This is a genomic window from Halohasta litchfieldiae, assembly GCF_002788215.1.
GTDB classification, from domain to species: domain Archaea; phylum Halobacteriota; class Halobacteria; order Halobacteriales; family Haloferacaceae; genus Halohasta; species Halohasta litchfieldiae.
In genome coordinates this window covers 1,177,706-1,235,053 of record NZ_CP024845.1, presented here as the reverse complement: position 1 = coordinate 1,235,053, position 57,348 = coordinate 1,177,706, and the positions used below count along the sequence as shown (strand labels likewise).

The following is a 57,348-nucleotide window of genomic DNA, read 5'->3' as shown; positions in this document are numbered from 1 at the left end:
GGATCACCTTGAGTTGTTTCAATGGACTCCCTCCGAGAATATGGACACGTCGACCACGCCAATCAGTCGGCTCCGAAAACTCGTGAGCTAGCTTGTCAGCGTATCCCCGTGAGTATCCCACGATGAGGTCCTCTGGTACTGCATGAATGGCTGCACGGCACTTCGGGACGATCACCAACTCTGATTCTGGATAGCTTGCTTGGATATCGCGAGCAGCAGCTACGTATTCCTCGACCTCGTCGACGCTGTAGGCATCACCGATCACGCCGACCTGTGGTTCGTACCGAAAAAACCGCTCCACGTATCGAGTGAGATCGGGATTCCGGAAGTCGTTGTCAAGCATTCCAACTGGCAACTCCAAATCCGTGTATTGGTTTTGCTGGTAAGTACAGTCTTCTCGAAAGCCGGTGAGAAAACCGAGGTTGAAGGCATCTAACGCGAAGGGAACGCGGTGGAGAAATGCGACGTAGTCGGTCTCTCGAGCTGCTACAATCTCGCTGGCTTTGCTACTGGTCGAACGTGCTGATAATGCCATTTTGAATCATTGCGAGAACTCGCTCCCCGCACACCTCTCGGGGAGAAAAAAATCGTTATCAGTAGCAGTCTTAACCAACAAAATTCGTCGTTACGGCTGAGTGTTGGTTAACATCGCGTGGGCCCAGAATGAGTCAGTGAGTGCTCTTCTATTCGACTTCGGCCCGGATCTCGTCAGCTCGTCGCTTGAGACGATGGAGAATCAGAACCCGGCGTTGGTTCGCATTTTCATAGGCGACACACGCCCGCAGCGTCTCCATATCCTTGATCGTCGCAATGCCTGCGTCGACGAGCCGAGTGTTCGACGATTCGAGACGCTGTTGTGGGGTGAGGCCACTCGATTCTGTGGACTGATCTGCTGAATTACTCAATTAAATCGCCTCTACCCTTGGTGAGGCGATGAAAAAATCAGGTCGACTCGCTACTTGGGTACCTCTGCTGGTTGGATCTGGCGTGTCGACTCAGCAAGGTCGTCAATATATGCTCGAAGAGTCTCCATGTCGGTTCGAGCCTCCTCCAAGGTTTTCGCTTTCACCTTCGCTGTTATTTTGTCTTGATCCCGTGTCCCCGTCCCACGAGTGAGTTGCACAGTGAGTGAGACACCGACGTCGCTCCGCTCGACGTGCTCTATTTGGTCTGGCTGGGATTGGGTCGTCGACGATTTTGTGGAATCAGTTTCCGAGTGTTGCGAGTTGGACATACAATTTATACAAGGCTCTCTGATCGGCCTCGCACCCCTCAGAGGGTAATAAAACTCGCAGGCGGCTCGGTAAGTCTCTCAGTGGTTGTTCTACTATCTTAACCAACAACGTTGAGAAGAGACGGCTATTGTAGGTTAAGATTGGGCCAGTCGAGTGTTCTATTCTGGCTGTGGTCCGTAGCGAGGTTTACCACATACTCGACACTCCCAGATCGGTTGGCCACTCCAGTCCTCAGAGGGTAGGGACTCGATCTCGTTGAAGAGGTGTTCAGTCACTCGATCACACTCCCAGCACTCCATACGGTGTTTCGTTGGGACACTCGGTTGGTGGCTCTCTGCGTGAGTGTCGTCGACAGAGTCCTGAAGGGCAATTGCGGGGACTAACCAAAGATCGTCTGGATCCTCTAGCTTACTCGTGAGCTGGCTTGTCTCGGTGATCGCATATCCAGCCTCATCGTACAGAAACGTCCCATGTCGGTCCTCACGAGGCGACTGTGGTTCATTTGTCCACATGGTCCGATCACGAGCAGCAGCGAGCAACTGTTGGCCCTGTTTAGACGTGATTCATACTGCCTCGGGAAGTGAGGGCCAGCGGTCAGCTATCTGTACCGCAGGTGCTTCATCGAGATCGTAGATCATTTCGCAATCGTCGACTGCGGGGTCTTTGTCAGGCTTGGAAAGCAGCGTTGCTGCTGCAGATCCCTTTGCCACCGCAGCATAGAACGTTGAGGCCTCGACGAGCAGATGGACCACGTGGAGGAGTGTCGACTCTTCTGTTGAGCGGTTCTGCTCGTCATCAGATCCATCGAGGTGATAGGTGAGACAGAATTCGCACTTCGTTTGCGTAGCGGGGGTCGAGGTTCCACAAGAAGCACATTCACACTCGGTTGGAGCGATCTCGTCTGGGTATCCTGGAGGGTATTCGGTAGTAGAATCGTCGACCTCATTGTCGACACGCTCTGCCAGTTCAGCATCAGGAGTCGACGTCGATTCGCCAAGCGGTCGGAGCTCCTCAAAATCAGATTGATGATCCTTCATACGTAGTCTGACAGTGGTTGGTCCGTCTTCGCGTATATACTTGAGACTCAAACCTCATTCATTGTCGCCGAATACATCGCATAGAAGTGAATCATTTACGCATTCTCAGAAACTTGTTCAGAGAGGCAGTCCTTCAATCGTATCTCGATGTGCTCGGACAGTTGTTGGCGTCACATTTGCAGCATCGGCGGCTGACCGTTGTGTGAGCGGATGTCCGTATTCCTGACTAGCACAGTAGAGACACGCTGCTGCGAACCCAGAAGGACGGACACCCACAGTCTTGTCGACTGTCTCCGAGTGTTCTGCCAACCGCTGGGCTCGATGTCGAACCTGATCCGAAACGCCGAGTTCGGATGCAAGCCGTGGGACGAACCCACTTGGCCGAATGGGTTGGGTGGGCAGTCCGAGTTCCTGGTTCAGTACTTTGTACGCGTTCATCACTCGCTGCTGATTCACTCGGGCCAACGCCGCGATCTCGTCGATTGTTCGTCCGAGCCCGTTGCACCGGCAAGCACTATACACACTTCCTGCGGCTATCGCCTCGATTGAACGGCCACGGAGGAGATCCTCGTTTTGAGCACTTCGGAAGAGCTGACAGGCTTGGTTACGGATCGACTCAGCGAGATCAAGGACACTCGTGATTCGACGGACCTCACCGAGCCCGTGTGCAAGGTTCCGTTCTGATTTCGACCCGAATCGGCCACGGCTGTGCTCCCGGCGCATCCTGGACAGTCGACTGCGCTTCGATCCAGCGAGTTGGTTGCCGTTTCCATCTCGCCATCGGCCAATCTCAGTCGACAAGCCGTTATCGTGACGCGCCACCGTACGTGGTGGCCCCACTCGACTTTGTGAGTCTGTCTTCTCTTTGTAGCTCCGCCAGTCTGGGCCTTGGTCGATCCGCTGGTCATCGATAATGAGACCACAGTCCTCGCAGGCCGTTTCAATGCTGTTTGTGCGTATCTGACCACCGCATTCAACACAGGTAGCAGATTGATCACTCGATACATCCTCATCGAACGTTTGTCCGTAGATTTCTCTGGTAGCCATCCTAAACACGCGAAGTGCTTTCTGCACACCCCGCACACCTCAGGGGGTGAAAAAATACGCGGGGCGGTCTACTCAGGAAGTTCGCGTCGACCGGTTTTCACACACTCCCAGCACGGAAAATCGTCGTTTAGATACTGGCAGTCGCACTCCTGGAGTTCAGTGTCGTCTTCTGGGTCTATTGGTGCCTTCTCGGTGGTCACCCCACCGTCTGCGACCATCTGCATCTGGGTAGCCACATCCAGGATAGTTGGTCGGATCGCGATTGCTGTTCGGTGCTTGCACGGGCCTTCAAACCGCTTGTCTGCAGGACACTCACAGCTCTCTGGTATCCCGTCGACGATGGTGACACGGTATTCGTGATCGCCAGGTTGGAGATGGCTCTCATTTCGAACGAGGACATCACCGTCGTACAGCGAGAACGCGAAGGCTTCGTACTGGGCTCGTTTCAGAACACGATTCGTCGGACTGAGTCTCTCAAGTAGTGATTGAGTCATTGTGGGATGGGACACTCATGATGAGTGCCACACCCCTTGGGGCACGAAAAAATTTCTCTGGCGATTGTTTTCTGACGTGTTCAGTAATTGACGTTTACACACCCCACATCGCAAGTGAAACTCCTGGGAATTGATAGAATTATCACCGGACGATTAATTGTCACCGGACGATTGTTACAGGTGCAGGCGACCGTCTCCCAACGGTTTCTGCAACACTGCCGAGGAGAAGCCTCGATGCGCCGGAGCGACCGTGGCTTCCCATGATCACATGGTCGACGTTGTTGTCGTCGATGTAGTTGAGAATCGCATCCGCTGGCAGATTCGGTCTCCATTCGACAGCTGTCGTCGTCGTGACGTTGGCATCGTACTCTTGAGCTAGGTCTTCTGCGTCTGCCAGCAATTCCTCTGCTTCCTCCTGTATTTGTTCGTACTCCACTTCGGAGTGAACCAATTGCCCCTCGCCGTAGTGTGTTTCCATCGGATCGATAGCATGGAGGACGGTTGTTTCGATGTCTGGGAAGACCGAAAAGGCGTATTCGAGTGCTTTTGTCGACTGTTCCGAGCCGTCGATCGGGACGAGATGATGCTTTGTGCCCATCCGTTGGTGGGAGCGGACAACCGTGACAGGGACGGGGGCTCGTCGCAGGACGCGCTCAGCGATGCTCCCAAACAGGATTCGTGATGCCCGCTCCCGGCCATGGCTTCCCATCATGATTTCGTCGACGTCTGTTTCCTCGCTGAAGGTCACAATCTCACGGGCGGGGTGGCCAACGCGAATCTCGGTGTCGACTTCGATATTGTGGGCCTCGGCGAGATCAAGCAGATCGGTAAATATCCGTTCAGGCCTCAACTCATCGTCATCCGGCGTGGTGTATCGAGGATCGATGACGTGCAGAAGTGTGAGGTTCCCGTCAGGGAAAGTGTCGAGAGCATGTTCGAGTGCGTCTATCGAGAGTGGAGAGCCGTCTGTGGGTACCAATACGTTCCGTGGCATAGCGGTTGATTCGATATCGACTGTGTTAGAGATTACCACAGTGTTCGTGAGATTCTACTGCGATAGAGCGTAGTGCTGTGATAGCGGGAGAGGACGTGTTTTTGTCAATAAAGCCACAGGTGAGAGTGCCGACGTCGACTCACTGTCCCAGCGATCTGTTCATAATCACCTGTCTGATCTGCGGATGCTCGGAATTCTCTCAGCGAACGAAAACCGAAGCGGATCGCCGGGCAACTACTACAGTTACGAACTGGACGTCCCGTTTTCGAGTGCCGTCGATGCTATGGCAGACGTGTCGACACTGAATAGCGAGGTCAAGATTATTCGAAAAATAGCTTCGATAAACAATGTAGCTTAGCTGGCTGTTTGGGCAGTCTCGCGTATATATTCACTTGAAACGGTGGTGTGTCTCTCATTTATTTGATTCACTTGTAACAGTGGTGTGTTGAACCCATAATTCACTTGCAACGGTTGAGGGTGGCCATCGTGTATTCACTTGCAAAAGTGGTGTGTAGTCTCCAATTAGATTGTTCGTCGACGTACCTCATCTGAACAGACGAAATGTACTCTCTTTCTCAAGAAGTCCTGAAGCATAGCAACTGTGTGATCTGCTCTTCGTTGGCTGATATGTTGTATATCACAAGGCCCTCGTCGACCAGTCCATGCTGAAACGCCGTTGTTTATATATACCTTGTTGCACAAGATAAGACAGTGTCCGACATGACGAAACAAGAGATGCGGATCTGTATTGATCCAGATCCAAATACCGATGCGGGGGTGTTTCGCATTGAGGCAGCAGATGATATCCTCCGCCTTCTAGCCGATGCTCACGAGACAGAGTTCACCATTCCTGAACTCGTCGACGCCACGGACGTCGCTCGCTCAACGGTATGGAGGGCTGTCGACTTACTCGATAGTATTGATGCGGTCCACATTCGAGAGACGCCACAACGAAACTACGTGTCGATCAACACAAATAATCTCGAAAAAGACGACCCTATACTGGCCATCGAACAATCGGAGTTCCACAAGCCGATCCGAGCGTTCGTCGACCAGATCCAGGAAGCAATCATTGACACAGATGATGTCGACTCACTTCTTGGAATTGTCGTCTTCGGAAGCGTCGCTCGCGCTGAAGCTGATCGACAAAGCGATATTGACCTCTTCGTTGTAGTCGACGGAGATCGAACACCTGCTCGGAGGGTCGTAACCGATGTCACCGCCGACCTCCAAGACCAGCGATTCGATGGGGATCGATTTGAGTTTGAGCCATACGTCGAATCCGCAGACAGTGCCCAAAGAGCGGGATCAAAGCTTCGTGAGATCTTCTTGGAGGGAAGTACAGTATATGAAGACGGGAAACTGCAATCAGTCCGCAAAGAGGTAATGGCCGATGAGTAGTACCCGAATCGACCAATTAGTCAACGAGGTCCAAGCAGCATTCGACCGACGACCGACACAAATCGAACCAGGCCTTGATGTCGAGGATGCTGCACTCCTCCAGTTGCGAAAGGGATGTCGACTGCTCGCCGGTGCCGACACACTTCGGGATGCAGAATACTACACACTCGTGATTGAGGCCTCGTTTGTCGCAATCGAACGGACAGTCGAGTTTCGCTTGCTCGAACGAGGAACAATGGATCCAAACGACCTTCCTGGCACACATGCAAGAGTGTATCGAGAAGCGGCCGCTATCGGGCTTTTCGCTGAATCGGTCGCCGAGGATTTAGCTGACCTGTGGCGAGAACACCGGGCGAAGACGTACTATCAAGATGGTCTTGCAGCAGCTGACCGTGCAGAGGCAATGTATGAGCTTGCCAGCGAGATTCACGAGTTTATCGTAGGCCGATCTCGACAAGGTCATGAATGTATCTGCGAATCTGGCGACTGACAGCCAGCCCAGAATACGTTAGTGTCGACGTCGAATTAACGCTACCCAACCTTTGAGAGTCGTCTACCACCTGATGATCTGAAGCAGACGAAATGTACTCTCTCCCACCTAACGTTGCTGTCAAGGTCGTGGCTGCGCGCACAGCGGCGTTCTCGTGAGCCTGCGAATGAGAACCGGTGAGACGAACGGGTTAGTCTCACCGAGCGAGCACGGAGCGGTGGGTGGGGAGGTGGGGTTTGGGTCGGCTCCGGCATAGAGCAAAAAAAGAAGACCGCCTCGACCGGCTACTCCCACCACCGACCGCGCTCAGGAGTGTGAATGGTCGACCACCCCGTCACAGCCACCGACACGCGCCCTTGGTACCAGCTCTTAGCCGCTCCGTGTATGCACACCTGCTCGCCTTCCTGGACCCACTTCGCATCCGACTTCACCCAGCTCGTGAATTTTGTTCGCCCGCTCTCATCCTCTATGAGTCCCACCTGGGCAATCGCTGGACTCGATGAATCCCACAATTGGACTACTCGACCCGCAATGCTCACCTCTTCTCGATTGATCGCCTCCAACTTCCCGATTGGAACCACCGCTCCGGGGGCCGTCTGTAATTTCTCGAACGTTCCAACCACCGCACTCGTCAGATCCAAGCCGCCGACTACGGCTTCACCCAACTGTCGACCAATCGCCGCCGTCGACCAGCCATTCAATTTCTCGGCCAACCGCATCGCCTCTCTGTTCACCGCCCCCAACTGCTCAGGAGGAAGCATCTCACGAGGATCTGCCCGATCTGGATGAACCATCGGATTCACACAGCCCGCCCGCTTCAGGAACTCCACACGCCGCGCCGTCGTCTCTTTGACCACGATCTCTCGGGTCCGCTCTTCTCGTCCCTCCTGACTTCCGAATACCGCCTTCGCACTAATCGATGCTAACTCCGCTTCCCGCCCCTGGATACGCTCTTCCTGAACGAGGGTCTTTCCGTATATGTGATCCGGGCCTGCTTCGAGACGCGCATCTGGGTGGTTTGAATCGACTTTCGCCTGGATTTCCATCTGCACCGACGGCCGGAACTCAGGAGTCTCATCGACGACCTCGAAGCCATCCTCGTCGACCGTCACTTCATCTGCATTTTCGAACGCCTGTTCATCGACCGAAACTTCATTACTGATTAGATTCCTATTTCTCATTGGAGTATATGCTCCGAAGGCGCTCACTCGGCGTCTTTTTCCGACACCACGACTCTCCAGCCGTGGCTCTCTCGATTAACCAACTCAACCATCACACGCTCTCGCTCGCGCCTTCACGAGCGCCGCTGGGCGCGAGTGAGAGCGTGTCCGAAGCAGGAAACTAATCCAGGACCGCGCGCAGTCTCAGCGAGCGCAGCGAGGTGAGGCTCGGGGCACGAACGCAGTGAGTGACCCGGTGTCTGCCTGAAGCAAGCGTCCAGCGGAGTATGTCTCGCGGGGTGAGCACGGCACAGCGCAACCCCCGAGAGATACCCGCTGGCGTCGAAGCCACATTCACTTTAGCCCGGAACGGCGAGCTTGCTCGCCGCAGCCCGGAATGGTCTGTCGCGAGCGTCGCTGAAGGCGGTAGACAGCGAGCGGGACGGGCCGTCAACAAATACAGACCAGACCACGATCACCAGAAGGCCAGCCATACAACTCGTCTCAACAGTCGACAGTTAGATCATCAATACAACAGATATGCAAGACTGCGAGCGCTTGTACAGCAGAGAGCAGAGTTAGAAAGTCATATTCCTCGGTCTGAATGAGAACCCAGCGGCGAAGTCGGGCTGTCCTGTTTCCCGCCGATTAACATGAACAGAACCGCGATAGAGATGACAGTTCTGTGGAACGAGGATTGGTTGCTGAACTCATAGTCAAAGAGTAGCACACATTGTTGAGACTGAACTGGGTGAGTACCGCAAGAATGTCGACAAGCCATACCTGTCACAGTTGGAATAATCGTAGTTCAGAGGATCAGGTTGCGCTCAGATCGCGCAGTCAACACATATGAAAATTAATTGTACCGTATGCGCATCTGTGCGGATATCGCTAATCCTGAAAGTGGAACACGAAAAGATACCTTAGGAAGGTGTAAACCGATAACCATACACGATGAGTGGTGATCCGATAACACCGACGAGTAAGAGCCCAAACAAGGCAAATCCAGCTGATAAGATGCCAGAATTGACACCCGATGTCAGAAATGTCGGAATCGTCCAGAGTGTAAGGAAAATAGGGATTGCGACGAGTATAACTCCGATTCTGAGGTACCGTTCACGCGCCAGAAGAACACCAATCAGTGGCAGTACTCCTGTCGCGATGGCAAGTACGATGCTATTGGGGGTTATCAGAACGCTCGTTCCGGATCGGAACAGTGTTATTGCACCTAGCGTGACCCCACCTGATGCAAGCGCCACACCAGCCGCACTCTTTTCGCTGAGTGGGCGGGTCTCTCCACGAATAAACGACTGAAGCAACCAGAGACCAGCAGCGGTAAACGCACCCCCGACGGAGATCAACAGTGCTCCCACTGGTCTAACAATGAACTGGCTGACAATCACTCCTGATTCAACAAACTCGGCACTGTAGTAGGTGCCGTCATCGATAACAATCCAGCCTGATTCTATCTTACCAGTCACGGGTTCGCCGGTGTCGATCGCCTCCCGTGTCGTTGTGGAGGCGTCTTCGTACGGTGTTGCAACTTCGTGTGCGACAGTTTCAGCATCGATAGGGTTCATCGTGATCGTCACTTCATCGCCGGTGGATTCGGAGTGATACTCATAGACCGCCTGGTCGACGATGAGGTACGAGAATCCTTCTCCATCAATGTGGCTGAGATCGCCGTCAAGTTGGCCTGTGAACCCACCAGTCTCGATTGCAGTATTGACTGCATCAGCATGTGCTGTTGGCTGCGTATCGGCGTTGAACTGCCGAACTTCAGGAGTGTACCGAAGTGGCTCTACGTTATTGTTTGGATCGAACGGCTCCATCGAGTACGTTGGGTCCGAAACCGTCGCCCCGAGGGCGACAAACGAGAGGATAAGTACGACTCCAAAGACGAGAAGGACGAGCGTGGCGGCATACGGATGTGACCGTAGTAGGGACATATGTGTTTGTAAGACAATAAGAAGGAAAATGATTCGATGTAGTTATCTATCCATCATATCACGTTGTTTCATTTGGTGTCTGTTTTAATCTGGGTTAATTTTTTGGTAGAATGCAACTGAGTATACACCGTAGAATGCACCAAAAATTGCAGTCAAAATCAGAGAGATTGCTAATATAAGAATAACCAGTGGCAACGAAATATCCGGTAGAGCAGTGCCTAACGCGGGTTGTGGTGAAAATAGGATTGACGACACCCCACCTAGGAGGCCAATAAGAGCACCTCCAAAGAACATAATAACAGAATACCCAGCAACACTGAAGAGATTCTGACGGACAAGCTTGACACTATACTTGAATCCCTCAATAATCTTGGTATCACTGAGAACAATGGCATGGGCGTAGAACTGGATACTAATGACGATTAGAAGATAGGCGACAACAATGAGAAGCCCAAGAATACCGATAATCGCTATTACTGCAGTACTCGGCTGTCCATTCCCAATAACAAAGCCTAGACCACCAGCAAAGAATAAAACAAATCCGGCAATTCCAAACAGAATATTTACTGCTAGTATGACGAGATATGATAATAACAGTGAAATATAATTTGATTTTCCTGCCTGAATGAAAGACCTAATTTGTGTGTGGCCAGCCAGTGCTTCATTAGCCATTCCAATGAGACCACCTTGGTAGAACGGAAGCAAGACGAGTAAGACACCAGTCATCAGTAACGAAACCAGTGCAGAAATCAATGGAGACTGTGATTGAAGAACCAGTTGAGGAATTTGTAAGAGTGTATATAACCCTGTGATAACCAAGAGGATTGGATTACGGATGAGACCACTAATCGCAGGCCGAAGGGAGTTCAGCGTAGCCATATCATGTCCTAACTTTGACCCTATATATAACCCGTAGAAATACTATCCAATTGACTTTTCATGTCGACGGCTCCTCATTGTGTCTTCATGAGAGGTACAGGGCCTTGGGATATCACAATTAGAACGTTCTACATGAAGTCAAGCAATGCACTTTTGCTATACTTAGAGACTAAGTCTTGCAGAAGCATACTCACAAGAATATCACCACAGCGACCGAGGCTTCCGTCGACGGATTTCTTCGCTAGTCCCGGCGTCCCCGTCGACGGTATCCTTGTTCTGGATGGGCTGGCCGCTCGGGTTCTCGCTCGGCGAGTTCTGCGTCAGTCGGCCGCCGTGTAGACTCTCGGCTCGGGGGCTCATACTGCTTCCACCTCTGGGCCTCCTGGGAATCATATCGGCAGGCAATCGAGCAGTACTCGGCACGCAGTGACGGCGTCGGTTGCCCGCACTCGGGACAGTGACCGTTCGGGTGACCACACGCTCGTCGGTCAGTGAGATCGAATGGCCCCATTACAGACCACCCTTGAAGACGGGAAGCTGGTGTATTGCGCCGACACCATGGCCGCGGCGGGTGAGTTCCGAGCGGATCTTGTCCCAGTCACTGACGTTCGTAAAGCCGAGCAGCTGGCGGCCGATCGTGACTTCACGAGTAAGGTGAACACGGTGTTCAGTTCGAACATCGTAGACCAGCGTGCCGCCCTCAACGTGGTCGTATTCTCGGAACATTAGAGTTCCAACTCCCGAAGCGGCCTCACACGGAAGGTATCTGGCTCCTCGACCGACTCCTGGATACCTCGCTTCGTTCCCACAGTTTCACGCGACAGTCGGTTGATCAGCGCGTTTCGAACACGTCGACGACTGAGCAGCGTATTATGCTCGCCCAGTCGGTCATCAGAATACTGCTTTTGGAACCGCTCGCCCGTATCGTCGACGGCGAAAAATCGTGTTCGCTTCTCGCCCCAGATCTCCGATGAAACGTACTCGGCAGCCACCGGTTCGTGGGTGAGCTCGACGAGGACACACTCGACGAAGGAAACAATGGAGATCGGGCTCCGATCGTTGGGCACGGTGAGTTCGAGATCTGCCCACGGTGGATCGGTCGTATAGTCGGTCTGGTTTGGATTCAGTTGGTACTGTTGTGGGTTGTATTCAGTCGACATAGGTAGTACAGAAGGCGTCTTTTGTGCGCCCTCACCCCTCAGGGGGCGATAAAATGCGGAGTCGTAACGAACACAAACACGGAGAGCTCCGTATGCCGACCGAAGTTCCTACGGCGGATTCGGCTGTTGGAGTAATCGAAGGTCACCGGTCTCAACTGTATCGCGCCACAGTTGGAAGACAGCGAGTGTCAATCGGGTTGATACGGATTTGTGGCAGTGTCGAGACGGTAGACATCTTCGGCTGCATCGAAATCATCGTCGAACGCATACAGATAGCCCAGTCCTTCGGTTTGCATATAGGCGACAATGCAGGCGTCGACGAAGGAGAACCGTTCATACTGTCGAAAGAGTGCCTTGGCCGTTGCCAGTGTGTCGGCAGTCAGTGAGTCAATATGGAAGCGAGTGTTTTCTTCGAGTCGGTCAAGGAAGTCGACAGCTGACTCGTGGCCCGCGTGTGTCGTCAGTCCGTTCAGCGTCTCTGCAAGCACATAATCGAGGACAACCGCCTCGGGGAGCCCAGCGGTATCGATTCCGTGGAGGATTTCGAGGCCATCGTCGTGGGCTCCGTCGCGGGAGTAGGCTGCTGCAAAGAGGACAGTCGTGTCGACGAGTGCACGTGGCATTTATTCGGTGTCGACGCCCCACGCGTCATGGTCGTTGGTGACGTCGGTTTGTTCGTCGCCGTCGTAGCCCTCGAACTCGCTGAATGTCCCAGTGTGCTGTTGGACGATCTGGACACGAAGTGTCCCGTCATCTTCGATCTGCCAGCGGAGTTTGTCACCGTCGTCTATATCGAGCTCTCGACGGATACGAGCGGGGATATTTGCCTGATTCCCCGACACCTTGCTCTCGGAGTCGACGTGTTCACTGCTCATACACAATTAAGATGGTCCGCTTATTTAAATACTAGTGTGCCAACACACTACTCTGCGTATCTGGTCGATATAGATTCACACTGTAACAGACCACGATCAAATAATAGAGCACTGTAATCATAGAATAATATCTCTTAGTCGTCCAGGTAACGTCGAATCGACCGGATTCGGCCTCAATACCATCGCCGAGATAGAGATGAACTGCTCCTGGATTGAGTAGATCGTCGAATTCAGTAGAGGTGACCAGTGGTTCGTAGTCCTCGGCGATCGTCCGAACCCGTACCATTAGATCTGAATCAGGGCCACCCGTGTCGACTCGATCTCAGTCGTCTGTCACACTTCGGCCTCGGCCAGTCGGTGTGCTTCGTCAACCTGGATAGCAGCCTTCGCAATCGCAAGGTTGCGACGTGTCGACTGCCACTGTCCGATATCACTCCATCCCTCGTCGCCGGGTTCGAGTTCGATCACGAGATCCTCGGGACTCTCAACGCCGTAGGTCTCACGGAACTCCGCGATTGATTCTTTCATCTCCTGGACGGCCTCGACCAGTTCTTGGTGTGAACACGTCGTGCGCAGTTCTTCGATCCGTCTATCGACGAGTCGACCTTGATTGCGTTTGTACAGGGTAGTACGGCCGTCCTGTTCGGTGGTGCCGATCCCCTCCTCGACGAGTTCATTGAGGTACTTTCTGGTAGTCGGTTCGCTCACGCGAGCGCGGTCTGCAATGGCGCTTACTTTCGAATAGGTGGTTGTCTCCTCGAGTATCTCTTTGATGCGCTCTCGGGCCGTAGTCGACTCCACCCACTCGTCGACCATCCGTTCGTTGATATCGGTCATTGCTACTAATTCGCCCCCATAGCAAAAATATCTTTCCTAGGGTCGCATATATTATTCAATATTGGCGAGTCGACTCGTCTTATCTACGTGAGAACCGCTGCTTAGTCCGTTTCCACATAGAGTCTGTGCTAGACTCCTCTACGTCTTCCTGGAGAACTGGTTGTGTCTCCTGATCACGACTGGTCAGCTCATCTTTGAGTCGTTGATTTTCAGTTTCGAGTGCATCGACACGCTCGTTTTTCTGTTCAAGCGTGGCTTCGAGTTCGTCGACACGCTCGGCCAAGAGTCGATTTTTCTCGGTGAGATACGCCTGACTACGTGTTGATTCCTCTACGACAACGCCAACATCAGTGGTAGCCTCACCCGATGGTTCACTCGTGATTTGAGATTGCTTGGATTGGTTCCCACGACCAGGATCGTAGAACTCCGAGGTGTTCGAAATCGCTCTCTCGATAGTCTTCTCACCGTAGGTCGACCCATCGGCAAAGTGGACCTCATCCCATTTCTCACGCAGCAAGCCCGACTGACGGAACAACCGATCCATTTGTCTCTGGTTACCGCCACTCCAGAAAGCCAGTAAACAACACAAGGCCATATCGGCCTCAGAGTTGCTTTCATATCCACCAGTGTTCCCTCCCCAGAGTCGCTCGAACTTCGGTCCGTTTGAAGCACGCCGAGCTTTCTCCAAGAGTTTCTCATCATCGAGATCAGCGTTCGCGTTGTCGACCGTAGCGTCAGTACTATCAATGGTGTCTGACTGGTCCTCAGATCCCCCACGATTCGGTGAGTTGGACTTCTCATCACTGCTGGACCTTTGGACGTATTCACGATGGATAGCCACGAGTGCGTCTTGTCGACGCGCTATGTGGGTCGGAGTCTCCTGGATGTGCTCTCCGGTGACGGTGAAAAACCGAGCCCTGTCGTACAGTTCAATGTGTCCCCGTCGGTTTCGGCCTTCGGGGAGTTCGCCTTCGATGAGCACATGATAGCCGGTTCCAGACGGCGAGATTTCTGTATAGGAGTCGAGCCGTTCGATGATGTCCTGGGCCTCAGAGTCGACCTCACCAGTCTCGGGATCGCGACAGTCATCGAGGTCGACGCCGACAATCGGATCGTCGTCAGTAAAGACGAATCCCACGCCATCGGCCTTCCCTGTTCGGGCGTATTCGAGGGCGATTTCGAAACCAGCCCATGTCTCGGGGTCAGTCGACGATGCGAACCCACCACCTCCAGGAGTTACCGGTATTTTTGTTGTGTTGCCATCTCGTTGAGTTTTCTTCCAGCAGACCCACTGTTCACGTTCGCAGATTGTCTCCGGAATAGTTGTCTTATCTGCCAGTACTCTGTTGCTCATTTTTTCTCTCCATCCATCGCTCTCATCGCCATCGAGCGTCGACAAAATTCACGCCGTGCCGAATTCCGATCCAATCCCTTGGTCCCAACGGGGACCCCCCGTCCTATACTAGTTGGTTTTTGCCGTAACGGATTTCCAATTTGAGCAGGAAATCCCGTGAGATTAGCCTGAACAGCATGTACGGCATAATCGTTAAGACACCGCTGTGTTACGCCAAGCTTGAATTTGCTGTAACAGCACTCCGTCTTGCGTTTTTGCGTTTTTCGTCGGGCAATAGTAGTCGAACAGTATCGGAGTAACACGAAATGCTGTTCACCCGCCCCAGAGCGGCTGAAACATCTAAATCTGTTATTCATCTCCAACCTCGCCATGTCTGAGTCTGATGCCCTTGTAGCATCGTATAGGAACGCCATCCTGTCGTTCAGTCGTTCGTTCAAACGAGATTTGATTGTTGAGACGCCGACCGAACCAGCTCTTTGAGTCCGGCTCTATATCCTGCTTTTCAGCCCACGACTGATACACCTCATAGACCTCGACTGAAGTTGCCACTCCGTCCTCATCTTCGACGATCCACTGCGATGCAAACTGTCCGATTGCAGCATCTGGATCGTCCTTCCAACTTGATTCTTGAGAGGGAGTTGTTGGCTGCTCACCGTGGGAATTTTCCTCAGAGGTTGTCGACCCAGAACCTTGTTCCCCATCTGAGGAATGAGTCCCATCACCCGTCGACTCAGGTTGAACAGTGGTGAATGAAGTCTCTAAGAGCGTATGGAGTGGGCTCGTGACTCCGTCAGAGTAGGCCATTGGTTCACCGTCGACGGGGAGGATGACGATGCAATAAGAATCGCTCCCAAAGGCAGGCTCTTGGAGACAATCTTCTGGGACAAACGGGATTTTGATCGGAACCCACTCTTTCTCAAACGCTGTTTTCGACTCGTAAGTATGAGTTTCACCGGGCTCGTAAACCAGATACTCGTTCGCGGTGTGATCATAGCTGTATATTGCGGGAACGCGGTCTTTCGTCACTGCTGAAAGCGATCCCAATCGTACGTACTCTGTTCGAGTTCCATCGTAGAGAACAATCGAATCGTCTTCTCGCACCCAGATGCTTCGACGGTTGTCGTCACTTCCTGTAACGGGGCGAATAGCAGTGACTCCGCCCTCTTCGGTTGCACCTCCATTGAATGTGATTGGCGAGTCGTCGGTGTAGAATCGTATCTCGCCGCTCTGAAGCTCTCGAACAGGCGGCGAAAGGATTCCTTCGACACGCTTGGCCCAATCTAGCTCTGAATTTCCCGGGCGAACGACGAAGAGGGGTATCTCTCCTGCTTGCTGAGCTTTCCGAAGGTTAGTGAGCACCTTCGCTGGGTTCTCTGGGGTGGTCGTTTCGACCTCAATAGCGAACGTTTCGTCCAGTTCGGGATGGGTGGCCCGTCCATCGGGCTTCTCACTTCCATCCTGTGAGAGAATCGAGACGGTAAATCCGAGCGTAGTGAGCTCCTCCTCGATCTGGAGGAGTGCATCATCGTGGCCACTACCACCAGCAGCTTGTACCCCACCTGTGTCGGGGGCAGCTACGTCTTCGCCCGCTGCAGTGAGCCGAACAACGACCTCGTCGACATCAAGATCGACGCTCGTCTCTAGGAACCGGGTGCGTTGGCGGATGTCTGCCAATTCATTGTATGATGGCGGGTCAACCTCAACGTCTTCGAACAGTCGACGGAGTTCTTGATCGACCTGCTCGACTGCTACCTCCCCATTTTCATCACGGACTCCATCTCGAAGCTGCAAACTCCGTACTACCTTTGCGAGGGCGACATCCAGTTTGTCGTCAGTGACGCTGAGAACCTCACGGAGCGCTGCTGGTGTTTGTGTGGTAGGAGCTGCTGATTCCGGCACTCCGAATGTGTTGGTTGCTCGGCTATGTATCGCCGAGAGTTTTTCATCGAATTGAGCTTCTTCACGAGGCGTGAGTGGGTAGTCGCTCTCGGGATGGCCTGCTGGAATTGGAAGTGGTTTGATACTGAATGGATACGGTCCTGTCTCTCCAAATGTTGGACTCGGCAGGCTGGCAATCCATTCCCCCCGAGGCAGTGATCGAATCCGGTTTGCGAAGTCGACGGGGTCCATTTCCTCGTGGGCCATTGCTCGGGCCAACTCTCGGTCGACATTGATCTTCCCAATGAGCGAGCTCCCGATGTTGTTCAAGGCGTTGAGGTAGACTTTCCGACCGCCTTCGACCTCCATCTGTTCGGGAAACTGCATCGACAAGCCCACCGAGAGGCGGAAGCCTCGACCCTTTTCAAGGAGATCGTTCATGATGCCCGAGACCACGACCGATGCGGCCTCGTCGACGATCAGGTTCACAACGTAGTCCTCTGGGTACTGTGCGAGGTCGCGTTTTCGCTCTTTGAGCGCATCATCGAGATTGGTCAGAATCACACCCGTCATGATGCGGGCTGCCTCCTCGCGAAGATCGCCGAGGTCGAACAGGATGACCGTGTTCTCGTCGATGAGATCACGGAAATCGAACCGGTTTTCGGTGTTGTTGAAGATGCGTCGCAGGTGGGTATCCTGCGAAATGTATGCCAGACGGTTCCCCACACCGCCCATCACGTTCCCGAACGTCTTTGAGTCGAGTTGGAGTTGCCGGCGAATCACTCGAATGACTTCCTCGTCGTCTGATTGAGGAGCTTCATCGGGATTCGGTTGTGGTGGGCCAGCCTCCCAGAGCTTGTCGACAGCATATTCGAGCTGGCGGTGAGCAAAATAGTCGGTCGACTCACGGTAGAGCCCATTTTCCCGACCATACTCCTCATCGAAGAGGGTCTTGATAAGAGTCTTAATCAACGTGGGGGCAACCGTAGCCCGCTCGTATCGATTCTCGCCCATCACGAGTTTCAGGATCTCTTCGTTGTGGTCTGCCTTCCTCTGGACAGCATCCACACGCCGTCGACCGCGTTCCATCGACGGTTCGAGATCGAAGAACGAAAAGCCGGGAAGGATATCAGGAACCGGGAAGTGGATCACGTTCTCTTCGAGGTCGGTGGTTCCAAACTTGCGAGCATGAGCCCGCATATAGTTCTGGGTCATCCCGTCGCCTTTCGGATCGATGAGGATGACCGGCCCCTCTGTGTTTTCGTACAGTGAGAGGATGTCGTTGATCAGCGCCTTCGATTTTCCTGAACCGGTAGTCCCGAATCGGCCGTAGTGCGTTGGTAGCAAGCCCGGCGGGATGTGTGTCGGAACGTCTTCGGCCTCCCCATTCTCGCTGAGTGCATACCCGATGGCCATTCCATCAGTGAACTCACGCATGAGATCCTGATGAGGACGGGGCAGCGGATTTCGACTCTGCTGTTCTGCACGTGTGCCTCTCGTACCCTCGACGCTGAGTTGGTCAGCCGAAGGCACGAGAATGAAGTTGGCGAGTTCGTCGCCACTCAGTACCAGATCGGGACGTGTCTTTCCGCGGCCAGTCGTGAGCTCCCGATTGAGAACACGCTTGAGCAGTGTCCGGCCTTTCTTTTTCTTCGTTGCTTCTCGCCATCCGCGATCTCCTACTGCTTGGCCCTCTATTCCATAGAATGGGCCATCAAGTGGATCAAAAACAGGTCGAAGGGAAGCAATCTGCGAGTCGAGTAGCTCACCGTTCTCAGGTGGCACTACAACAGCACGCAAATTAGCTGTGAACGTCCGACTGGAATTTTTAGCCGTGATCCGATCAATTCGTTCTTGGACTGTCTCGCTCAGCTTCCGTTCGGTTGTACTCGTCGACTGATCATCGAACTCCAGAAGTGGCCCAAGTATTTCTTGAGAGAGTGTATCACGACCATCCGCAAGATCCTCCTTCCGAAGGTCTCCGTCGGCCTTCCAGCTGTCGCGGCGCTCGAAAACGACTTGAAATGCAATCGGGAGTTCGATATCGCTCAACTGGTCGATGAGTGTCACCAGTGGGGAAGTAATCGATCTGGTCGACGTCCCGTTCAGAGACTCTGTAAAGGGCGTCAACGTCGTCATCCAGTCTTTCTTCCGAATGGCGGTCCCACACCAGCGGACTCCTCGGGGATGCAGTGAATCTATGGCTGGACGAGCGAGAATGGTATCTCGATCCGTCAACGTCGGTTTGTCACTCGGGAGTTGGCTGTCATCAGGAGAGCGGGCATTCGAGGAGCCGACCACGACAGCGTTGTCTCCGATCTCGATCCACGTCTCGCTGTCTTCGTCGGCTACGATACCACCATCTTCCACAGGCGGTTCTGTACTCGAAGCTGCCTTGTCTGCATCACTATGTTCGGGACTATCGCTGGCTACCGTTCTCGTCTCCTCGTCAGCATACTCATACAGTAAATCACCACCGTTCACTGCCTCTGCAAACTCTTCACGAGAGAACTCAACAGCCGGGACAAGCTTTGTTTCGAGGTCGACCTCGACGCGTTCGATATCGAACGTCGTGGGGTAGATAGACCGTAGACGAGTCTCCAGTGTGTCAAAATGTTCGTCGACACCATAGTAGAACTCAACTGGCTCGTCTTTGCCCTCACTGAGTGCGAGAAATTCAAACCGAGGTGGGTGGCTGCTGTGCAGCGGATTCAACGCGTTCAGTAGACCACCCGACCCTTCACTGGCCAGTTTGTGCAGGCTCGTGAGAACAGTAGGAATCTCACTGGCTGTGACTTCTTCAGATGTGGGTGTAACCCGGAGGTACTCACGCATTGTCCTCACCCTCCAGTAGACCGCCGTCGGGCTTCGGAGAGACGGCGTCTGATTGTCGATCATCTCCATTGGTCGACTGCTTTTCTAGCTGCTCTCGGAACCGCTCAGTATCCCCCTCTATAGCTGTCTCGCCAGCACCGGGGAGTGTCGACCGTCCCTTGCTCGGATCGAAGTCGATCACCTGCTTCTCCTTGGCCATTGCTTCGACCCGAATCCCGCGCCACTCTCCGTCGACGCCGACGAGTGCCTCAGAAAAGCCAGCCTCCTCGTTGCCGGGAACCGCATCCTGTACGTAGCGCATCTGGGCGTAGTTCAGCCCAAATTCCTTCGCCCACTGGTCGTCCATTCCGTCGAGGCGATGGAACTGTTTGACCGCACACTGATCGAGGATCGCCTCGGATTCGGTATGCTGGAAGAACTCATCGACAGTCTGAGTCACCAGTCGAATCGAGAGGTCGTGGTGTCGGTGATGCCGGAACACCGTCTCTAAGAATGAGAGACTCGCCGCGTCCTGCATGATGTAGCGAGCCTCGTCGATGACGAAGACGACCTCCTTGTCTGTCTCTTTTGCTCGCTCGTAGACAAGCGAGATTAGCAACTGCATTGTGAGCGCCGTGCTACTGTCGACGCTGCCTTCCTGCTGGGCGAGATCGAGGTAGATTACCTTCTCGTCGCGGATGTCGAACTCCGAATTCTTCCCGAGGTTCGCGTGTCGACCATCCTCTTCGAAGGGTCGAAGCTGATCGAGGAGCCACGTCGCATCTTCGCGGATCTTCCCTGCTTCTTCGTCCGATCGGACGACAAACTCCTCTGGATTGTCGACCATCTCCTCGAAGAGGTCCATCATCGTGCGGATCGTCGGACTGGGATTGCCGTGGGTTGAGATGTCGTCGGAGATCTCGTTGCGTCTGTAGGCGCGCTTGAGGCCCAACTCAAGTGTTGTTCGGCGGTCTCCCAACGAGATACCACGAAGGGCAAAGAAGTTCGTCAGGAAGCTCATGGCGTCGTCAAGCTTCTCGTTGAACGGGCTCGCATCCTCGCCCATCGCTCGTTGGACGTGGTCGGGCGTACGGCGAATCTCCAGAGGATTGAGACCGAGTGTCCCACCGACGGTAATTCGCTTCGCATCGAGGGCCTCGGAGACGCCTGCCCAGTTGTTCAGCGGTTCGAGGATGATCCCGATTCGGTCCTTGCTCTGCTCGATAGAGCGGATGAAGTTCTGTTTCGAGCCAAACGACTTGCCAGAGCCGGTATCGCCCACGGTGAACATCGCATACCCATTGTCACGGTCAAACGGATCGATCACGACAGGGCTCTGGTTGTCTTTGTGAATCCCGAACTCGACTCCCCCTTCTTCCAGGATAGTTGCGTTGTGCGGTGAGGCGAGTAATGCGCCAACTGCCCCACCGAGCGCGATTGATTCACGACCGAAGACGTTGCCCCCGATTGGGGCCGCAGACTGCAAGGCGAGGTCCTGTCGACATATCGCAGTCTTTGGCATAAGGTTCGCAGGCTCATCACGGAGTGCGCTCTTGACCTTCTGGACTGCGTCCTGCAGGTCGTCCTTGTCGTCTGCTCGAACGGTGACAAAGAGTGCCTGCCCAAAGACGTTCGCCCCATTCTCGACGGCTTTGTAGGTCAGTGCGGCTTCGTTGGCGCGTTCCTGAAGGTAGGAACTACGGATACTCTGTTCAAGATCGGCGTCGACTTGAAGATCGTCAGCCAAATCTTGGAGTTCGTTCCGAGCTCGTTGTTGATTCTTCGGCGTGATATGGGTCGTCAGATCGAATTCGACGTCAGTTAGCTCGAAGAGATCACTGAGATATCCGTCGCTCGGATAATCAGGGTAGTCAGCGATGTAGAGTGTCGACGTCCACTGCTCACCGACGTGAGCGGCTCGTGTGTCCCATTCGATGGCTGCGGGTGCGGTCACCGTTTTGTGGGACTCAGAGATATCATCGAGCAGCTGGCCCTCGGCCTGACCCTGTTCAAGCGTCTCCTCGTCGAGGAGGTCTGTGAAGTCGACCTCCGGTTCGTCGTCCGTATTGCGCCTCTCCCAGAGAATTTTCCCGGCGACGCCGATACCGACGATCAACACAAGGTAGATGGCAGCACCCTCAGTCGACGTTGGATTCAGGAGATACTCACTAAGCTGGGCGAGAACTCCACTCGACTGCAAAACACTACTCATCGGTCTCATCCTCCCGGTATGAGTGGCCGATGATCGGTTGCTTGCGAACAACGTGTGCTGCCTCGTCCTGATCGTGCTCGCGACCGTTCCAGAAGTCCATATTCAGTACGAACAGCTCGACGGTGCTGAGACGCCGCGCCGACCAGCCAGAGGCTTGCTGAATGAACTCCGTCTGGATGTCGTTGACTCGGCTATCGAGCTTCTCGAACATCTTGACGCGGCGTTCAACGTCGGTGAAATCTTCTCGCCGAGTCACAAATGGGTTGAACAGAAACCCGATAACGGGGAACTGAGTTAGCTTCTCAGCAGGCGTACCTTCGTCCCGGAAGCGATCATAGACTTCCAGCGGAGTGACCTCGACGCCGATGTAGTACCGCATCTGTTGGGTACCCCGCTCGCGCATTTCTCTGGGTCGTGTCTCTTGGTATTCTTCGAGGAGTTCACGGAAGATCGTATTCTGCGTGACGTCCTCATCACTGAGTCGCTCTTCGATTGTCTCGGTGATTTGTTCGACCGGAAATGCACGGGTTGTCGCGTGTAGCTTAAGCTTAGAATCGAGTTCTTTGTTGGCGAATTCTTCGCCTGCCTCCTGGAGCTGTGCCCAGTCAGTCGACATTGCGAAATCCATGTTTCCCGGGGAGATCTCGATGAACGCTTCCATGGTGCCGTCGGTACGCTGGATCGCTCCGGCACCCGGCCATGCTCGCTCTACGTTCGTGAGGTCCTGCGTTCGCTCATCAGGCTTGAACGGTGTGTAGTTAGCGAGGCCGCCCTCATTGCGGACGGTCTCGTTCGTTTCGCTGTCGGCCTCGGCTGGTGCGTTGAACGTAACCTGCGGCCGTTTGACGTACCGGTAGACATCTTTCGTCCACGTCCACGCGTTCACGTGATCGGGAGAGACGTAGATGACTGCGAAGCCAAATCCGAGACCGCCCACTACGAATGGAAGGGCAAGTGAGTCGACTCCGGTGAGGCCAGCGATGAGAAGTCCGATGATCGGAAAGGAGATGAGTACTCCAACGTCGCCCTCCTCGATGTTGAGGTAAGGAATACGGCTTTCTTCGCCGAACTGATCCATGATCCGTCGTGCTGCTGCGTCTTGATCCATTAGTTCGAATTTTCAGTAGATTCCGCGGTCGTACTCGGTACGCCGGTAGGATGGTGCGTTGTTCGATTCAGCACTGTTCTCGTCAGTCGAATCCGTGTCTGAGCTGCCATTCCGCCCAGCGACCTTCTGGGCGACTGCCTGCCCAGCGGCAGCTCTCGGGCCCCACTGTGCAGCAGTCGTCGCAACCCCAGCACCGCCGACATACGCGCCAGCAGCGACTCCACCGATGAGAGCCGCGCTTTTGGTCGTCCCACCGATGACCTTGGCAGTCAGCGGTGTCGCGTATTTGAACGTCTTCCAGGTGAGGTAGAGAGCAATCAAGGGTAGCGATGCTGCAACTAAGTACTTCAAAAATGAACCATCCGGAGTGAGGCCATTCTGGGAGTAAAGCAGATCGTAGCCTTTGAACACTACTGCTGCTGGGAGGGGAAGAACTGCGAGCGGGACAAAACGCTTGATAAATCCCGTTGCGATTTCAGACAGAATTGGTATATTACCGTAGCCGAATGCAAATGCTATCGGCATCGTATAGACGTAAACATAGAGGAGAATCTCTCGAATGTAGTAGAGCGCTTGGAGTGCCCACATAGAAACACCTCCAATAAAAGCAAACAGAAAAGAGAGACCAGGATTGGTCAATGACTCTCTAAGAAAGTCGATCATCACACTGCCTAGCGTATTTAGACTGGGCATCAGGGCGATTGTGAAGCCATCTACTAGATAGAGTCCTAGAACACCCATCCAATACCAAGTGATAATTAAGAAAGCACCAACCCAAGCGGTCTTTTTTGTTCTTCTATCTTCGTATGCACTCCCGATGTTGAATATTCGAATCGTATGTCGACCTTGAACACAGATTACGAGAAGGAGTAGTGAGATGACCATAATCTCACCACCTACCAAAGAATCTCTTATTACTGGCCAAGGACCGTTTATCGGTGTTCCAAAGACAAATGCTCCATCCGTTTGGGGGATCGGTGTGCCGAACATTTCCTCAGTGAGAGTTTCATATCCGGTAGTCAATCCCTCCATGAAGAGACCAATAACCCAGTCGACAACGTCTTTGAATCCCTCTAAGACGACATCAATCAAATCAACCATCACTACACCTCACTAATTGTAATATTACAATTATCGTACTCGTCTGAATCAGAGTAGCGAATAGTGTAAGTGCTCGATATATCATTCCCCACTCGTGTTTCTAAAGAGAGGTCAAATTCACCAGTTTGCTCTTCGGCTGTACAAGATGTACCTTCTCCACGAATGAAAGTAAATGGTGAGCGGTAGCTGTAGAGGGTGAGTTGCTCCTTAGGACCTATTATGACCTCCTCTGTTTCTACATCTGCATTAGGATCGTATATGCCACTTACACCAGCATGGTCTGCATAATTCGTCCCCTCTTCATCAGAAGGATACGGAACATCACCTGTGAAGAGTAGTTTTGTGATTGCATCAGGTCCGCTACCTCGGTTCTCAACAGATACAAAAGCCTCTTTAGCGATTGCTCTGCCCGATCCATCCCACATCTGTTCGGGTTGGTTCCTTCCAATTCCCATCTCCACTATTCGAAGATCCGGCTGAATAGGGTACGAAACCTCAGCCTCTGTTTCTCCCCCATTCAGCGCAACGATACGGTACTCGCCGGGCACATAACTGGTTCTGAGGTCGAACGAGACCTGTTGGGCACCGGTGGCCACCTTACGTTGGCCGAAGAACTCGCCGTTCGGTTCGATTAGGTTGATCTGGTCGACCTCGGCTCCTGTGGTGAGTTCGACAACGAGGGTCGTCCCCTCGACGGCGACACGCTCGATCTGGTCCTGACCCGCTAATGGGTCAGTTCCGTCATCGGGAGTTCCAGAGTCATTATCGCCAAGACAACCAGCGAGGCCTGCCAGTACCGTACCTGCAACGGTTCGAAAGACGGTGCGTCTGCTAATGTGTGAATTTGGTGTAGTCATGATTCTTATTCGAAGAAGTCCTCCGGGCCAAGCATCCGGAGCAATCGATGGCCCGCATAGAACATCACAAAGAACGGGATGAGCTGCCAACCTGCGTTGAAAATCAATTCAAACCAGCTATCGAGCGTCCCGAGTGGATGCCAGCGAGTAGTCGCTGTGTCACGAACGTACGCTGGGTTGTGGCTGAGCCACGACCCGGGATGGTAGGTTGCTGTGTAGAGTCCAGGAGAGTCGACTGTGAGCAGTGCGACTCCAGACTCGTTGGTCACGAGGCGCTGATCGTCGACGGTGATATAGCCATTCCGAATATCCCCACCAAGGGGAGCCAGTCGACCGTCGGTATCGAGGACGATCGGCTCACCAGTCTGGTTGTCACGAAGCTCGACACGCAATGTAGCGTGTGAGGAGTTCTGGTCGACAACTGCAATAGAGAGATTACTCCGTCGAAGTTGTCGCTCGGAGCCAGACGCATACTCAATGAGTGATGCGCTCACTCCCCGAACGATTCCATCGACACGAAGTGCGTCTCGATCTACTGTTTCGGCTCGAACAGCGACACCGTAGGTCGGCGTGTAGGATTGATCTACGATCTCGATATTGACGTTCTCACCGATTGTGTCGACTGGTGACTGTCGTTCAGTCCCCCATGTGTCGGTGATTATCGGGCCGTCTCGTTCGGGTTCAGCACGTGGACCAATCCGAGAGGGATACGCATGAACGTAGACCGGAATCGCCTCGGAGTCGACTGTATCGCTACCATAGTGATCTGATTCGACGAGCCTGTCCCAGTTAGAATCGCGAGTGGTGTAGAACCGCCAGACACCCCGTACTTTTGCGTCGGTATCTGCTGTTAGCGTATACCCCTGCCACGGTCGGTACTGGAAGATTACAACCCCAGTATCACCATTCGGATATTCAGCGTAGGATGTGGTCGCAATGAGATCGTAGATCTCGACATCGATCGAATCAGAAACCGTTCGTCTCTCAGTCGGGTAGTCGACAGAGACGTCGGTGTAGTTCCCCCGATCAATTCGCGTTGTTTTCTTCAGCCGGGTATGGATGTCTGCTTCTAGTGTAAGACGTGTACTCCGTCCCCCCTTGAATTGATAGTCGAGGACAGGCGTGTGTGACCCATCAGTCCGTGCAATTGTCTCTCCGTCTTTCTTCAATCGTACTTCCTGGATCGCGTGATCAGTAAGCGACCAGTCGACCGTTGTACTCCCCGACGAGTCATCCTCTGGAACTCTTACCCGGTAGTCGATGAATCCACGCATCGTTCCCTCTGGGGCGATATAGAGTGGGGTTTCATCGGAATCGAGGTGACCTCGCGTCGACGGCTGGACGGCGAAGACGGTCGCATGGGCATCCTTGATGTATGTCCCACTGTCGAGTGATGCGTGGGGTGGATGAACGGAAAGATCCGAACCACCTGCTTCGAGGTCCTCGAAGTCGTTGCGTGTCCACGTCTCAGCGGTCGCAGGTGGTCGCTTGAACGTGATGTCGGTCCCATTCGCAACCTGAGCTGCGGTCGACCGTTCGTGGCCGTAGCGCTGGTAGTACTCCTCTTGGCTGATATAGTTATCAGAGTCACCTGACCAGAGTGTGGCCGTCTCATTCGCAGAGAGACCGTTTTCTGCTGTTCCAGGAAGTGGCGGACTTGCTGTGACGACACCTGTGGCTACACAACCCACCAAGAGAACGCCCAGTAGTACCGAGAGGTGCCCCTGCATGTGGTCTGTTGAGAGCAGCCCCCAGCTCACCAAGGCGAGAGATTAACGCACTCTGCCAGTGGAAGGCCCATGATCGATCCGGCAACCGTGTACAGTGGACCGAGGATCACGAGGATGACAGCCGACTTCATCGCTGATCGTTTGTGCTGTTTGATCCCTCTCTTCTGTTCGGGATCGAGCGTGAACATATCGACGAGGGAATCGGCCTGCCAGACCACTACAAGACCCATAATACCGAGAGCTGTCGTAATCTGGAAGAATCCCTCAATCATGCCCGGGAGATTCTCGGCATCGCACACAGAGCTCTGCAGCGGCTGTTGAGCAACAACTGGGTCGACCGCGACCGCCGACAGCAGGATCGCCGTCAGAGCTGTGAGCCCGAAGGTGAGTCCAGGAGGTCGACGGGGACGAGCGTTCGTATGTTCCTGCAAGGAGGAATCGTCAGTCTGTGACATATGTGGTGATTAGTGGCCAATCCGCTACCGCCCGGAATGTCGGAGATTCGTGGTAGCATGGAATTGGCTCTGAGAGATACTACTGAGCAACCGGTATATAAACTTGGACATTCGTACGTATAGTATAAATACCGATTGAATTGGTAACTATCTGGTAATAGCGTAGAGAATCCTTTCGGCGAGTATATACCTCCCAGACAATAATCAAGCACTAAGTCATATGTATCGAGAGGTTGATTGGGCCGTACCCGCAGATCCGTATATTCTCGAAGAGCTAAGCAAATACGAGGGGTGGCACACGGCAAAAAATCTAGAGATAAACACTAAATTCAGTCGACAGTGGGCCTCACAACGCTGTCCAGTCTATGTTGAGCACAACCTCGCTGAGAGACATCCAGACGAACCAGCCTATCGAATTACTGAGTTAGGTCATCGAGCGCTCGATGACGATACTGATCTCGAAAGCCTCGATCTCGATTGACAGCAGACGGTTCAAAAGTCGCTGATGTTCTCGTAGATAGTTAGACGGTCGCTGCAAGGGGGGAGCATAGCCTTAACCAACAGAATAGGGCAACAACAGCCTTGTTGGTTAACGTAGTCGACTACACCTAACCAACAACATCTCGTAGGCGAGATGTCCCACGTAAGTTACCATCCAGCTCTCCTCTCGACTGCCCATACAAATCCAAATGGTCGACTACGAGTCTGAGACCGCAGTCAATACACGAATACAGCGGCAAGAAGGGGTTCACGAAGTTAGTCAGGGTTTGCTAACTAGAACGGTCATTTCAGTAGATCTAGCTGATTGGGCGTGACGACACCATCTTAACCAACAAAGCTATGATTCTGGGGATATTGTTGGTTAATACGGCTGGAGCTATGTCCTACGAGCCACCGACGCCACCAGCGGAACTTCCGACAGATATCGTCAACACAATCAACGGATACTCACCAGACCAGCTCCGGGACGTTGCCCGCTACGCCGAGGCACTGGCTGAACACAAAGCCCGGGAAGCCGGCCTCGAAGAAGATACGAAGAGCGACGGGATCAAGGAGAGGCCGGACGACCTCCCCGACGATGTTCCGACAAAAGCCACGATTACCATCAAGGAAATCAACGACAACCGGTATTACTACTGGCAGTGGCGAGAGGGAGAGAAGGTCAAGTCAAAATATAAATCGCCAGTCAACCCCGATGAGTAGGTAGATACCCGCTATAGTATACTACCACTCTACTCATTGTCAAAATCTGTGACTGTCAAAGAGTATGTTTCGTGTGTTTTGGCTCGCAGGCTACTCCACCTATTCAAATAAACCGACCTAACAATACTCCACTATTTCCCGAGCTATCGACACCCCACATGCAAAGTGTAATCCTGCTGTTGATGGGCGATAGCAGCCTGCTACGGTCGATCCACCACACCAGTCTTCATGGGTCATCCACAGACAACCACCCCCCTCGTTCAAAGTGATATACGCTCGGTTTCGAGCGGCACAACAGTCGACACCCGGAATTCAGATTCCGATATCCGATGCCACTAACGCCGGGTCGTGGCCCACACCTTCGACCACTACGTCAGGGTCTTTCAGCAGACGGTGGGCGGTAAAGGTGCCTTTCTGGTGGCCGCCGCCAGTCCGTCGGCACTCGATGATATCCAAAAACGCCTGTTCGTCCAACAACTGTCGCACGCGGTCGATTTTCAGCGGATCAGTCCCTTCTTGCTCACAGACGATTTTGTAGGCATCGTACACTGCGGTCGTCCGATAGCCGTCCTCGCCGTCGTCGGCCTCGGCGTTTTTTGTCAGCAACGCCAGCGCCAGCAGGATATGCCGGGCGTGAGGTGTCTGTGTCGAAACGTGTTCGGCCACGCGGTCGGCTTCGGCCCGCTGTTTGGCCTCATCGAGGTGGGCTTCGCGAACGACCGTATCTTGCATTTCCTCGGCGATCTGGCCGGCGTTTTTCAAAATCCGAATCGCCTTTCGGGCGTCGCCGTGTTCGCGGGCCGCCAGCGCCGCTGCTTTCGGAATCACACCCGATTCGAGGGCATCATCGTAGAACGCATCTTCGCGGGCTCGCATGATGTCTTTGAGCTGGTTGGCGTCATACGGCGGAAAGAGTAACTCAGCATCGCCGAACGACGACCGTACTCGCTGGTTCATTTCCTCGGGATAATCGAGTTTGTTCGAAATAGCGATAATCCCGATGTTCGTGTCGGTCTTTTGGGCCTCACGGGCTCGCGAGAGTTGCATCAGAATGTTATCTTGATTGCCGTCGTTATCCGGCTGAATCCGGTCGATTTCATCCAGCATGACCACCGCGGCGTCGAAGTCCTCTAAGAGCTCCCAGATGTAGGTATAGTATTGAGACGCCCCAAGCCCGGTCAAAGGGATGTCTCGCGGCGATCCCGCGACTTTGTTGATCGCCCGTGCGGTGGCACAAACGGCCCGCGTTTCGGTGGAGTGTTGCGAACAGTCGACGTAGATATCGGCGACATCGAGACCTTCGCGTTCGGCGACGTTGGTTGCGGTCTCGGCGACGTGCCGAGCGACAAGCGATTTTCCAGTGCCGGTTTTGCCAGAGATCAACACCGGTGTCGGTGGCTCGCCCCGAACGATTGGCCGGAGGTTCGAGACCAAGGCTTCGATCTCGTTGTTGCGACCGACGATCCGGTCACCCTCGGGGACCGCCCCAACTTCGAGCAAATCGAGTCGTTTGATGAGTCGCGGTGAGTCGGACTCGGCGACAAACATCTCGTCGGTGTTGCGAGCTGCATCCGACCTGTTCGACCCCGTCGACTCGTCGGTCATACAGCTATACAATCAGCCACGGTACAAATATCTATCCCACCCCGTTCAAAGTGAGATTCGTGGGTGTAAGAGTTCAAGAGACCCGGTTTCGGTTAGTTTCGGGCCAATTGTGACGGCTGTTCGGTCAACCAGCTTTCGAGTGAACTGACGGCGACCCCACCCCTCATTCAAAGTGAGCTATTCGGGACACCCCCCTCATTCAAAGTGAGTTCTACAGGCGTACTGACAGACTCTGGTGAGACGGTTCGACCCCTCCCCTCGTTCAAAGTGAGTTTGCCGATAGGTCAGTCGGTATGATCGTTTGGCTAAGTGTCGACCAGCCCGTCGCTGGCGTCGTGTCGAGGTGATCCCCAACCCCCACCCCCCTCGTTCAAAGTGAGATCGACAACACAAATGCGGGAGTTCTGAGTCACTCGAAACAGGGGTCGAAACGGTCGAGCTGCCGGGAAACAGCTACAAGAGACGATGAAACAACAGATTCACCAGCCAGCAGTTCGGTTCCTCACCGCCGAAACCACATCGGCGGTTCGGTCTGCCGAAACTCTACTACGGTAGCAAATGATGTACAGTGTAATAAACGTGATAGTCTCTGGAGCTAATTAATCACGTGGTGTGGTTGGAGTGTGTTGGAGTTTTGGTAGAACTCACTTTGAATGAGGGGGGTGGGGCGTTGGTTACATCGGCACTGGTTTCCCGCTCACCTTTGGACACTGTATTAGCTAATTAGACCTTATTTCGTCAGTCACAGAGGACCGCCAATAGGAGTCTCGCCGTGACTGTCGTGCTGTGGCTGAGATAGATACTGTTGGCCGTCTCGACGAGCGGCAGATCAACCTTCCACGTTTCTACATAGGAGCGTTGAGCGTTAACCAACAAATCACTAACTCATGCGGTGGCATTGGTTAATACTCAGAATCCGCGAACACCGACAACTCCGGCACCTGTGTCTCCGCGAGTTCCCGACGGATCTTCGAGCGGTCCCACTCCAACGGCGACAGGACACTTTCGACGGCTCGCACGAGCTGTGTCTCGTAGTACGACGGATCGTACGATTCGATCTTCTCGTGAACAAGAGCAACGCGATCTCGCGAGGATTTCTCGTCGTCGACAACCACGTATTCGATATCCTGTCCTGGATGAACACTGAGGTCGTGATCACGAGCTCGTTTGAGTGCGGCAACGTTCTGGGTGTTCTGCGTGTATCCCTCCAACGGCTTCGAGACACGGTTCTGTTCGACAAGCTGGTCGACAGCCACGTCACCAGCATGGAGTTCCGCAATAGCTCGCTCAAGATACCCGAGAACTGCTTCCGGAGATCGTGTTTCGTCGAGGCGGTCGAGACACTTTCGCTGGACGTCTTCGACAAACGACGGCGTCGACCGTTGTCGAGCTTCTATTCCCCTGATTTTGAACTCGTCTTCAGCAGCGACCTTTCCGAAATACTTCGTCAACGCGCCAGCGGTACTCTCCCTCTGTGGGACGAATGCGACCCAGTCGTAGTGGGCCTCGTGTTCGAGTCTGATTTCGACTGACTCAGTGATCTCATTAGCAAGTACATCAAGATCCACTCGTTGGCTATCGTCGACGTCTGGATCGGGAGTCACCCAAATCGAGTCGACAATCCCGTGGACCACACGCCACCCACCATCCTCCAGTCCTTGTTTCGCCGTCAGTAAAATCTCGCAAGCAAACGCATTGATTGCCTCGTGGCATTCTATCCGACCGAACTTCGCGTTAGAGAACCCCTGGTAGCCGAAGCAGGCGACGAGAATCCACTTCAGGGCACCTGACCGACCTTCGAGTTCTGCGAGTCGCTCTTGGTCGACCTCGTCTTGCTGCTGTTCCTGACGGATTGTAGCCTTGATCTCATCACGAGCATCGATGATCGGCTGGAGGACGTCGACAAGGTATCCCTGTTCGTCACAGATCGAATAGTCGAGTCCAGGAACATCATCGCGATCACGATGGCACTCACACCGAATCACGTCAGGTGAGACGTTGTGCGTGCAGATGATGTTTGGATACAGACTCGAAAAATCGAGTTCGTGAACATCCTCATGCAAGCCGACCTCTGGTGCGAAAATGAACCCACCACGGTCGGCATCGTGGAGTGTTCCCATCGGTTTGTAGAACTCGTGTCTCCAGGAGTTCCATGGGACCAATACGCCGCGGTCATGGGCTTCACAGATCTGGATCGCTGTCAGGACGTTCCCGATCGAGGCCCACGCGAGTTCCTGAATGGGCTTTTTCGACCGAGAGACGAGATCCAAGACGCCGTCGAGGTTCGTTTCGCCGTAGAAGAACGTGTTTGATTCATCAATGATCGCTCGACCGGGAACGTTGTATCGGGCCGGTGAGTGACCGACGCGGCCGTAACTCGAATACGTCGACTGGCTGGCGAGCTGCTGGTAGTCGACATCTGGCCATCGACTCAGTGTGAAGTTGTCGACGCCCACATTTGTGGCCATCTCGTGCAGTGTGGGAACGATTTGGCTCGTCGAGCAGACCAGAATGTCCGGATCGCGCTCGTCGACCGCAGCCTGTACAGCTGTCAGAACGTCTTCTGTCGACCCTGTAATCGTCTCACCGTCGACGGACAGCTCTGTGTAGGCATCTCCTGTCATCTCCGTTACGGGGACGCTAAGCCGGAGTGTCGACAACTCACTCGCTGGCGTCGGATCGATATCGTTCTCCAGACAGTAGCGGAACTCCCGCGAAAAGTCGACGTTGAAGCAGGCAAGATCTCCAATTGGGTACTCCGACAGCTGCCGTGCTTGACGAGCAAGTGGGGTGACCCGGTTGACGTGAGTAACGTCGACGCCGAGAACCTCCTCGCCATCGCGACGGAATCCTGGCCGCCGAGAGACAATCTCGGTTGTGACGACATCAGGATGATTCTCGTAGATCCTCCGAAGCCTCGTGAGGTCGATATCGCCGTCGGGTGAGCGCGGGCCGACGTAGAAACGTGGCGTATAGTCGTCGTGCTCGGTTACGACTGTGCCGTCGGCTGTCGATTCCCATTCGAGAATACTTCCATCATCGAGGATATCTATCGTGAACGGCATCGTCTCTTTGATACTCCTGACATGCTATCTTTGACTCCAGATTTTCACATAACCAATGGCGTGTAGCTTCCAGGTTTCTTGGATTTATACTCCGAGCGCGCCGAGTGCCTCAGGCTTGACCCCGAGACGGTCTACTGTGTCTTGTGATCTGATCAAAGATTAACCAACAATATTTGCTCTTTCCACTCGTAATGCAATAGTCGACTCATCATCAGGGTCTCTCCGATTGGGTGTTGGTCAAGCTGCCAATGCCTGTCGCATTGCGTCCTGGAAAGACCAAATGCTGGCTGTCTCTGTTTTGTAGGTTAAGAAACTCCGGAAAAATGATCCAAACACTCTTTACGGATTCGCTGTAATCTGTAAGTGAGAACAAACCTATGCCACGCACCTCGAAACAGGCCACCGGGAACATCGTCCGTGATTTCCTTTCGGTTGCGGACCTTCTCGAAGAGCCACAGCTGGCTCAGTTGTACACGTATCTCGCTCATGAAGGCAAGGCCACTGTTCAAGATGTGATAGATGATCTTGGGCTCGCTCAGGGAACCGCCTACAGCTATGTAAACCGACTCGTCGATACTGGCGTTGTCGAGGTAACCCAAACTGAGCAACCTCGTCAGTATGCCGCCAATGAGATTGACTTGACCGTAACGGCCAGCAAAGATCGCCAGTACACGATTACGCCAGCATTGATTGATGCAGTCGGCCGTCGCGAGACAAACGACGATATCGATACGTACATCGACCGTCACGGGGTTGCTGGTCTCGCAACGGCGCTCACCTACGCCGTCGCACGCGAACGGGGCGAGATGACTCACCGATTGATGGCTCAGGACCTCGACATCTCACCGCTGGCCGCCGAAATCATTCTTCAGGCACTCGGTCCTGTCGTCGACGAATACTACGAGATCGAATCCTCAGGAGCCTCACTCGACGCGATTGATGTCGACCAATTCGACACGTGAGTTCACTGCATATTGGCGATACCGGCCTGTTCGTTGCGATGGGAAAGCCATCGAATAAACGATATAAAGTCGTTCGCCAGTTCGCCCGCCGCAACGATCTCACCTTTGTGCTTCCAGAGCGGGTGTACAATGAACTCACCATGGACAACTCTGACAGCCAGCAGTTGCCAGTCGACAAAGCGATTGAGGAGGGCTGGACGGCAGTCGCTCCCCCACTTGAGTTCTCACAACCAAGCGTTTCACGTGCGATGGATGGTGTCCAACGATACATCGCGAACGCTGATGACCGCCCAGCGGATGAGGTCGAACGGGCCGATGCCGCCCTTGCTGCATTAGCAGCTCAACACCTCAGTGCGGGCACAGCCACGAGTGTGTACATTTACACGACTGATATTGCTGCGGGTGAGGGTGCTGAAACTGTACTGGCGACTGAAGGATATGGCGACTCAATCACCTTTATTAACGGCTTCCAGTTCATCGAGGATTTGCTCCCAGACGACCGGTAGTGCTATCAAAGCTTGTCTGCAGTTCCATCCTCTGACGACTGTTGTCGATTACGGTTTGATTGGCCTTGTTGAAATCCTCAATTAGTGATATATTTTGACGGTCGTGCTGAATATAGAGGATGAAGTCAGCACGACGGCTTCGATTACTTCGCCTCAAGTCGAATGGATTACCCAGTCGGTGAATGTGTGGGTTCAATACGACTTCATCTGCTGACCATCGGGAACAGCCTCCCGACGAGGCGAAGATTACCGAAGAGTCAAAACAGCAACATCCTGTTCGTGAACGATATAATCACCAACTGGGCCAAATACTTCATCTCCGACATCCTGTTCGGTTGCACCCATTACGAACAGGTCGTAGTTGCGAGCTGCTTGTCTCAGTTCGAACGATACGTCCGACCCTTTCCGTACCTCTTGATTGATTCGAATCGACGGGATCCCTTGGTCGGTGAGGATCGAACTCATCGATTTTAAGACGCTTTCACCCTCAGCTTCTCCCTCCGGGTCATCTGGATCCGCTACGTGTATGAGGTCCACTGAGAGAAGCTCGTCACGGTCAACTATATTGAGGAGCGTATTCACCTTCGCCTCCGCATTCTTCGTGTGACGGGAAGCGATCAACACTCTTCCAAGTGTATTTGCTCCTCCAGACGTGAGAATCGCATCAACGCCATCTTTCTTGGCGACCTTTTCGCGTGTTTCAACCGGATCGTCGTCGAACGTGAGGTCGAACTCGGTCCGTACTCCTCGTTCCTCAAACTGTTCAGCGTGTCTCGCTAGTTCCGCTCTGAATTCTTCGTCATGTTCGGCCCGCGCTTCCTCAACGGACTCGTCTTCGTCAACCTGGTAGAAGCCGATGAGTTCCGCGTCCGGGTACGCGAGACCATTCAAGAACCCACTGGTCGGGAACTTCGGATCAGGGAATTCGACGAACACGAGAACACTCGGGTGTTCCATAGTGGTCGTCTCTGACGCGTCAAACTAATACTTACGCAAAGACAGTACGATATGAGTGTAACCGATTCGTTCTGAGCCGATCTGTCTGACTACATCGTCGTTTTAACGGGAGGTGCGTGATACTCGGTTCTGTTGAATCTGTTCTTCAGACGTAATATCGAATGAAACGGCCGGTCGATGAATGCTGTGTCTTGACCGATCCGACCAGCTGGTTTTCGAAGAACTTCTGTGCGAGATACGCGCCTTGTATGCAGCACACTGTTTGTATCAACTACCAAGGGTTTCAACAGAGCCTGATGAACTCAATCTGCTCTGAAGTAATATAGTACTACACCAAAATAGCTATGATACTTCACATTGTATGTGTACCCATGCCTGATACACCCCCTCCAGAACCGTTTGATGATGTCAATGAGGAAGTCGTTGAAGAATGGAAGCAGGAGATGAGTCCGTATACTCGCGTCAGAGAAATCATTAGCCACGCATACTCCCCAGAACCCGTCGCTGCTATCGCTGAGCGAGCACACGTTTCAGAAAAGACTGCCAGAAAGCATCTCAATACGCTCTCAGACGACGGATTTGTCTCAACACAACCCGGTGACCATGGGGCGACGCTGTACTCTCGATCTTCAGAATCGCTTGTCGTTGAGCAGGCGACCGATATCCTTGAGGAGCTGTCCGTAGCAGAACTGCGTGAGCGTGTTTCGGAACTCCGGTCGACCATCCGAGATTTCCAAGAGAAGTACGACGCTGAGTCACCCGAAGAGTTGTCGGTCAAAGCTGCCGATGAGACTCTCACAACACAGAGCGTTGATCACGACCAAGTCGACGCTGATCTCCTGGAATGGAAAACAACCCGTCGTAATCTCGCGTTCGCAAACGCTGCGCTTTCGATTTCGAGCGCCCAGCGATTCATCAACGACGAGAACGTGCCGAACTCCAAAACGAGCGCATCTCCATAGATTCGATGTCTGATCGCGAGTATCTCTCAGAAGAATCTCACACCTTGCGTGGTGCGATTGATCGAAAAGCACTCCTCACAATTCGGGATGTTTGTGATCAAGAAGAACCGCTAGCTACAGCAACGGTGGATGATTACTTGTCACCGAATCATCTCACAATCGAATTGGCTGATGGACTGTGTGATGCAGAATCTGCCCGGATTGATGTTCAGTGGACAACCCAAGGTGACTATAAATTTCACTATACAGACTCCCTGAACCAGAATTTTCGGTGGGGAAGACACCCAACTGGTGACGACTTCCCACACGTAAGCGATCTTGGTCACTTCCATCCACCGCCAGATGCATCGTCAGATCCCGCTGATGTCGAGGATTCGTGTATCAAACAGGTCGACGTCCGGCTCGTGACACGGGCTGTGTTGAAACTGTGGCGAGTGGCATATCACAGGGAGTCATTCAAACACCTCAACACCGGTGAAAATCCGCCATAATCTTCGGCCAAATCTGAATTTCGACGTACGGGTCGTCGACACTGTCAAACCGCCGTACAGCGGAGATAACTAACCGACTTCTCACCGTCTAAATCTGCGACTGTCGGTTTCAAATACTGTATATACTGCTAACAGAATAGTGTTGGTAGTATCAGTATGGCTGTCCTGGACGATCTCTCCGGCTTCGAATTCGAGGATGTGATCGAGGACGTCTTCCGGAATCTCGGATACGAAAACGTGCGGCAAGCGACGAAAACGGCTGATGAGGGACGGGATATCTTGATGGAGGAAGTCGTCGACGGAATCCGCCGGGCTGTCGTCGTCGAGTGCAAGCACACCGATTCAGTTGGTCGACCGGTCGTCCAGAAACTCCATTCCGCGATTGCGACGTTCGAGTTCGACGGTCCGAAACGCGGTATGGTCGTGACGACTGGTCGGTTCACCGGGCCAGCACAGGAGTACGCCGACAGGCTGAAACAGAATGACGATCCGTATCAGATCGAACTCACCGATGGCCAGGACCTCCGGCGGATCGCCGACGAGATCGGCCTCGATCTCTATAATGGTCGCATCGAGATTCTCTGTGACGAGACGCTCCGGCCATACGATCCGGCAGCGTCCATCGAAGTACCAATCAAAGAGGCCTTCCGTGATATCGAAAACATCGACAGCACAGAAATTCCGGAGCCGCACACACAGGTCACGTTCAATCCAATTGTCTCGGTCACTGCTGACACGAATGCGGTATTCGAGACTTCTGTAGGGGTTATCCACCGAATTAATGAGCGAACCAACTTTGTTGTCCACGCCGGTCGCGGTCATCCGTCGGTAGCCGATGATGCCGTTGCAACCTTGGTCGCGGAGAATCGTCACACGACGGTCGACCTCGATATTGAGCGGTTTCAGGAGGTCTTCGACGAGGTCAGTGATCACCGGTTCGGCCAGACCGAAACCGAATACAAAGAGTGGGCAGTCGACCGGCTCCAGGAGTTCCACACGACGACGGTGACTTACACCGGTGGCAACAACGTGACCTACAACAAGACCTGTGAGCCGAACCTTTCGGATATCTCAGTGCAGTCTATTGACCCAGTGTTCCTCCCGGAGGTTCGACAGACGACGCATCTGAAGGATTACAGCCATCCCTACGAGTACTACGCCGCAGGCCCCTCTCGGGTTACGATTGAGGACGGTATCCATCGCTGCGTCCACTGTGAGACACACGGCGTCGACGAAACCTACACCTATTGCGCGAACTGTGGCGCTGTTGCGTGTGGGAGTCACATCGAAACTGAACGGCTGACCGGTGAGCCTGTCTGTACGGGTTGTGCGGTCACCGACCGGTTCGCGCTCAAGACGAAGTACTTCTACGACGAGGAGAATCTCGAATCCTTCCGTACTGAATACGCTGAAATGCCGTTTTACAAGCAGGCTATGGAGAACACGCTGCTGGCCGGAGGAAGTGTGATCATGACGCTCTTGATTGTCGTTGGTCTGCTCATCATCGGCGGCATCATTTAAACGGTAGGGTCACTCGACCCTCTGACCAGATCCATTACGGTCAGTTTTCAGGTCGCGGGGCAGTCTCGTATCGGATGATGTCATCTGTCTTCTCTATCCGATCGTAGATTTCTCGGAGCGTATCCTGTGCGCGGAGTAGCTTGTGTTCTTTGAGGAATTGTCGACCACTATCGCTGATCCCGTAGAATGTGTACGGAAGATCGTTTTGGCGTCGGTCTTTCGGCAAGGTAACCTGTTCAACGATATCCGCATCAACCAGCTGCTCAAGATGTTGCCGGATCGTCGTCTGACTCTTGCTTGGATTGACGTAATCGAGTTCTTTCAACGTCGGCAATTCCGAGGGATGTCCAAGAATATCTTGGAGAAGCGCGAATCGTGTCTCCTGGGTAACGACATTAAGCCGATTCCGGACGGATTCGATCTCATGTGCCGGGTGATCGGACATACTCGTTATTTCATTATTTGAATGGTGCGTGCAAATGCGTTTCGCCCAAATACGAATTGGATCCAGCCATCTGAGTTGTCTCGTCTAGATGACGAGCTACTGGGTTGTGTAGATATCAACGGCGTCAAGACTGGGTCTCTTGAACTCAAGTGCGTCCGAAACAGCTGCTCAGTCGTGGGCCGATGATTCCGGATATATGGTCAATGACGGGAAATATGTCTCATAGAAAGCTGTATCAAAGCTAACCAACGCATCACAATCGACAGTTGCGTGCCCACCAATAATGAAGTCTGCAGCAATATGCTGACGTGGTGCAAGATCTTCACTACACTCTTCACACTGAACAGTCTGCTTTGCCCCGCAAGATGGACACTGAAGCCCATCTGGTCGGCGGGTAGAATATCGCTGAAATCCTTCGCCAGCTTGGAAAAGTGCTTCTTGCGATGGCTCAGTAACCTGAATACTGAAATCTTCGAGGAATTGGTCTAATTCGGATGTCGAATCGAAGTGACCATCTGCTGAAAGTTCAGCGTACACAATTGACGTGATGACGACTCGACCATCTCGGTAGGCACGTCGAAGCTCCGTTTCACTCTTGTCTGTATAATCATCATCGTATAACAGCGCGAGAAGGGCGTTCGTATCGACCGACGTGATCACGCCTCTGCCTCCGACTCATCGTCGCAATCGTCTCCTACGTCTCGGGGGTACTCCCTACGAAGTCGACGCATGCGTTCGGGCATGGTCTCGTCGCTTTCGGCACTGCCGCGGTATTTAGCAAAAGGATCGTTTCCGTCTGCGGTAGTCGGTTCTTTCTTTTGAATCTTGTATCCAGAACTAACCTCTTCGAAGGCGATCTCGTCACCGGGCTCAATTCCGAGCGTCTCTCGAATTTCCTTCGGGATAGTGACTTGACCTTTTGTGGTGATGCGTGGCATGTCTCTACTTGGAGATATGAAGTAATACGTAATGAGTATTACGGCTATATTCGTACTATTTGTTTTCCTCTGCTTCAATCTCTTCTTCGAGTTCCTCAAGCCGTTCTTCGTGTTCATCGAGTCGACGCTCCTGTTCGAGATCGATACTGAGCAGTGCGGGCAACAGTGGATTCTGATGGTTCAACAGCCCGCTGGCATCGGCGTGTTCCCGTACGTAGGCGAACAACTGATCGAAGCGGGGTTGATCGCGTCGACGGAGGGCTCGACGAAAGTCCTGCCAGCGGTCTTCGATAGCTCGGAGTGCGTCCCGATAGGTTGGATTCGTTCGTCCCATCGCTATCGCCCTCCAGGACCACCAGCAGTCCATGCATCGAGCAGAGGATTCGCCGCCATCGAGGTCGTCTCGCCGGTCGTGGTGAGGCCAGTACCCACACTGTCGGGAGTCGACGGCGAGGTGGTCGTTGGTTCGATACCGACCTGCGCAGCGCGTGCTTCGAGCAACTGTCGCCAGTAGGCAAACGTCGTCTGATAGTATGCGCCGTCGTCGACGGGATAGATGAGGGTCTCGAAGTCGTCACCGACAATCCGCGGGCCCATTCGGGTTTGCTCACACTCCAGATGGTGGTCGGCGGCCGTTTTGACCGGCTCCGCGAACGTGTCGCGCTTACTACGGGTGGCAAGAACGGGGACATCGTAGCCGTCAGCGTAGGTCGCCAAGCGGGCGAGTGTTCGCGCTTGGAGGGTTTTTGCGTGTCCCTCGTTGAGGGTGTCATCAGTGCGGTACTGGGCGTCGACAGCGGGGGCGACGATGAGCGATGGGGTGTGCAGGGAGGAGTCGTTGTCAGAATCCGTAGGCTGTCGACCTCGCGGTCCGGTATTGTCGGTCGATTCTTGGATGGATTGATTCACTGCCGTCGGGAGGTCACAGACCGCGCCGTAGTGCTGGTAAGCAGTGAAGCCGCGTGCGACATGGATGCGATTGAGAAGCCGATGACTGGGCGCGATCTGGGCGAGTGTGGTCGTCGTCGCGTGGCCATTTGCGTCGACCCAGAAAGCGGGTCCGTTGTGGAGTAGTAGGTGATCGAGGACAAGCGATTGGAGCACTGGAACCCCCCGACTGCCGTCGACATCCAGGAGCGTGATACCGTTATTGAGCGACGGGAGTAGGAGGTCATCACTTGATGGGTTAGCTTTGTTGACGAGGTCTTGGTTTCGTTCTGATCCCCGAGTTGGTCGACTCACTGCGAGCGGTCTGGACGACGATGGTGACGTCGACCCTGATTTCTCAAACATACTTCGTTAGTCGACGAAGAACAACATAATCCGAAGTGTGTGATTTCCATGTTTCAGGAGTGGTATTGGGTAGTGGCGAACTCGGTTTCTTCGGTGGGTTTTCTTTTGTTAATAGAGCGTTTCCAGAATCTATTCCAGAGTCTTCACAAGCTTAACCAACAGAAGGACTTCTCTGCCTCTTTTGTTGGTTAGGTCTACTCATTGCTATACTGCGAGTGCGAATGCAGCATGAACCAAATGTGCTCTACGCTGATTAGAGTCCATCAGCGTCTTTGAACAACCGTAACAACAGCCCCAGAGTCAAAACCATCACGACAGTTAACGAAACTCCGATAATGAGTGTGCCCGTGCCGACCATACATTATGTTATTTGAGCTAACTTAATAAAATACTGGCTGAAAAAACCACTCGCAGACAACACAGTACGTAGGCATTTGATCGAATGTTTCAGTGGACTCAGAATAAAACAGGCCACCATGCTGCACTCATACTCTGAGTAGAGCATTGCTTCCTTCGTATGTCGACGGTATCGATTACTATGCTGGAACACCATCCCTCCGAGCCACGAGTATCACCTTGCAACCACTCCCTATTGGCTCACCGGAGGCATCCAACCCCCTAGTAGAGACCACTGGGTTCTTTCATATCTGGGCTGCTGTGGACTCGATCGTCAGCAAACGGCAAGCAGACAGCGATTACCGTTGATTTGTGGGTCGGATCACGAGTTCGTTCACGCTCACACGTGGTGGTTGAGTGAGTGCATACGCAATGCCATTGGCAATGTCGTCTGGGTGGAGCGGGATCAAATCGTCAGTCAGATCGGCCATTCGTTCTTTCGTTTGTTCATCGGGGATGTGGTCGCCAAGTTCCGTCTCGACGGCCCCAGGGGAGACGACAGTCACTCGAACGTCACTGTCGGCGATCTCTTTCCGCAGTGACTCTGAAAAGGCGTTGACACCGAACTTCGTCGCGGAATAGCCACCGCTGGTCTCGTTTGCTGTCTGGCCCGCAACCGAGGAGATATTGACAATATGTCCGCTGTTCTGATCGAGTAGTCCAGGAAGTGCTTCTCGTGTTGCAGCCATCAACCCTTTGAGGTTCACATCGAGCATCTGCTGGAGGTCGTCGTGTTCGGCACGAATAACCGGTGCGAGCAGCATAACGCCCGCATTGTTGATCAATATATCCAGGCCGCCGAGTTCCGCACGAGTGGTCGCGATCATCTCATGGACTGCGTCAGTGTCGGTCACGTCTGTCGGCACTGCCAGAGCGGTCCCGCCGTCGGTTTCGATCTCGTCGACTAGATCTTCCAGACGCTCTTCACGCCGGGCGGCAACGGCGACGGCCGCGCCGTCGGCTGCAAGTGTCGTGGCTACGGCACGCCCAATACCGGATGACGCGCCGGTCACAAGAGCTACCTCGCCGTCGAGTTGGTGTGTATCGCTCACGGATGGTAGGTCTGCCGGACACAACATAAGTGCTGGTTTGCTGATAGAGACATGATCACCGAATCGTGGCGAACGGATAGAGAAGACAATTTGGCAATTGAGCCAGTTCGGCTCAGAGAAAGCAGCAGCGTACTTGCGGCAGGGATTACCATCGATGCAGAGGTTTGCAGAGAAAGCACTCGACGGGATTGAGGTGCGGTGGACCTCAAATCCCGTCGAACGGGCAATGGGAGAAGTCGCTAAACGGTGCAAGCGAGACTGGATGCAGTGGAGCCGGGCCGGGTTGAATGCAGTGCTTCAGCTCCGACTGGTGAAATACCAAGACCCAGATCGCTACAACCAGTTTTTCAATGAGGTTCTGTGTGAATCAATCCACGAGAAGATTCACTGCACCGCCTCGGTTGAGGCTACTGGAGGTGAAGTCTAAACGGTTCTGAGACGCGACCAAACAATTACCTTCGGAATGATTACCCAAATCGTTCGGCCATTTATTGCTTGGTCGATGTTTATTTTAGAAAACAACGTCCGTTCCGCAGTCAGTCTCGGCATCATCGGTGCTGGCGGTTTGGGTGTGACGTTGTCTATCTTTTTCAAGGAGAGAATCCCGGCGTTCACGCCGTTATCAGAAATCTTTGATTTCTGATTGCCCGCCAGACGCAGTCTGGCGACCGGGCGTGAATCCGACAACCCCAGCACAACCCACTGTGGATAGCAGGCTGGATATTCAATGTTAACCCACATCATTAAGTAGGTTTATTTACATAGTCTATGTATGGCGATTCAGGTCACTCGAACCTACGTTGCTACCATACGGAATCAGCAACAGGTCAAGGGTGATCTGGACTCGCTTGGGTTTGCCGCCTCGAAACTCTGGAACATCGCACGCTGGACGTGCAACCGTATCTGGAGCGAGACAGGGACAATCCCCGAGGATGGCCCACTCAAGGCATATCTAAAGAACCACGAACGCTACGCCGACCTCAATTCACAGTCGAGTCAGCGAGTCATTGAAGAACTCGCTGAAGCGTTCCACGGGTGGTATGCCAAACGCCGAAACGGGGACGACCGCGCAAACCCACCGAAGTATCGCAAGAACGGCGACAATCATCCACGGTCGACGGTTACGTTCAAAGAAGACGGCTTCAAACACGACAGCAAGAACAACCGGATACGCCTCTCGAAAGGCCGCAACCTCAAAGAACACTGGTCAGATTTCATTCTCTGCGAGATCGAAACCCGGCCAGATGTTGCTGTCGAGAATGTTCGTCAGATAAAAGCAGTCTGGAATGGAGACGAATGGGAACTTCATATCGTCTGTAAACATGAGATCGAGGCTGAGTCTCCCGGCGACGAAACTGCCGGGATCGACCTCGGTATCTCGAACTTCGCCGCCGTCTCGTATTCCACAGGCGACCATGAGTTGTATCCGGGGAACGTTCTCAAGACTGACGAACGGTACTTCGCCAAGGAGATAGCGAAGTGCAACTCCTCCCGGTCAAACAAGGCACTCCGACTCCGGCAGAAGCGTTCCGAGCGTCGGTCGCACTACTTACACGCTGTCACGAAACACATCGTTACAGAGTGTGTTGAACGAGGTATCGGAACAATTGCTGTCGGCAACCTCGGAGGCATACGTAAAGACGACGAGACTGGTGAGCCTCGGAACTGGGGCGACCGTGGAAACAAAGGCTTGCACGGATGGGCGTTCGACCGCTTCACGACTTTACTCACCTACAAGGCGAAAGCCGAAGGGATCGCAGTGGTCGTAGTGAGCGAACGAGACACGTCGAAGACGTGTTCGTGTTGTGGACAGAAACGAGACGCAAACCGTGTAGAGCGCGGCTTGTACGTCTGTCGTGGGTGTGAAGCCGTGATGAACGCCGACTCGAATGGTGCAGAGAACATTCGGCGTCGGTTAGACCAAGCACAAAAGGTAACTCCGAGTCCCCGATCATCCGGGGATAGGTGTAGCGGGCGTGTGGCACGTCCAGTAGTCAACCTGTTCCGTCGTGGAGAACACGACCCCAGCTGTGGACAGGGGACGTTCGCTCAACAGGCGAGCATCTGCAAACGATAAATATCCCAACTGCGGCAGGGAAGCCTCGCCGTTTACGGCGAGGAGGATGTCACCGAGCAGCAAACCTTCCAGTTTACCAATATGATGTCGACGATCCTGTTCATTGTGTTGCTAGTCTTGTCAGTCGAGATTATCAGCCAGCGAACACGGTCGTATCTTCGTGAAGGAGACAATGAGGAACAACTGAGCCTCTATCAGCGAATTGTCGGCTTCCCAAAACGGATGTCCAACTCACTCCTCAAATAACGGTGAATAAGTGCTACTGAGGGAATACTTGAACGGATATCAAAGTGCCTAATCAGATCCGGTCACACAAACTGTAATGGCTTCCATCTATTGAAATGAGATATGGAACTTTCTATTGTAGATCTCTCTCCAGTTCCCGACGGTGGGACTGCGACTGAGGCCTACTCGAACACGGCCACAGCTGCTCAGCAGGCCGAAAGGCTTGGATACTCCCGATTCTGGGTTGCTGAACACCACGGGATGGCACACTCTCTTGCAGGGACGACTCCTGAGGTACTCCTCGGTCACCTCGCTGCTGAAACGGACTCGATTCGACTGGGATCTGGGGCCGTCCTACTCAACCACTACAGTCCATTCAAAGTCGCAGAGCTCTTCGGAACGTTAGATGGACTCGCACCGGGTCGTATCGACGCTGGACTGGGTCGGGCGAACGGATCACCAGCCGTCGACCGTGCTCTGGGAACGGACCGCCGCGTCGAGAATCCAGACAAGGACCACGCCGAAAAGATTACCGCGGTCGAGGGTGTCATAGAATAGTTCTCATAGCGTGATGACGGTGCTTCCTGGATTGTCTCCGCGTTCGTCGTTGGTGATCGCAATAACGAGACGAAGGCACAGCGCGAGGAACACTTGTGCTCGTGCGTGGACGCGGCCTCGGGCGCGAACGTGCCCGAGGCCGCAGTCCTTGACGGCGTCGTTGGTTCGTTCGACTCCACTCCGGCGGTTGTACGTCTCGTCTAGCGTCGATTGCTTCAGCTGAACGTCCTCGCTGTGTTCGTCGATGCGGGCTTCGACCCTGTACTCGATGTCTTTCGGATCGTCGGTGTTTCGTGCGTTGTACGGAGCGACTGGCACGACCCCTGCGGCCAGCAGGTGGTCGTGCCAGCCGAGCGTGTCGTAGGCGCTGTCTCCAAGCATCCAGATCGGTTTCTCGACGGCGAGCGCGTCACACGTGACGCGCATCGCCGTCTCCTCTGGCGCTTGCTTGCTCTCGGTGAACTCCGCGGCAATCGGGATCTTTTGCCCGGTCGAGACGATCGTACAGCCGTAGCCGTGGTAGTACTCTTCGGCGGTTGGATCGTAGCCTTTCGACGCGTCTTGGTCGGCGGGCATCGTCCTCACGTCGGTGGAATCGATGGAGTAGGTCAAGTCGAGCAGGCCGCGGCAGGCGGCCTGCTCGACGAGGCGGTCGAAGACCTCGTCGACGACGTGTTCGAGGTCGGTGAGGAAGCGATCGACCGCGTCTCTCGACGGCGGTCGATCGAAGCCACAGCTGAGCCAGACGACCGTGTTCTGGAGTTCTCGCGTGACTGGACGGATGCCGTAGACGTTCTTGTAGTAGCAGTGCAGGAACGCTCGGAAGAGTGCTGGTGGGTGATGATCTCGTGTTCGCCCCCGGCGAGCGGGGGCGAACACATCGAATTCTTCGAGAAAGTCGAACTCAAGATGCTCGAACAACGCGAGCGTCTCGGTCGCCATTACATTGAAGAACTCGTCGATAGAAGTCTCCTCTTGCAGGATGCTGGCGCTCGTAGACACAGTTCCAACATCCTGCGTCTTCGTGTGTGACGCTTTCTATGACACCCTCTAGTATACCAATCCAAAATAGCCAGTTTAAGGTACATAGGCTTTGTTGAAATCCTATTGAACTAACACTTTTAGCAGTGACACAGCTGCTACGTAGATGTGGGAATTGGCTGTTTCTTGAGCGATTACTCACTTACAACCCGTTTTTTATAGACTAGATATGCTAATGGAAGCATTAGAACATAGATGACGGTAGTCATGGCTAAAAATAGCTCACTAGAATCTACTGCTAAACTGTAGAATAGACCGAGTCCAACGAGACCATATGCTACAGCAAGTGTCCAAATTACTTTTGACATACATAATGGGTTAATGCCTGATGAGATAACGATTGTGGGACCTTTGCTCTGTACTGATCTTAGAGGGCTCGGTCGATATTGTGGACAAGACATCTAAGAACGAGTTCACGGAACTGTTTCCACCATTGTCGGGAGCGAACGAAGGCACCGTACTTTCGTTTGAGCGTTGAGTTGACCGTCTCTGATTGACTTCTCTGTCCGTAGAGATCAGCGTCTAAGCGTGCGTTCCATGCCTTGTGGAGAGATGTGAACTCACGATGCTTAATCAGTGGCCGAACCTCGTGGTGACGGGCAAGTCGTCTGATCTTCTGGTCGTCGTAGCCTTTGTCACCGAGCAGAATGTCGATGGTCTCGGGGTTGCGTTTGATCAACGATGGAGCGATCTGACTATCGTGTTTTCGTGTCGTCGTCACGTGCAGATCGAGAATTGCGTTCACTTTCGTATCTACCAACAGCGTCACTTTGAGCTGCTGAATCGTGAGTTCAGCCCGTTTCGTGTAATGTTTTGAGGCGTGACTGCGGTCGAACCCTGACGCATCAACTCCAACGATTCCACTCGTCGGAAGTAGCGTCGCTGAGAGAGTCAATACAACACGCCATACAGCCATATCAAGCCGATTGAACGCCTTACAGAGCGTTGATGGCGTAGGTAGTTCAGTTAATCCAAGAGCTTGACGAATGCGTGGCATCTCGATCAGTTCGTCAAGCAGACCACGATAGGTCGTGTTCTTCCGAACTTTGAGACACAGTAGAACAACGTGCTGCGGGAGTGTATAGCGGTGTTTAGAAAACTTCGAGGAGTATCGAGAGACTGCTCGGCGTGCTAGGTGGATCGCCTTCTCAGTAAAACGGAGAATCTGCGACTTCGGGAGGGTCTTCATCTCATGGAATTACACGACAAACATGTAAATCTTCAAGGATTTCAACAGAGCCGATAGAACTGATATAGCACATCCTGAAGTACGTACACCGCCAAGAACCCTCCGAGGCTGAGGACGCCGACGAAACCAGTCCAGAGATACCGTATCTGAGATCGTATATTTCGCCGGTTCATGTCTGCAAACACCAGTCCAGTCGCTATCACCCCGATAAACAGGCCACTCAGGAGAATGACCGAAACCATACTGAATTACTCTGCTGGTTATGTCATAAGCCTTCGGTGAAACGATCTCCAAACGAGGTGGCGAACAAATCTCTGTCACTGCTACCTCCATCAACTCACAACCTCGGAGGATCGTTTTTGATGCGTACCTTATTTTCACTGTGATTAGGACCTGGATCATCGGTCAGTAGAAGATGCCGTGCAAGTAGATGACTCACTCAATAGATTGGAACCGGCTGTGGCTGCTAGACCAATTTACTATGACATGCGTTCTCAATCAAGGATTCAACTCAAAGGCACTGTCTAGTTAGCAACCACCTCATCTGGCGTTCGATCATCTAGAGATTGATGCGGTCTCTGGCGATTATAATAATGTGCAAACTGTGAATACCAGCGACGAACGCTCGACCGACTGCCCACCCACGAATTATGGAAGCGGTCGATCCTCATTTTGAGTGTCTGAAACCATTTTTCGATCAGGTTTCGGTCGGTATAATCGCGCCGACCACTGAGACCTAATCGAGCAAGGGCAGTCTGGTAGCCGAAGCCATCGACGAGAAACACGGCCTCGGAGAGGTCGTGTTTCTCGGAGAGTCTATGCAGAAACGCAGCAGCTGGATCAGTTCCGTGAGATCCGAACAGATCGACACTCAATATCAACTTGGTGTCGAGGTCTATTGCAGCATACAACCAAGACCACTCGCCATTAATTTTGACAGCAGTTTCATCTACCACGACCCGCTTCGGTTGCGCCTCAGGCGGGTCAGGAACGCTGTCAGCTACTCGATGTACCCACTGAAAGATCGCCTGATGAGAGCGTTGTACGCCGAATAGTCGGAGAATTGCTTGTGTCTCTCTAAGCGAACAGCCGGTCGCGTGGAGCCGGACGGCCAACGCCCTAACGGGCGTGGCCGTCCGCTCTCGCTCGATGTCCGATAGAAAACACAATCGCTTGTTAAACAAAATCTGTGGTGGGAGTGGCTACGATCTCGTGGTTCGGACGGGCGATGGGCCGTCCACGGCCTACCGACTGACGGATCGCGCACATCGGTTGTTCGAAAATGAAGTTGCCATAGGCTTTTGTAGGAAACCGACAGCACAGCCGGTATGCTCTCCGAAGCCAAAGACGACCTCCTGGTATTGGTCGCACTGGCGAATCTCTCGTACAAATTCAAAGGCGTCGATAATTATATTGCTGACTGGGCGTGGGAGTTATCGACCGAGTACGCCCATCGCCAAGGCCTGGAGCCAAACGAAGCTGTAAAGGAGGTCGAGTAGTACGGCGGCATCGACAGCGAGGCAGTGGTTGGTGGCCAGAACTGGCAGCTTAGTGATTGAGAATCTGTTGACGGCTGTCTTTCACTAATCAAAGAATTGATCTGAGACTATTTCTGTAAAAATGATTCCGATGAAATGGGGTCTTACTATGACAACCATATATGCGTCATGGTCCGGCGTAGTAAATGAATTCATTGATGCCGTCGGTCGTCCAACTCACCGACTGCGGGCTCTTCGTGTGTCCGATTGGGACTCGATTACTCGGTGACGAACGTCGTGTAGCCGTCGACGTTGAGGATGACTCGCTGTGAGAAGTCGCCGAAGACGGCGTTCCCGGTAGTCGACCGGAAGGACCCGACAGTGAAGACGTGGTCACACTTGCGTTTTCGTTTCTCTTTCTCCAACCCGGTACCGACGCGTGCATCATCGTACTTGTGGACCTGCTGCTCGTTGTCGGCCATCTCGTCACATTCGGCAGGTATTGGCAGTGTACGAAGCGTGCGATGGATGACTGAAAGTCAAAGCTGACAGAGGCTATCATGCGTCAGCCTAATCCGTAAGCGAGTGCGATAAGCTGGTCCGCACAACACAAGATCAAACTGTAACCTCCAATGTCTTCATTTGATATGAAATGGATATAATCGTACTTCAATGTCTATTTTTGTACACTATTACCGAGGTACACACATGTGTAAATATAATATACACTACTTTAACGAGGGTGTATACGTGTGTATCAGCAGTAATAATGGCATACGATCTAGTGTATCTATCACAATAGTTTGAGACCTATATTCCATTGCACACCCTCAGACGGTTGATTTCGGCAGTTGTACACGAGTGTACTGGTCACCGGGGGGTTGAACAATAAGGTGGGTATAAATAATGTACAATAGATAGGGATCGATATGCCACAACTACTGGCATGCACAGAGTCGCATTGGCAATTAGGTAATCATAAACCGGAACCAAGGGGGTGGCTGTGATGGCGACGCCGACCCAGATCATGCTGGGCCTGTTGCCACTGGCCGTCATTTCGTTTTTGATGATCGGTCGCTACTGGTCGGCAACCCGTGCCATGCCTATCGCGTGGGTGGTGGCTGCTGCAGTCGGCTACTTCGGTTGGCAGATGACCCCACGCTGGATCGCTGCAGCGTCGATCAATGGGGCGATCACCGCGACCAACATCCTCTGGATCGTATTTGGCGCGATACTGCTGTTGTATACGCTCAAAGAGACAGGGGCTTTCGACGTGATCAACGCTGGCTTCACCTCGATCAGCGACGACCGGCGCGTGCAGGTCGTTCTGCTCGTGTTCCTGATGGGGTCGTTCGTCGAGTCCGCAGCCGGATTCGGGACACCAGCGGCGATTGTCGGCCCGTTGCTCGTCGGGCTGGGATTCCCGCCACTCGTGGCGGTCGTGGTCGCACTGACGGGGAACCTGATGGCAATCACGTTCGGTGCCGTCGGGACACCACTCATCATCGGCCTTCAGGACATCTTCGAATCGTCGGATCCGATTTCGTCAGCTGTTGCCGGACAGGGGATGAATGTCGAACAGTGGGTCGCCGAGATCGGCGTGTGGGCGGCCACACACCACGTTATCGTCGGCATGGTATTGCCCTTTATCGGCGTCGCGATGATGACGCGCTTTTTCGGCGAAGAACGATCGATCAAACCGGCGCTGGAAGTCCTGCCGCTGACACTGTTCGCGTGGGCTTCGTTCGCCGTTCCCTACTGGGTAACGGCATACTACCTCGGACCGACCTTCCCCGGGCTGTTCGGATCGATGATTGGAATGGCAGTGACCGTGACCGCGCTTCGTGCGGGATACTTCGAACCCGACGAAACGTGGGACTTCGGTCCGGAAGCTCAATGGCCAGATCACTGGATCGGTGACATCCAGCCCGGTGAGTCGACCAACCGTGGTACAGCCGTGGCGACTGACGGCGGTACCGTGACGGTCGGCTCGAAGCAGATGTCGCTCCCACGTGCCTGGGCACCGTACCTCATCCTCGCTGGGCTGCTCGTGCTGACGCGCGTAATCGATCCACTGACGGGCTTCCTCACCTCGACGCTCGTATTCGAGTGGGCAGACATCCTCGGCACCGGTATGAGCAACGACTTCGCACTGCTGTACCTTCCCGGTGCGATCTTCGTGTTCGTCCACTTGCTGACGATCCCGCTCCACGGAATGAATACGACGGAAATCAAAGACGCATGGATGGAGTCTGCCGAGAAGGTGATGCCGGCAGTGATCGCACTTGTGTTCGCCGTCGCAACCGTGCAGATCATGATCCAGTCCGGCCAAAGCGCCAACATTGACAGTATGCTCGTCGTTCTCTCGGAGGCGACGGCCAACGCCGCCGGGAGCATCTACCCGTTCTTCGCAGCGCTGGTGGGTGCGTTCGGTGCGTTCCTCGCTGGCTCGAACACGGTCAGCGACATCCTCTTCGGGACCTTCCAGTACAACATCGCGACCGATCTGGGAGTCTCGCGGACCATCGTCGTCGGTGCACAGGCGGTCGGCGGTGCCATTGGAAACCTCGTTGCAGTCCACAACGTCGTCGCCGCGCTTGCCGTCGTCGGCCTTGTCGGTGAGGAAGGGCGGGTCATCCGTCTCGAATTGATTCCGCTGGCGTACTACGCAACGATGACCGGTATCCTGACGCTGCTGTTCGTCTACGTGATCTCGCCGGGGGTGTTCTGACCAGCCGATGGCCCAGAACCACCCTCAGGCCCGCTCGGCGTCTCCGGCCGACGAGCCGCGAGCAGCCTATACCCACACCAACGAGACGACCGGGCAACCGGAGCTCGTCGACGCACTTCGCGACCGGATCGACGGTGAGGTCCGGTTCGACGACTACTCACGTCAGCTCTACGCCACCGACGCGAGCATCTACGAGGTGACGCCGATCGGCGTCGTCTTTCCGCGGTCGACAGCCGACGTGTCGGCCGTGGTCTCCTACTGTGCCGCGGTTGATGTGCCGCTCCTCCCTCGTGGCGGGGGAACTAGTCTCGCCGGTCAGACGGTCAACAAAGCTGTCGTGCTGGATTTCACGCGGTACATGGACGACGTTCGCACCGTCGACCCCGGTGAACAGCGAGCCACTGCTCAGGTCGGGACAACACTCGGTGGCCTGAACGCGAGGCTGGCCGATCACGATCTGAAGTTCGCGCCCGATCCAGCATGGGGTGACAAGTCCGCCCTCGGCGGTGCGATCGGTAACAATTCGACTGGCGCACACTCGCTGCAGTACGGCAAGACCGATCACTACATCGAATCGTGTGAAGTCGTCCTCGCAGACGGTACCGTCACGGAGTTCGGCGAGGTCGCGGTCGACGACCTGCGGGACCGCGCCGAGGCCGACGGGCTTGAGGGACAGATCTACAGTGGCGTTGCTGATCTCCTCGACGAGTACGGCGACGAGATCGACAGGGCTTACCCGGATCTGAAGCGGAACGTCTCCGGCTACAACCTTGATCGGCTCGTCGCCGAGGCCACCGGCGAGTTCGGGCAGGCTGGCACGATCAATCTCGCGCGACTGCTCGCCGGAAGCGAAGGAACACTCGCAGTCGTCACGGAGGCGACAGTCTCGCTCGAACCGATCCCCGAGACGAAGGGGATGGCACTGCTGACGTACGACGACCTCATCGAGGCGATGGCGGACGTCGCACCGATCCTCGAGCACGATCCGGCAGCCGTCGAGATCATCGATGACGTGATGCTCGACCTCGCCCGCGAGACGGCCGAGTTCGCCGACGTGGCTGGCATCCTGCCGGACGGAACGCGAGCAACGCTGTTGGTCGAGTTCTACGCCGAGGATGATGCGGAGGCTCGGCAACTGGTCGACCGGCTTATTGCCGACCGGGTCACCGACGAGGCGTCGGTATCGGAGCCATCGATCACGGCCACCGACGGGCTCGAAGCTCACGCAGCCGACAAACGCGAGCAGTTCTGGAAGCTCCGGAAATCCGGGCTTCCGATCCTGCTGTCGCGGACCAGCGACGCCAAACACGTCGCGTTCATCGAGGATACCGGCATCCCGCCGGAAAACCTGCCCGAGTACGTCGCCGACTTCCGGGACGTACTTGACGATCACGACACGTTCGCGTCGTTTTACGCCCATGCCGGGCCCGGCGTCCTCCACATCCGACCGCTGATCGACACGAAAACGGTCGACGGCGTCGAGACGATGGTCTCGATCGCCGACGACGTAACCGATTTAGTGGTCGAGTATGGCGGGTCAGTATCCGGTGAACACGGTGATGGACGGGCTCGAACCTGTTGGAACGAAAAGCTCTACGGCACCGATATCTGGGACGCGTTTCGCGATCTCAAAACGACGTTCGACCCCGACTGGCTGTTCAACCCCGGCCAAGTCGTCGGCGTCGACGAAGCGGCGGTCTCGACAGGAGAGGCACCACCTCGGGCACAGACTGTCGAGATGGCCACACAGCTCCGCGCTGATCCGGACTACGAGTTCGACTCAACGCTGACCCCGACCCTAGAGTGGGACAACGAAAACGGGATGCAGGGGATGGTAGAACTCTGTCACGGCTGTGGCGGCTGCCGCGGACCACAAGAGACGACTGGTGGTGTGATGTGTCCTACCTATCGTGCCGCCGACGAGGAAGTGACCGCCACGCGCGGGCGGGCAAACATGCTTCGACAGGCGATGAGCGGCGACCTCCCCGATGATCCCACTGACGAGGAGTTCGTCACCGAGGTGTTGGATCTCTGTATCGGCTGTAAGGGCTGTAAGCACGACTGCCCGAGTGGCGTCGACATGGCGAAACTCAAAGCAGAAGTGACCCACGCCCACCATCAGGAACACGGCGAGAGCATCCGCGACAAGCTGTTTGCGAACGTCGATAGCCTGTTCGCACTCGGCAGTCGGCTGGCACCGCTGGCGAACACACTCTCGTCGCTACCGGGGAGTGGCATCCTACTGGAGAAGACTGTCGGGATCGCGCGCGAACGCGACCCGCCGACGCTACAGGCCGAGACGTTCGTCGACTGGTTCGAAGCCCGTGGGACGACCGTCTCGGCAGCGGATGCGACCAGACGTGTCGTCGTCTTCCCGGACGCCTACACCAACCACGTCCATCCCGAGGTTGGCAAGGCCGCGGTCCGCGTGCTCGAAGCTGCCGGAGTACACGTCTCCGTATTGGATGATCGGACGGATAGCGGCCGACCAGCCTTTTCGAAGGGGCTGCTCGACGACGCGCGGGCTACCGCCCGCGACAATGTCACCACACTCCATCGACACGTCGAGACCGGCCGAGACGTCGTGTTCGTCGAACCGTCCGATGCGGTAATGGTCCAATCGGATTATCTGGATCTGCTTGGGCAAGACGATGACCGGGCAGCGACAGTCGCCGCCAACACGTACGGCATCTGTGAGTATCTCGACGTCCACGGTCTCGACCGTGAGATCGACTGGGACGCCGACGGCTCACTCGCCTACCACGGCCATTGCCACCAGAAAGCGACCAAGAAAGACCACCACGCCGTCGGTGTGCTCCGGCGCGCGGGCTACGCGGCCGACCCGCTGGACTCGGGCTGCTGTGGCATGGCTGGCAGTTTCGGCTACGAGGCCGAACACTACTCGATGAGCCAGGCCATCGGCGAAATCCTGTTCAAGCAGGTCGACGACAGCCCGGCCGAACAGGTTGTCGCCCCGGGTGCATCCTGCCGGACGCAACTCGGGGACCGTGACGACGGTGACGAACCACCACACCCGGTCGAGGCACTAGCCAGCGCGCTTCCGGACAGATAGTGCCGACAACGGGTGTGTCTCATTTTTCAGGTAGGTATTGTATGATCGAACACAGAACCCACAGGAACTGATATATTATGACATTCAAAAGCAAGGTAGAGGACGACGTACCGACCGATGAGAAAAGTCGTGACCAGCTCCGAGTTGAGCGGGATCAGTGGCGAGAGCTGTTCACACAGTTGATCGAGCAGTTCCCGGAGCCGACATTTGCCGTCGACGACGAGCGTCGACTCGTCCATTTCAACGATGCAGCCGAAGCAGCCTACGGACGGTCGCGAGCCAACGCACTCGGGACGCTCGGCTACGAATTTTTCGAGACCGAGGGCAACTCGGAAATCTTGGCCGAAACTGTCGCCAGGACCGGTGAGACGGTCCGTGAATCGGATTTCCGGAAGGTCCCGACGCCGGACGGCCATCTGTGGAACCGATCGATGGCAGTTCCGCTGACCGATTTCGACGGAGAAACGGTCGGTGCGGTCGAGACGACCCCCATCGTCACAGATATCGTCAAAGAACGGAACAGAATGTCCCGAGCCCAAGAGACTGTCACCCAAGACGTTGCGACTGCCGTCGAGACGCTCCGGAACAAGGCGGCAGAGATCACCGACAGCACGGTCGATATTGCTAACCTTACGGCGGCAGAGCGTGACGAAATGGACCGTGTCGCGGACGCGATAGCGGACCTGTCGGCATCGGTTGAGCAGATCGCGTCGTCGGCCGACGAAACCGAGACAGCAAGCGAACGGGCAGCCGAACTGGTCAGAGATGGTCAGGAGGCAGTCGACGAGACCCACGAAATGATGAGTGTCGTCGCCGACGCGGCGAGCACCGTCGAGAGCGACGTGACCGATTTGCAACGCCGGATCAAAGAGATCGACGAGATCGTCGACATAATCGACGACGTCGCCGAACAGACCAATCTGCTCGCGTTGAACGCGAACATCGAGGCCGCGCGGTCGGGCGAATCCGGCGACGGGTTCGCAGTCGTCGCCGACGAGATTAAAACTCTCGCCAACGAGTCACAACAACAGGCTACACGGATCGAACAGACGATCACCGAGATTCAGACGGACGCCGACCAGACCGTCGAGAGTATCGACGAGATGATAGATGAAGTAACCGCCGGCACCGAACGGACCGAGCAACTCGAACGGACGCTCTCGGAAGTCGTCTCGGTCGTCTCACAGACGACGGCGGCCATTCAGGACATCGCTCAAGCGACAGACGAGCAGGCTGTCGCGACCGAACAGGTCGCAACGACCGTCGACGAAGCCGCAGACCGTGCCGACGAGCTTGCTGTCGCGGTCGAATCGATCACCGAAACTACTGCTGACCAGCGCGATCTCGTCGACGAGATCGACGAGACCGTCTCGGAACTGGAAGCGACGATGGTCGAACTCGATACATAACCGTGTCACTCGAAGCACTAACGACGATAAGCCCGTGATTTACAATCCCATGCACATAACAAACCCAATATGACAGAATCCAGCACAGCGTCGATAACCGAGCAGTTCGTCAACCGACTCGACGACTTCGGCGTCTCGTCTACTATGACGGACCCCGAGGAGGTCGAAACGGAGATCGAGGCGGTCGCCTCGACGCCCACCGTCGGCGTCGACCCGTCGATCGACGGGGTCTCGCTGCCGGAGTCGGTCGACCGGGAAGTATCACCTGCGGCGGTCGAGGCGGCTGCCACCGGTGTGACGGAGGCAGTCCTCGGCGTCGCCGACTACGGGAGTATCGTGGTCTCGACGACCGAGTCGGGTGTCGAACCGGTTAGCCTGTTCGCCGACCAGCACGTCGCTGTCCTCCGAGAGGCGGACATCGTCCCGGGGATGGGTGACGCGCTGATCGAACTCGGAGATTCGTTCCGCGACGACGACTGGAGCGGGATCATCGCGACTGGTCCCAGTGCGACCGCCGACATGGGTGCACTGGTGAAAGGCGCACACGGACCGAAGACCGTCCACGTAATCATCGTACAACAATGACGACGAACTCCTCTCCGACATCGACTAAGGCAGCGCACATCAAGCATATCCTCGAAACAGAGGGTGAGGCAGTCGCCGCAAACACACAGGGGTTCAATCAGGGTCGCTACGACTCGGTCGCCAAACTCGAGGACTACGATCAGCTCAAATCCGAGGCCCGCGCCATCAAGGAAGATGCTATCGAGCGACTCCCCGAACTCATCGAGGACCTCAGGGAAGCAATCGAGGCCAACGGCGGCACGCTGTATCTCGCGGACGACGCCGCCGATGCGAACGCGTACGTCCGTGAGGTGGTCGACGATGTCGGCGGCGAGCGCGTCGTCAAGAGCAAGTCGATGACCAGCGAGGAGATCGAACTCAACGAGGCGCTGGCGGGCGACGACGTCGACGTCGTCGAGACCGACCTCGGCGAGTGGGTCCTGCAGGTCGCCGATGAGGCCCCCTCACATATCGTCGCGCCGGCGATCCACAAATCCCGTGAGGGCATCGCGGAGCTATTCAACGAACAGTTCAACCCCG

Annotated in this window: 54 protein-coding genes and 3 pseudogenes (2 of these 57 only partly in view); 19 read left to right on the top strand and 38 right to left on the bottom strand. The window is 54.4% G+C overall.

Annotation, left to right across the window (positions count from 1 at the left end):
• The 7 genes from HALTADL_RS06285 to HALTADL_RS06255 form a co-directional block, all read right to left on the bottom strand.
• A protein-coding gene (locus HALTADL_RS06285) for a DUF6610 family protein (RefSeq protein ID WP_012660133.1) crosses the window boundary here: on the bottom strand, positions 1-535 show its 5' portion. Its footprint begins 467 nt before the window's first position; 535 of the gene's 1,002 nt are visible here — the first part of the coding sequence; it begins with the start codon at positions 533-535; its stop codon lies off the left edge, out of view.
• 148 nt (positions 536-683) lie between these two features.
• Positions 684-905 carry a hypothetical protein gene (locus HALTADL_RS06280; protein ID WP_089672964.1) on the bottom strand — a complete coding sequence of 74 codons (222 nt, stop codon included), beginning with the start codon at positions 903-905 and terminating at the stop codon, positions 684-686.
• A 50-nt stretch (positions 906-955) separates the two neighbouring features.
• The gene (locus HALTADL_RS06275; RefSeq protein ID WP_394296237.1) at positions 956-1,243 is read right to left on the bottom strand and encodes a DUF7389 domain-containing protein; all 288 of its coding nucleotides are present in this window, start codon (positions 1,241-1,243) and stop codon (positions 956-958) included.
• 555 nt (positions 1,244-1,798) lie between these two features.
• Positions 1,799-2,272 carry a hypothetical protein gene (locus HALTADL_RS17935; RefSeq protein WP_321163928.1) on the bottom strand — a complete coding sequence of 158 codons (474 nt, stop codon included), beginning with the start codon at positions 2,270-2,272 and terminating at the stop codon, positions 1,799-1,801.
• A 117-nt stretch (positions 2,273-2,389) separates the two neighbouring features.
• Entirely contained in the window at positions 2,390-3,319 is a 930-nt protein-coding gene (locus HALTADL_RS06265; protein ID WP_089672965.1) for a transcription initiation factor IIB, read from the bottom strand.
• Between the two features lie 68 nt (positions 3,320-3,387).
• Entirely contained in the window at positions 3,388-3,813 is a 426-nt protein-coding gene (locus tag HALTADL_RS06260) for an SWIM zinc finger family protein (protein ID WP_089672966.1), read from the bottom strand.
• A 160-nt stretch (positions 3,814-3,973) separates the two neighbouring features.
• Positions 3,974-4,807 carry a universal stress protein gene (locus HALTADL_RS06255; protein ID WP_089672967.1) on the bottom strand — a complete coding sequence of 278 codons (834 nt, stop codon included), beginning with the start codon at positions 4,805-4,807 and terminating at the stop codon, positions 3,974-3,976.
• Positions 4,808-4,931: 124 nt separating this feature from the next.
• Between HALTADL_RS06255 and HALTADL_RS06250 the strand changes: the two are divergent.
• From HALTADL_RS06250 to HALTADL_RS06240, 3 genes and pseudogenes are all read left to right on the top strand, one after another.
• A pseudogene (locus HALTADL_RS06250) lies at positions 4,932-5,165 on the top strand (cell division control protein Cdc6); the annotation flags it as partial.
• A gap of 362 nt (positions 5,166-5,527) precedes the next feature.
• Positions 5,528-6,208, top strand: a complete 681-nt coding sequence (locus HALTADL_RS06245) for a nucleotidyltransferase domain-containing protein (protein ID WP_089672969.1) — start codon at positions 5,528-5,530, stop codon at positions 6,206-6,208.
• Positions 6,201-6,698, top strand: coding sequence for a hypothetical protein (locus HALTADL_RS06240; protein WP_089672970.1), 498 nt, complete (start codon positions 6,201-6,203; stop codon positions 6,696-6,698). The genes HALTADL_RS06245 and HALTADL_RS06240 overlap by 8 nt, the downstream gene beginning before the upstream one ends.
• Positions 6,699-6,982: 284 nt before the next feature.
• Here the strand turns inward: HALTADL_RS06240 and HALTADL_RS06235 are convergent, their stop codons facing one another.
• The 17 genes from HALTADL_RS06235 to HALTADL_RS06155 all read right to left on the bottom strand — a co-directional run bounded on the left by HALTADL_RS06235 (position 6,983) and on the right by HALTADL_RS06155 (position 27,067).
• The gene (locus HALTADL_RS06235) at positions 6,983-7,879 is read right to left on the bottom strand and encodes a DNA-binding protein (RefSeq protein ID WP_089672971.1); all 897 of its coding nucleotides are present in this window, start codon (positions 7,877-7,879) and stop codon (positions 6,983-6,985) included.
• A gap of 902 nt (positions 7,880-8,781) precedes the next feature.
• Entirely contained in the window at positions 8,782-9,807 is a 1,026-nt protein-coding gene (locus HALTADL_RS06230; RefSeq protein ID WP_089672972.1) for a hypothetical protein, read from the bottom strand.
• Between the two features lie 84 nt (positions 9,808-9,891).
• Complete coding sequence (locus tag HALTADL_RS06225; protein WP_143054157.1) at positions 9,892-10,686, bottom strand: DUF7847 domain-containing protein; 795 nt, start codon at positions 10,684-10,686, stop codon at positions 9,892-9,894.
• 201 nt (positions 10,687-10,887) lie between these two features.
• Positions 10,888-11,046 carry a hypothetical protein gene (locus HALTADL_RS17220; protein WP_162551682.1) on the bottom strand — a complete coding sequence of 53 codons (159 nt, stop codon included), beginning with the start codon at positions 11,044-11,046 and terminating at the stop codon, positions 10,888-10,890.
• A 150-nt stretch (positions 11,047-11,196) separates the two neighbouring features.
• The gene (locus tag HALTADL_RS06220; protein ID WP_088901724.1) at positions 11,197-11,412 is read right to left on the bottom strand and encodes a hypothetical protein; all 216 of its coding nucleotides are present in this window, start codon (positions 11,410-11,412) and stop codon (positions 11,197-11,199) included.
• Complete coding sequence (locus HALTADL_RS06215) at positions 11,412-11,846, bottom strand: hypothetical protein (RefSeq protein WP_088901725.1); 435 nt, start codon at positions 11,844-11,846, stop codon at positions 11,412-11,414. Before HALTADL_RS06215 ends, HALTADL_RS06220 begins: the two co-directional genes overlap by 1 nt.
• 188 nt (positions 11,847-12,034) lie before the next feature.
• The gene (locus HALTADL_RS06210; protein ID WP_088901726.1) at positions 12,035-12,469 is read right to left on the bottom strand and encodes a PIN domain-containing protein; all 435 of its coding nucleotides are present in this window, start codon (positions 12,467-12,469) and stop codon (positions 12,035-12,037) included.
• Entirely contained in the window at positions 12,470-12,721 is a 252-nt protein-coding gene (locus tag HALTADL_RS06205) for an AbrB/MazE/SpoVT family DNA-binding domain-containing protein (RefSeq protein ID WP_088901727.1), read from the bottom strand.
• Between the two features lie 333 nt (positions 12,722-13,054).
• Positions 13,055-13,558 (bottom strand): winged helix-turn-helix domain-containing protein, encoded by a 504-nt coding sequence (locus tag HALTADL_RS06195; RefSeq protein WP_088901728.1) that lies wholly within the window; start codon positions 13,556-13,558, stop codon positions 13,055-13,057.
• A 79-nt stretch (positions 13,559-13,637) separates the two neighbouring features.
• Positions 13,638-14,912 (bottom strand): phage NrS-1 polymerase family protein, encoded by a 1,275-nt coding sequence (locus HALTADL_RS06190; RefSeq protein ID WP_088901729.1) that lies wholly within the window; start codon positions 14,910-14,912, stop codon positions 13,638-13,640.
• A gap of 348 nt (positions 14,913-15,260) precedes the next feature.
• Positions 15,261-19,625: a helicase HerA domain-containing protein gene (locus HALTADL_RS06185; RefSeq protein WP_089672975.1), complete on the bottom strand. Its 4,365-nt coding sequence runs from the start codon at positions 19,623-19,625 to the stop codon at positions 15,261-15,263.
• Positions 19,618-21,816, bottom strand: a complete 2,199-nt coding sequence (locus HALTADL_RS06180) for a VirB4 family type IV secretion system protein (RefSeq protein ID WP_089672976.1) — start codon at positions 21,814-21,816, stop codon at positions 19,618-19,620. The genes HALTADL_RS06185 and HALTADL_RS06180 overlap by 8 nt, the downstream gene beginning before the upstream one ends.
• Positions 21,809-22,924 carry a hypothetical protein gene (locus HALTADL_RS06175; protein WP_089672977.1) on the bottom strand — a complete coding sequence of 372 codons (1,116 nt, stop codon included), beginning with the start codon at positions 22,922-22,924 and terminating at the stop codon, positions 21,809-21,811. The genes HALTADL_RS06180 and HALTADL_RS06175 overlap by 8 nt, the downstream gene beginning before the upstream one ends.
• A gap of 12 nt (positions 22,925-22,936) precedes the next feature.
• A complete protein-coding gene (locus tag HALTADL_RS06170; RefSeq protein ID WP_089672978.1) occupies positions 22,937-24,025 on the bottom strand; it encodes a hypothetical protein in 1,089 nt (362 codons plus the stop codon).
• Between the two features lie 2 nt (positions 24,026-24,027).
• A complete protein-coding gene (locus HALTADL_RS06165; RefSeq protein WP_177171936.1) occupies positions 24,028-24,882 on the bottom strand; it encodes a hypothetical protein in 855 nt (284 codons plus the stop codon).
• Between the two features lie 5 nt (positions 24,883-24,887).
• A complete protein-coding gene (locus HALTADL_RS06160; RefSeq protein WP_177171937.1) occupies positions 24,888-26,612 on the bottom strand; it encodes a hypothetical protein in 1,725 nt (574 codons plus the stop codon).
• 26 nt (positions 26,613-26,638) lie between these two features.
• Positions 26,639-27,067, bottom strand: a complete 429-nt coding sequence (locus HALTADL_RS06155; protein ID WP_245708428.1) for a hypothetical protein — start codon at positions 27,065-27,067, stop codon at positions 26,639-26,641.
• A gap of 879 nt (positions 27,068-27,946) precedes the next feature.
• On the opposite strand from HALTADL_RS06155, the gene HALTADL_RS06145 reads away from it, so the two are divergent.
• Positions 27,947-28,270: a hypothetical protein gene (locus tag HALTADL_RS06145; protein WP_089672980.1), complete on the top strand. Its 324-nt coding sequence runs from the start codon at positions 27,947-27,949 to the stop codon at positions 28,268-28,270.
• Between the two features lie 312 nt (positions 28,271-28,582).
• Here the strand turns inward: HALTADL_RS06145 and HALTADL_RS06140 are convergent, their stop codons facing one another.
• Positions 28,583-29,875, bottom strand: a complete 1,293-nt coding sequence (locus HALTADL_RS06140) for a Cdc6/Cdc18 family protein (RefSeq protein ID WP_245708429.1) — start codon at positions 29,873-29,875, stop codon at positions 28,583-28,585.
• A 902-nt stretch (positions 29,876-30,777) separates the two neighbouring features.
• Positions 30,778-32,940 carry a type B DNA-directed DNA polymerase gene (locus HALTADL_RS06135; RefSeq protein ID WP_089672981.1) on the bottom strand — a complete coding sequence of 721 codons (2,163 nt, stop codon included), beginning with the start codon at positions 32,938-32,940 and terminating at the stop codon, positions 30,778-30,780.
• Between the two features lie 377 nt (positions 32,941-33,317).
• Between HALTADL_RS06135 and HALTADL_RS06130 the strand changes: the two genes are divergently transcribed.
• Both HALTADL_RS06130 and HALTADL_RS06125 read left to right on the top strand, forming a co-directional pair.
• Positions 33,318-33,902: a DUF7437 domain-containing protein gene (locus HALTADL_RS06130; protein ID WP_015911632.1), complete on the top strand. Its 585-nt coding sequence runs from the start codon at positions 33,318-33,320 to the stop codon at positions 33,900-33,902.
• Positions 33,899-34,408, top strand: a complete 510-nt coding sequence (locus HALTADL_RS06125; RefSeq protein WP_015911631.1) for a hypothetical protein — start codon at positions 33,899-33,901, stop codon at positions 34,406-34,408. Before HALTADL_RS06130 ends, HALTADL_RS06125 begins: the two co-directional genes overlap by 4 nt.
• 246 nt (positions 34,409-34,654) lie before the next feature.
• Here the strand turns inward: HALTADL_RS06125 and HALTADL_RS06120 are convergent, their stop codons facing one another.
• Positions 34,655-35,365, bottom strand: coding sequence for an adenine nucleotide alpha hydrolase family protein (locus HALTADL_RS06120; RefSeq protein WP_089672982.1), 711 nt, complete (start codon positions 35,363-35,365; stop codon positions 34,655-34,657).
• 371 nt (positions 35,366-35,736) lie between these two features.
• Here HALTADL_RS06120 and HALTADL_RS06115 point away from each other — a divergent pair, with 371 nt between their 5' ends.
• The 3 genes from HALTADL_RS06115 to HALTADL_RS06105 all read left to right on the top strand — a co-directional run bounded on the left by HALTADL_RS06115 (position 35,737) and on the right by HALTADL_RS06105 (position 38,339).
• The gene (locus HALTADL_RS06115) at positions 35,737-36,327 is read left to right on the top strand and encodes a DUF7342 family protein (protein ID WP_100190874.1); all 591 of its coding nucleotides are present in this window, start codon (positions 35,737-35,739) and stop codon (positions 36,325-36,327) included.
• A gap of 5 nt (positions 36,328-36,332) precedes the next feature.
• Entirely contained in the window at positions 36,333-36,818 is a 486-nt protein-coding gene (locus HALTADL_RS06110) for a hypothetical protein (RefSeq protein ID WP_015911628.1), read from the top strand.
• 156 nt (positions 36,819-36,974) lie between these two features.
• Entirely contained in the window at positions 36,975-38,339 is a 1,365-nt protein-coding gene (locus HALTADL_RS06105; protein WP_015911627.1) for a restriction endonuclease, read from the top strand.
• 40 nt (positions 38,340-38,379) lie between these two features.
• On the opposite strand, the gene HALTADL_RS06100 is transcribed toward HALTADL_RS06105, so the two are convergent.
• From HALTADL_RS06100 to HALTADL_RS06075, 6 genes are all read right to left on the bottom strand, one after another.
• Entirely contained in the window at positions 38,380-38,784 is a 405-nt protein-coding gene (locus tag HALTADL_RS06100; RefSeq protein ID WP_015911626.1) for a helix-turn-helix domain-containing protein, read from the bottom strand.
• Positions 38,785-38,952: 168 nt separating this feature from the next.
• The gene (locus tag HALTADL_RS06095; RefSeq protein WP_015911625.1) at positions 38,953-39,444 is read right to left on the bottom strand and encodes a type II toxin-antitoxin system VapC family toxin; all 492 of its coding nucleotides are present in this window, start codon (positions 39,442-39,444) and stop codon (positions 38,953-38,955) included.
• Positions 39,441-39,722 (bottom strand): AbrB/MazE/SpoVT family DNA-binding domain-containing protein, encoded by a 282-nt coding sequence (locus HALTADL_RS06090; protein ID WP_015911624.1) that lies wholly within the window; start codon positions 39,720-39,722, stop codon positions 39,441-39,443. The genes HALTADL_RS06095 and HALTADL_RS06090 overlap by 4 nt, the downstream gene beginning before the upstream one ends.
• A gap of 55 nt (positions 39,723-39,777) precedes the next feature.
• Complete coding sequence (locus tag HALTADL_RS06085; protein ID WP_015911623.1) at positions 39,778-40,056, bottom strand: hypothetical protein; 279 nt, start codon at positions 40,054-40,056, stop codon at positions 39,778-39,780.
• A 2-nt stretch (positions 40,057-40,058) separates the two neighbouring features.
• Complete coding sequence (locus HALTADL_RS06080) at positions 40,059-41,015, bottom strand: hypothetical protein (RefSeq protein ID WP_089672983.1); 957 nt, start codon at positions 41,013-41,015, stop codon at positions 40,059-40,061.
• Positions 41,016-41,710: 695 nt separating this feature from the next.
• Positions 41,711-42,490, bottom strand: coding sequence for an SDR family oxidoreductase (locus HALTADL_RS06075; protein WP_015911620.1), 780 nt, complete (start codon positions 42,488-42,490; stop codon positions 41,711-41,713).
• A gap of 43 nt (positions 42,491-42,533) precedes the next feature.
• Between HALTADL_RS06075 and HALTADL_RS06070 the strand changes: the two are divergent.
• The 4 genes and pseudogenes from HALTADL_RS06070 to HALTADL_RS06050 all read left to right on the top strand — a co-directional run.
• A pseudogene (locus HALTADL_RS06070) lies at positions 42,534-42,890 on the top strand (ISH6 family transposase); the annotation flags it as partial.
• A gap of 36 nt (positions 42,891-42,926) precedes the next feature.
• The gene (locus HALTADL_RS06065) at positions 42,927-43,106 is read left to right on the top strand and encodes a hypothetical protein (RefSeq protein ID WP_049933875.1); all 180 of its coding nucleotides are present in this window, start codon (positions 42,927-42,929) and stop codon (positions 43,104-43,106) included.
• A 129-nt stretch (positions 43,107-43,235) separates the two neighbouring features.
• Positions 43,236-44,540: an RNA-guided endonuclease InsQ/TnpB family protein gene (locus tag HALTADL_RS06060; RefSeq protein WP_015911619.1), complete on the top strand. Its 1,305-nt coding sequence runs from the start codon at positions 43,236-43,238 to the stop codon at positions 44,538-44,540.
• 348 nt (positions 44,541-44,888) lie between these two features.
• Positions 44,889-45,305 (top strand): annotated as a pseudogene (locus tag HALTADL_RS06050) (MsnO8 family LLM class oxidoreductase); the annotation flags it as partial.
• A 21-nt stretch (positions 45,306-45,326) separates the two neighbouring features.
• Here HALTADL_RS06050 and HALTADL_RS06045 read toward each other — a convergent pair.
• From HALTADL_RS06045 to HALTADL_RS06030, 4 genes are all read right to left on the bottom strand, one after another.
• Positions 45,327-46,265, bottom strand: coding sequence for a transposase (locus HALTADL_RS06045; RefSeq protein WP_015911568.1), 939 nt, complete (start codon positions 46,263-46,265; stop codon positions 45,327-45,329).
• A gap of 466 nt (positions 46,266-46,731) precedes the next feature.
• A complete protein-coding gene (locus HALTADL_RS06040) occupies positions 46,732-47,553 on the bottom strand; it encodes an IS5-like element ISHla2 family transposase (RefSeq protein WP_012660244.1) in 822 nt (273 codons plus the stop codon).
• A gap of 41 nt (positions 47,554-47,594) precedes the next feature.
• Positions 47,595-47,795: a hypothetical protein gene (locus HALTADL_RS06035; protein WP_089673414.1), complete on the bottom strand. Its 201-nt coding sequence runs from the start codon at positions 47,793-47,795 to the stop codon at positions 47,595-47,597.
• 282 nt (positions 47,796-48,077) lie between these two features.
• A complete protein-coding gene (locus tag HALTADL_RS06030) occupies positions 48,078-48,740 on the bottom strand; it encodes an IS6 family transposase (RefSeq protein WP_089673415.1) in 663 nt (220 codons plus the stop codon).
• 141 nt (positions 48,741-48,881) lie between these two features.
• Between HALTADL_RS06030 and HALTADL_RS17215 the strand changes: the two genes are divergently transcribed.
• Positions 48,882-49,052, top strand: a complete 171-nt coding sequence (locus HALTADL_RS17215) for a hypothetical protein (RefSeq protein ID WP_162551681.1) — start codon at positions 48,882-48,884, stop codon at positions 49,050-49,052.
• A 257-nt stretch (positions 49,053-49,309) separates the two neighbouring features.
• On the opposite strand, the gene HALTADL_RS06025 is transcribed toward HALTADL_RS17215, so the two are convergent.
• Positions 49,310-49,513 (bottom strand): hypothetical protein, encoded by a 204-nt coding sequence (locus tag HALTADL_RS06025; RefSeq protein WP_089673416.1) that lies wholly within the window; start codon positions 49,511-49,513, stop codon positions 49,310-49,312.
• A 524-nt stretch (positions 49,514-50,037) separates the two neighbouring features.
• Between HALTADL_RS06025 and HALTADL_RS06020 the strand changes: the two genes are divergently transcribed.
• The 5 genes from HALTADL_RS06020 to HALTADL_RS06000 form a co-directional block, all read left to right on the top strand.
• Positions 50,038-51,762, top strand: coding sequence for an L-lactate permease (locus HALTADL_RS06020; protein ID WP_100190873.1), 1,725 nt, complete (start codon positions 50,038-50,040; stop codon positions 51,760-51,762).
• A gap of 7 nt (positions 51,763-51,769) precedes the next feature.
• Complete coding sequence (locus tag HALTADL_RS06015) at positions 51,770-54,835, top strand: FAD-binding and (Fe-S)-binding domain-containing protein (protein WP_089673418.1); 3,066 nt, start codon at positions 51,770-51,772, stop codon at positions 54,833-54,835.
• A gap of 77 nt (positions 54,836-54,912) precedes the next feature.
• On the top strand, positions 54,913-56,244 hold the full coding sequence (locus HALTADL_RS06010; RefSeq protein WP_089673419.1) for a methyl-accepting chemotaxis protein: 1,332 nt from the start codon (positions 54,913-54,915) through the stop codon (positions 56,242-56,244).
• A gap of 69 nt (positions 56,245-56,313) precedes the next feature.
• Positions 56,314-56,829 (top strand): LUD domain-containing protein, encoded by a 516-nt coding sequence (locus tag HALTADL_RS06005; RefSeq protein WP_394327364.1) that lies wholly within the window; start codon positions 56,314-56,316, stop codon positions 56,827-56,829.
• Positions 56,826-57,348: the beginning of an LUD domain-containing protein gene (locus tag HALTADL_RS06000; protein ID WP_089673420.1), read on the top strand. 1,700 nt of this gene lie beyond the right edge of the window; 523 of the gene's 2,223 nt are visible here — the first part of the coding sequence; the start codon lies at positions 56,826-56,828; its stop codon lies beyond the right edge, outside the window. The genes HALTADL_RS06005 and HALTADL_RS06000 overlap by 4 nt, the downstream gene beginning before the upstream one ends.

What these genes read in the sequence shown, in the direction of transcription:
- HALTADL_RS06090 (WP_015911624.1), bottom strand. Translation starts at nt 39,722, where the DNA reads ATGCCACGCATCACCACAAAAGGTCAAGTCACTATCCCGAAGGAAATT.
- HALTADL_RS06145 (WP_089672980.1), top strand. Translation starts at nt 27,947, where the DNA reads ATGTCCTACGAGCCACCGACGCCACCAGCGGAACTTCCGACAGATATC.
- HALTADL_RS06060 (WP_015911619.1), top strand. Translation starts at nt 43,236, where the DNA reads ATGGCGATTCAGGTCACTCGAACCTACGTTGCTACCATACGGAATCAG.
- HALTADL_RS06185 (WP_089672975.1), bottom strand. Translation starts at nt 19,625, where the DNA reads ATGCGTGAGTACCTCCGGGTTACACCCACATCTGAAGAAGTCACAGCC.
- HALTADL_RS06105 (WP_015911627.1), top strand. Translation starts at nt 36,975, where the DNA reads ATGGCTGTCCTGGACGATCTCTCCGGCTTCGAATTCGAGGATGTGATC.
- HALTADL_RS06155 (WP_245708428.1), bottom strand. Translation starts at nt 27,067, where the DNA reads ATGTCACAGACTGACGATTCCTCCTTGCAGGAACATACGAACGCTCGT.
- HALTADL_RS06020 (WP_100190873.1), top strand. Translation starts at nt 50,038, where the DNA reads ATGGCGACGCCGACCCAGATCATGCTGGGCCTGTTGCCACTGGCCGTC.
- HALTADL_RS06015 (WP_089673418.1), top strand. Translation starts at nt 51,770, where the DNA reads ATGGCCCAGAACCACCCTCAGGCCCGCTCGGCGTCTCCGGCCGACGAG.
- HALTADL_RS06130 (WP_015911632.1), top strand. Translation starts at nt 33,318, where the DNA reads ATGCCACGCACCTCGAAACAGGCCACCGGGAACATCGTCCGTGATTTC.
- HALTADL_RS06135 (WP_089672981.1), bottom strand. Translation starts at nt 32,940, where the DNA reads ATGCCGTTCACGATAGATATCCTCGATGATGGAAGTATTCTCGAATGG.
- HALTADL_RS17935 (WP_321163928.1), bottom strand. Translation starts at nt 2,272, where the DNA reads ATGAAGGATCATCAATCTGATTTTGAGGAGCTCCGACCGCTTGGCGAA.
- HALTADL_RS06165 (WP_177171936.1), bottom strand. Translation starts at nt 24,882, where the DNA reads ATGACTACACCAAATTCACACATTAGCAGACGCACCGTCTTTCGAACC.
- HALTADL_RS06175 (WP_089672977.1), bottom strand. Translation starts at nt 22,924, where the DNA reads ATGGATCAAGACGCAGCAGCACGACGGATCATGGATCAGTTCGGCGAA.
- HALTADL_RS06210 (WP_088901726.1), bottom strand. Translation starts at nt 12,469, where the DNA reads ATGCCACGTGCACTCGTCGACACGACTGTCCTCTTTGCAGCAGCCTAC.
- HALTADL_RS06120 (WP_089672982.1), bottom strand. Translation starts at nt 35,365, where the DNA reads ATGGAACACCCGAGTGTTCTCGTGTTCGTCGAATTCCCTGATCCGAAG.
- HALTADL_RS06110 (WP_015911628.1), top strand. Translation starts at nt 36,333, where the DNA reads ATGTCTGATCGCGAGTATCTCTCAGAAGAATCTCACACCTTGCGTGGT.
- HALTADL_RS06265 (WP_089672965.1), bottom strand. Translation starts at nt 3,319, where the DNA reads ATGGCTACCAGAGAAATCTACGGACAAACGTTCGATGAGGATGTATCG.
- HALTADL_RS06040 (WP_012660244.1), bottom strand. Translation starts at nt 47,553, where the DNA reads ATGAAGACCCTCCCGAAGTCGCAGATTCTCCGTTTTACTGAGAAGGCG.
- HALTADL_RS17215 (WP_162551681.1), top strand. Translation starts at nt 48,882, where the DNA reads ATGCTCTCCGAAGCCAAAGACGACCTCCTGGTATTGGTCGCACTGGCG.
- HALTADL_RS06085 (WP_015911623.1), bottom strand. Translation starts at nt 40,056, where the DNA reads ATGGGACGAACGAATCCAACCTATCGGGACGCACTCCGAGCTATCGAA.
- HALTADL_RS06180 (WP_089672976.1), bottom strand. Translation starts at nt 21,816, where the DNA reads ATGAGTAGTGTTTTGCAGTCGAGTGGAGTTCTCGCCCAGCTTAGTGAG.
- HALTADL_RS06260 (WP_089672966.1), bottom strand. Translation starts at nt 3,813, where the DNA reads ATGACTCAATCACTACTTGAGAGACTCAGTCCGACGAATCGTGTTCTG.
- HALTADL_RS06205 (WP_088901727.1), bottom strand. Translation starts at nt 12,721, where the DNA reads ATGAGCAGTGAACACGTCGACTCCGAGAGCAAGGTGTCGGGGAATCAG.
- HALTADL_RS06255 (WP_089672967.1), bottom strand. Translation starts at nt 4,807, where the DNA reads ATGCCACGGAACGTATTGGTACCCACAGACGGCTCTCCACTCTCGATA.
- HALTADL_RS06100 (WP_015911626.1), bottom strand. Translation starts at nt 38,784, where the DNA reads ATGTCCGATCACCCGGCACATGAGATCGAATCCGTCCGGAATCGGCTT.
- HALTADL_RS06035 (WP_089673414.1), bottom strand. Translation starts at nt 47,795, where the DNA reads ATGGTTTCGGTCATTCTCCTGAGTGGCCTGTTTATCGGGGTGATAGCG.
- HALTADL_RS06215 (WP_088901725.1), bottom strand. Translation starts at nt 11,846, where the DNA reads ATGTCGACTGAATACAACCCACAACAGTACCAACTGAATCCAAACCAG.
- HALTADL_RS06045 (WP_015911568.1), bottom strand. Translation starts at nt 46,265, where the DNA reads ATGGCGACCGAGACGCTCGCGTTGTTCGAGCATCTTGAGTTCGACTTT.
- HALTADL_RS06075 (WP_015911620.1), bottom strand. Translation starts at nt 42,490, where the DNA reads ATGTTGTGTCCGGCAGACCTACCATCCGTGAGCGATACACACCAACTC.
- HALTADL_RS06220 (WP_088901724.1), bottom strand. Translation starts at nt 11,412, where the DNA reads ATGTTCCGAGAATACGACCACGTTGAGGGCGGCACGCTGGTCTACGAT.
- HALTADL_RS06195 (WP_088901728.1), bottom strand. Translation starts at nt 13,558, where the DNA reads ATGACCGATATCAACGAACGGATGGTCGACGAGTGGGTGGAGTCGACT.
- HALTADL_RS06025 (WP_089673416.1), bottom strand. Translation starts at nt 49,513, where the DNA reads ATGGCCGACAACGAGCAGCAGGTCCACAAGTACGATGATGCACGCGTC.
- HALTADL_RS06170 (WP_089672978.1), bottom strand. Translation starts at nt 24,025, where the DNA reads ATGGTTGATTTGATTGATGTCGTCTTAGAGGGATTCAAAGACGTTGTC.
- HALTADL_RS06225 (WP_143054157.1), bottom strand. Translation starts at nt 10,686, where the DNA reads ATGGCTACGCTGAACTCCCTTCGGCCTGCGATTAGTGGTCTCATCCGT.
- HALTADL_RS06160 (WP_177171937.1), bottom strand. Translation starts at nt 26,612, where the DNA reads ATGCAGGGGCACCTCTCGGTACTACTGGGCGTTCTCTTGGTGGGTTGT.
- HALTADL_RS06065 (WP_049933875.1), top strand. Translation starts at nt 42,927, where the DNA reads ATGATTACCCAAATCGTTCGGCCATTTATTGCTTGGTCGATGTTTATT.
- HALTADL_RS06190 (WP_088901729.1), bottom strand. Translation starts at nt 14,912, where the DNA reads ATGAGCAACAGAGTACTGGCAGATAAGACAACTATTCCGGAGACAATC.
- HALTADL_RS06245 (WP_089672969.1), top strand. Translation starts at nt 5,528, where the DNA reads ATGACGAAACAAGAGATGCGGATCTGTATTGATCCAGATCCAAATACC.
- HALTADL_RS06115 (WP_100190874.1), top strand. Translation starts at nt 35,737, where the DNA reads ATGCCTGATACACCCCCTCCAGAACCGTTTGATGATGTCAATGAGGAA.
- HALTADL_RS06010 (WP_089673419.1), top strand. Translation starts at nt 54,913, where the DNA reads ATGACATTCAAAAGCAAGGTAGAGGACGACGTACCGACCGATGAGAAA.
- HALTADL_RS06005 (WP_394327364.1), top strand. Translation starts at nt 56,314, where the DNA reads ATGACAGAATCCAGCACAGCGTCGATAACCGAGCAGTTCGTCAACCGA.
- HALTADL_RS06080 (WP_089672983.1), bottom strand. Translation starts at nt 41,015, where the DNA reads ATGTTTGAGAAATCAGGGTCGACGTCACCATCGTCGTCCAGACCGCTC.
- HALTADL_RS06235 (WP_089672971.1), bottom strand. Translation starts at nt 7,879, where the DNA reads ATGAGAAATAGGAATCTAATCAGTAATGAAGTTTCGGTCGATGAACAG.
- HALTADL_RS06140 (WP_245708429.1), bottom strand. Translation starts at nt 29,875, where the DNA reads ATGACCGACGAGTCGACGGGGTCGAACAGGTCGGATGCAGCTCGCAAC.
- HALTADL_RS06240 (WP_089672970.1), top strand. Translation starts at nt 6,201, where the DNA reads ATGAGTAGTACCCGAATCGACCAATTAGTCAACGAGGTCCAAGCAGCA.
- HALTADL_RS17220 (WP_162551682.1), bottom strand. Translation starts at nt 11,046, where the DNA reads ATGAGCCCCCGAGCCGAGAGTCTACACGGCGGCCGACTGACGCAGAAC.
- HALTADL_RS06230 (WP_089672972.1), bottom strand. Translation starts at nt 9,807, where the DNA reads ATGTCCCTACTACGGTCACATCCGTATGCCGCCACGCTCGTCCTTCTC.